General features: G+C 74.4%; 44 protein-coding genes. 18 read left to right on the forward strand and 26 right to left on the reverse strand.

The features are described from left to right. Positions 1-91 precede the first annotated feature (91 nt). Together ACFVNO_RS10340 and ACFVNO_RS10345 are read right to left on the reverse strand one after the other, a co-directional pair. Positions 92-787 carry an alpha/beta fold hydrolase gene (locus ACFVNO_RS10340; protein ID WP_378891306.1) on the reverse strand — a complete coding sequence of 232 codons (696 nt, stop codon included), beginning with the start codon at positions 785-787 and terminating at the stop codon, positions 92-94. Positions 788-813: 26 nt separating this feature from the next. After that, positions 814-2,097 carry an MFS transporter gene (locus tag ACFVNO_RS10345; protein ID WP_378891309.1) on the reverse strand — a complete coding sequence of 428 codons (1,284 nt, stop codon included), beginning with the start codon at positions 2,095-2,097 and terminating at the stop codon, positions 814-816. Positions 2,098-2,240: 143 nt separating this feature from the next. Here ACFVNO_RS10345 and ACFVNO_RS10350 point away from each other — a divergent pair, with 143 nt between their 5' ends. Continuing rightward, positions 2,241-3,251: a LacI family DNA-binding transcriptional regulator gene (locus tag ACFVNO_RS10350; protein ID WP_220563211.1), complete on the forward strand. Its 1,011-nt coding sequence runs from the start codon at positions 2,241-2,243 to the stop codon at positions 3,249-3,251. Positions 3,252-3,458: 207 nt separating this feature from the next. Here ACFVNO_RS10350 and ACFVNO_RS10355 read toward each other — a convergent pair whose 3' ends face one another. Then, a complete protein-coding gene (locus tag ACFVNO_RS10355; protein WP_378891314.1) occupies positions 3,459-5,972 on the reverse strand; it encodes a beta-glucosidase in 2,514 nt (837 codons plus the stop codon). A 134-nt stretch (positions 5,973-6,106) separates the two neighbouring features. Between ACFVNO_RS10355 and ACFVNO_RS10360 the strand changes: the two genes are divergently transcribed. The 3 genes from ACFVNO_RS10360 to ACFVNO_RS10370 all read left to right on the forward strand — a co-directional run bounded on the left by ACFVNO_RS10360 (position 6,107) and on the right by ACFVNO_RS10370 (position 8,882). Then, positions 6,107-6,751 carry a TetR family transcriptional regulator gene (locus ACFVNO_RS10360; RefSeq protein ID WP_355258566.1) on the forward strand — a complete coding sequence of 215 codons (645 nt, stop codon included), beginning with the start codon at positions 6,107-6,109 and terminating at the stop codon, positions 6,749-6,751. A gap of 14 nt (positions 6,752-6,765) precedes the next feature. Further along, positions 6,766-8,022, forward strand: coding sequence for a DNA recombination protein RmuC (locus tag ACFVNO_RS10365; RefSeq protein WP_378891317.1), 1,257 nt, complete (start codon positions 6,766-6,768; stop codon positions 8,020-8,022). A gap of 281 nt (positions 8,023-8,303) precedes the next feature. After that, positions 8,304-8,882 carry a DUF6542 domain-containing protein gene (locus ACFVNO_RS10370; protein ID WP_355258770.1) on the forward strand — a complete coding sequence of 193 codons (579 nt, stop codon included), beginning with the start codon at positions 8,304-8,306 and terminating at the stop codon, positions 8,880-8,882. A gap of 75 nt (positions 8,883-8,957) precedes the next feature. Here ACFVNO_RS10370 and ACFVNO_RS10375 read toward each other — a convergent pair whose 3' ends face one another. The 4 genes from ACFVNO_RS10375 to ACFVNO_RS10390 form a co-directional block, all read right to left on the reverse strand. Beyond that, positions 8,958-9,224, reverse strand: coding sequence for an exodeoxyribonuclease VII small subunit (locus ACFVNO_RS10375; RefSeq protein ID WP_355258572.1), 267 nt, complete (start codon positions 9,222-9,224; stop codon positions 8,958-8,960). A 2-nt stretch (positions 9,225-9,226) separates the two neighbouring features. Then, a complete protein-coding gene (gene xseA / locus ACFVNO_RS10380) occupies positions 9,227-10,486 on the reverse strand; it encodes an exodeoxyribonuclease VII large subunit (protein WP_355258575.1) in 1,260 nt (419 codons plus the stop codon). A gap of 83 nt (positions 10,487-10,569) precedes the next feature. After that, positions 10,570-11,088 (reverse strand): DUF3060 domain-containing protein, encoded by a 519-nt coding sequence (locus tag ACFVNO_RS10385; protein WP_220563217.1) that lies wholly within the window; start codon positions 11,086-11,088, stop codon positions 10,570-10,572. 168 nt (positions 11,089-11,256) lie between these two features. Next, entirely contained in the window at positions 11,257-11,955 is a 699-nt protein-coding gene (locus tag ACFVNO_RS10390; RefSeq protein WP_378891322.1) for a hypothetical protein, read from the reverse strand. Positions 11,956-12,267: 312 nt separating this feature from the next. On the opposite strand from ACFVNO_RS10390, the gene ACFVNO_RS10395 reads away from it, so the two are divergent. Continuing rightward, a complete protein-coding gene (locus ACFVNO_RS10395) occupies positions 12,268-13,239 on the forward strand; it encodes a 4-hydroxy-3-methylbut-2-enyl diphosphate reductase (RefSeq protein WP_355258582.1) in 972 nt (323 codons plus the stop codon). Between the two features lie 72 nt (positions 13,240-13,311). On the opposite strand, the gene ACFVNO_RS10400 is transcribed toward ACFVNO_RS10395, so the two are convergent. Continuing rightward, entirely contained in the window at positions 13,312-13,884 is a 573-nt protein-coding gene (locus ACFVNO_RS10400) for a DUF4245 domain-containing protein (protein WP_220563220.1), read from the reverse strand. 106 nt (positions 13,885-13,990) lie between these two features. Continuing rightward, positions 13,991-14,608 carry a TetR/AcrR family transcriptional regulator gene (locus tag ACFVNO_RS10405; protein WP_378891399.1) on the reverse strand — a complete coding sequence of 206 codons (618 nt, stop codon included), beginning with the start codon at positions 14,606-14,608 and terminating at the stop codon, positions 13,991-13,993. A 150-nt stretch (positions 14,609-14,758) separates the two neighbouring features. Here ACFVNO_RS10405 and glpX point away from each other — a divergent pair, with 150 nt between their 5' ends. Further along, positions 14,759-15,775 (forward strand): class II fructose-bisphosphatase, encoded by a 1,017-nt coding sequence (gene glpX, locus ACFVNO_RS10410; RefSeq protein WP_220563221.1) that lies wholly within the window; start codon positions 14,759-14,761, stop codon positions 15,773-15,775. Between the two features lie 390 nt (positions 15,776-16,165). After that, positions 16,166-17,653, forward strand: a complete 1,488-nt coding sequence (locus ACFVNO_RS10415; RefSeq protein ID WP_378891328.1) for a hypothetical protein — start codon at positions 16,166-16,168, stop codon at positions 17,651-17,653. Between the two features lie 59 nt (positions 17,654-17,712). Here ACFVNO_RS10415 and ACFVNO_RS10420 read toward each other — a convergent pair whose 3' ends face one another. After that, on the reverse strand, positions 17,713-18,555 hold the full coding sequence (locus tag ACFVNO_RS10420) for an ABC transporter permease (protein ID WP_378891331.1): 843 nt from the start codon (positions 18,553-18,555) through the stop codon (positions 17,713-17,715). After that, positions 18,552-19,517, reverse strand: a complete 966-nt coding sequence (locus ACFVNO_RS10425) for an ABC transporter ATP-binding protein (protein WP_355258592.1) — start codon at positions 19,515-19,517, stop codon at positions 18,552-18,554. The genes ACFVNO_RS10420 and ACFVNO_RS10425 overlap by 4 nt, the downstream gene beginning before the upstream one ends. 628 nt (positions 19,518-20,145) lie before the next feature. Between ACFVNO_RS10425 and ACFVNO_RS10430 the strand changes: the two genes are divergently transcribed. Both ACFVNO_RS10430 and ACFVNO_RS10435 read left to right on the forward strand, forming a co-directional pair. Then, on the forward strand, positions 20,146-20,511 hold the full coding sequence (locus tag ACFVNO_RS10430) for an RNHCP domain-containing protein (protein WP_220563225.1): 366 nt from the start codon (positions 20,146-20,148) through the stop codon (positions 20,509-20,511). Between the two features lies 1 nt (position 20,512). Beyond that, the gene (locus tag ACFVNO_RS10435; protein ID WP_220563226.1) at positions 20,513-20,947 is read left to right on the forward strand and encodes an RNHCP domain-containing protein; all 435 of its coding nucleotides are present in this window, start codon (positions 20,513-20,515) and stop codon (positions 20,945-20,947) included. 19 nt (positions 20,948-20,966) lie between these two features. On the opposite strand, the gene ACFVNO_RS10440 is transcribed toward ACFVNO_RS10435, so the two are convergent. Further along, positions 20,967-22,175 carry a hypothetical protein gene (locus ACFVNO_RS10440; protein ID WP_378891336.1) on the reverse strand — a complete coding sequence of 403 codons (1,209 nt, stop codon included), beginning with the start codon at positions 22,173-22,175 and terminating at the stop codon, positions 20,967-20,969. A gap of 166 nt (positions 22,176-22,341) precedes the next feature. Between ACFVNO_RS10440 and ACFVNO_RS10445 the strand changes: the two genes are divergently transcribed. The 3 genes from ACFVNO_RS10445 (at position 22,342) to ACFVNO_RS10455 (ending at position 26,696) form a co-directional block, all read left to right on the forward strand. After that, on the forward strand, positions 22,342-22,932 hold the full coding sequence (locus tag ACFVNO_RS10445; RefSeq protein WP_378891402.1) for a DUF1707 domain-containing protein: 591 nt from the start codon (positions 22,342-22,344) through the stop codon (positions 22,930-22,932). 119 nt (positions 22,933-23,051) lie between these two features. Next, positions 23,052-24,440 (forward strand): aspartate ammonia-lyase, encoded by a 1,389-nt coding sequence (locus ACFVNO_RS10450; protein WP_220563228.1) that lies wholly within the window; start codon positions 23,052-23,054, stop codon positions 24,438-24,440. A gap of 258 nt (positions 24,441-24,698) precedes the next feature. After that, complete coding sequence (locus ACFVNO_RS10455; protein WP_355258599.1) at positions 24,699-26,696, forward strand: serine/threonine-protein kinase; 1,998 nt, start codon at positions 24,699-24,701, stop codon at positions 26,694-26,696. Between the two features lie 60 nt (positions 26,697-26,756). Here ACFVNO_RS10455 and ACFVNO_RS10460 read toward each other — a convergent pair whose 3' ends face one another. Both ACFVNO_RS10460 and ACFVNO_RS10465 read right to left on the reverse strand, forming a co-directional pair. Next, positions 26,757-27,401: a lytic transglycosylase domain-containing protein gene (locus ACFVNO_RS10460; protein WP_378891340.1), complete on the reverse strand. Its 645-nt coding sequence runs from the start codon at positions 27,399-27,401 to the stop codon at positions 26,757-26,759. Positions 27,402-27,444: 43 nt separating this feature from the next. Next, entirely contained in the window at positions 27,445-28,137 is a 693-nt protein-coding gene (locus tag ACFVNO_RS10465) for a lytic transglycosylase domain-containing protein (protein ID WP_355258602.1), read from the reverse strand. A 416-nt stretch (positions 28,138-28,553) separates the two neighbouring features. Between ACFVNO_RS10465 and ACFVNO_RS10470 the strand changes: the two genes are divergently transcribed. Then, positions 28,554-32,585, forward strand: a complete 4,032-nt coding sequence (locus ACFVNO_RS10470) for an SCO7613 C-terminal domain-containing membrane protein (RefSeq protein WP_378891344.1) — start codon at positions 28,554-28,556, stop codon at positions 32,583-32,585. Between the two features lie 81 nt (positions 32,586-32,666). Here the strand turns inward: ACFVNO_RS10470 and ACFVNO_RS10475 are convergent, their stop codons facing one another. The 3 genes from ACFVNO_RS10475 to ACFVNO_RS10485 all read right to left on the reverse strand — a co-directional run bounded on the left by ACFVNO_RS10475 (position 32,667) and on the right by ACFVNO_RS10485 (position 35,752). Continuing rightward, a complete protein-coding gene (locus tag ACFVNO_RS10475; protein ID WP_355258608.1) occupies positions 32,667-34,016 on the reverse strand; it encodes a PhoH family protein in 1,350 nt (449 codons plus the stop codon). 267 nt (positions 34,017-34,283) lie between these two features. Beyond that, complete coding sequence (locus ACFVNO_RS10480) at positions 34,284-35,045, reverse strand: isoprenyl transferase (protein WP_355258611.1); 762 nt, start codon at positions 35,043-35,045, stop codon at positions 34,284-34,286. A 95-nt stretch (positions 35,046-35,140) separates the two neighbouring features. Further along, positions 35,141-35,752 (reverse strand): sigma-70 family RNA polymerase sigma factor, encoded by a 612-nt coding sequence (locus ACFVNO_RS10485; protein WP_355258614.1) that lies wholly within the window; start codon positions 35,750-35,752, stop codon positions 35,141-35,143. A 355-nt stretch (positions 35,753-36,107) separates the two neighbouring features. Here ACFVNO_RS10485 and ACFVNO_RS10490 point away from each other — a divergent pair, with 355 nt between their 5' ends. Beyond that, on the forward strand, positions 36,108-37,475 hold the full coding sequence (locus ACFVNO_RS10490) for a serine/threonine-protein kinase (RefSeq protein WP_378891349.1): 1,368 nt from the start codon (positions 36,108-36,110) through the stop codon (positions 37,473-37,475). Between the two features lie 66 nt (positions 37,476-37,541). Here the strand turns inward: ACFVNO_RS10490 and ACFVNO_RS10495 are convergent, their stop codons facing one another. The 9 genes from ACFVNO_RS10495 to mca all read right to left on the reverse strand — a co-directional run bounded on the left by ACFVNO_RS10495 (position 37,542) and on the right by mca (position 47,533). Then, positions 37,542-39,581, reverse strand: a complete 2,040-nt coding sequence (locus ACFVNO_RS10495; RefSeq protein WP_378891352.1) for a thioredoxin domain-containing protein — start codon at positions 39,579-39,581, stop codon at positions 37,542-37,544. 66 nt (positions 39,582-39,647) lie between these two features. Next, positions 39,648-40,640, reverse strand: coding sequence for an ornithine cyclodeaminase family protein (locus ACFVNO_RS10500; RefSeq protein WP_355258623.1), 993 nt, complete (start codon positions 40,638-40,640; stop codon positions 39,648-39,650). Between the two features lie 18 nt (positions 40,641-40,658). Continuing rightward, a complete protein-coding gene (locus ACFVNO_RS10505; protein WP_355258626.1) occupies positions 40,659-41,585 on the reverse strand; it encodes an ABC transporter permease in 927 nt (308 codons plus the stop codon). Further along, positions 41,582-42,709: an ABC transporter permease gene (locus ACFVNO_RS10510; protein WP_378891356.1), complete on the reverse strand. Its 1,128-nt coding sequence runs from the start codon at positions 42,707-42,709 to the stop codon at positions 41,582-41,584. The genes ACFVNO_RS10505 and ACFVNO_RS10510 overlap by 4 nt, the downstream gene beginning before the upstream one ends. After that, on the reverse strand, positions 42,706-44,262 hold the full coding sequence (locus tag ACFVNO_RS10515; RefSeq protein WP_378891359.1) for an ABC transporter ATP-binding protein: 1,557 nt from the start codon (positions 44,260-44,262) through the stop codon (positions 42,706-42,708). The genes ACFVNO_RS10510 and ACFVNO_RS10515 overlap by 4 nt, the downstream gene beginning before the upstream one ends. A gap of 25 nt (positions 44,263-44,287) precedes the next feature. Continuing rightward, positions 44,288-45,283 carry a BMP family protein gene (locus ACFVNO_RS10520; protein ID WP_355258635.1) on the reverse strand — a complete coding sequence of 332 codons (996 nt, stop codon included), beginning with the start codon at positions 45,281-45,283 and terminating at the stop codon, positions 44,288-44,290. Positions 45,284-45,411: 128 nt separating this feature from the next. Further along, complete coding sequence (locus tag ACFVNO_RS10525; RefSeq protein ID WP_355258638.1) at positions 45,412-46,110, reverse strand: GntR family transcriptional regulator; 699 nt, start codon at positions 46,108-46,110, stop codon at positions 45,412-45,414. A 288-nt stretch (positions 46,111-46,398) separates the two neighbouring features. Then, positions 46,399-46,647 (reverse strand): hypothetical protein, encoded by a 249-nt coding sequence (locus ACFVNO_RS10530; protein WP_355258641.1) that lies wholly within the window; start codon positions 46,645-46,647, stop codon positions 46,399-46,401. A 4-nt stretch (positions 46,648-46,651) separates the two neighbouring features. Further along, a complete protein-coding gene (mca, locus tag ACFVNO_RS10535; protein ID WP_355258644.1) occupies positions 46,652-47,533 on the reverse strand; it encodes a mycothiol conjugate amidase Mca in 882 nt (293 codons plus the stop codon). Positions 47,534-47,688: 155 nt separating this feature from the next. Between mca and ACFVNO_RS10540 the strand changes: the two genes are divergently transcribed. From ACFVNO_RS10540 to ACFVNO_RS10555, 4 genes are all read left to right on the forward strand, one after another. Then, positions 47,689-48,141: a DUF4307 domain-containing protein gene (locus tag ACFVNO_RS10540; RefSeq protein WP_220563245.1), complete on the forward strand. Its 453-nt coding sequence runs from the start codon at positions 47,689-47,691 to the stop codon at positions 48,139-48,141. A 141-nt stretch (positions 48,142-48,282) separates the two neighbouring features. Beyond that, positions 48,283-48,783 (forward strand): transcription elongation factor GreA, encoded by a 501-nt coding sequence (gene greA, locus ACFVNO_RS10545; RefSeq protein ID WP_220563246.1) that lies wholly within the window; start codon positions 48,283-48,285, stop codon positions 48,781-48,783. Between the two features lie 276 nt (positions 48,784-49,059). After that, the gene (locus tag ACFVNO_RS10550) at positions 49,060-49,551 is read left to right on the forward strand and encodes an RDD family protein (protein ID WP_355258651.1); all 492 of its coding nucleotides are present in this window, start codon (positions 49,060-49,062) and stop codon (positions 49,549-49,551) included. A gap of 10 nt (positions 49,552-49,561) precedes the next feature. Further along, the gene (locus ACFVNO_RS10555) at positions 49,562-50,050 is read left to right on the forward strand and encodes an RDD family protein (protein WP_378891368.1); all 489 of its coding nucleotides are present in this window, start codon (positions 49,562-49,564) and stop codon (positions 50,048-50,050) included. The last annotated feature ends 91 nt before the right edge of the window (positions 50,051-50,141 follow it).

A 50,141-nucleotide genomic window follows, 5' to 3' on the forward strand; every position in this document is an offset into this window, starting at 1 on the left:
GGCTCCCCCGGGGGGGGGGGGGGCCCCCCCCCCCCCCCCCCGGGGGCCCCCGGGGCCCCCCGGGGGGGCGGCCCCCCCCGGGGGGGGCGGCTCAGATCCAGCCGTCGAGGGAGGCGAGGAAGCCGGGCAGGTCGTCGCGGTGGATGCAGTGCCCGGCCCCGGCGACGGTGCGGACCTCGAAGCCCCGCTCGGCCAGGCGGCGGGCCCCCTCGGCGTCCACCGTGAAGCTGGGGTCGGCCAGCTGCACCAGGGAGGGCACCGCGGCCGCGGCGGGCATCGGGTCGTGCGCGGCGGCGTCGGCGACGACGTCGAAGAAGGCGGGGTCGAAGGCGGCGAAGCCGGCGAGCTCGGCGGCGATGTCGGCGTCGCTCCAGCGCGGGTTCATGGCGCGCACGGACTCGGCGGTGGCCTCGGCGACCATCCGCCGCATGGCCGCGGAGGCCTCCGGCGTGACCTGGGCGAACCCGAAGGCGGGGTCGGAGTACACCGCGCGGGCGGGTGCGAGCCGCTCCACCGCCAGGGACAGCGCCAGGCCGCCCATGGAGTGGCCGATGGCGAGGTCCGCGCCGACCGGCAGGGAGTCCACCAGGTCGTCGCCCAGAGCCTGAACGCTGTAGCCGCCGCGGCCGCTGGCCCCGTGGCCGCGCATGTCCACGCCGATCACCCGGTAGCCGAGGCCGGTCAGGTGCGCCTCGACGGCGTGCCAGGTGCCGTGGTCGGACATCGCTCCGTGGACGAGCAGAGCGGTCCGGTCACCGGTACCGGTGTCGTAGGTGGCCAGTTCCATGGGTTTCCCTTCGGTTGCGGGCGGTGTCAGCGGACGCCGCGGACGAAGACGATGGCGAGCGCCCCGAGCAGGCCCACGGCGGAGCCGACCAGGAACAGGGAGCCGTATCCGCCGAGGTGGAGGATGATCGTCGAGGCGATGAACGGGGCGATGACCTGCGGCCCGGCGGCGGCGATGTTCAGCACGCCCATGTCCCGGGCGGCGTCGGCCCCGCTGGGCAGGACCAGGGTGGCCAGGGCGGTGTCGACGGCCATGAAGCAGCCGAAGGCGCTGCCGTTGACGACGGCGAAGACCAGCATCCCGGTCCAGGTCGGCAGGAAGAACGGGATGAGCATCGCCCCGGCCGACACCACGCCGCAGACCAGGGCGAAGAGGCGGCGCCGGTCGAGGCGGTCCGAGAGCGGGCCGCCGACCGCGGTGGTGACGACGGTGGCGGCGGCGGTGACGAGGCTCAGGACGGTGACCCCGGCGGCGGGGGCCAGGCCCTCGGGCATCTCGACGAAGTAGTCGAGGATGTAGAGCTGGAAGCCCAGGACCAGGAAGTAGCCGAGGAAGAGCAGCGCCCGGCCGACGAACACCAGGGTGAAGTCGCGGTGGGAGAGGGCCGACAGGAAGCGGCCCAGGGCGGCGAGCGGGCCGACCCGCCCACCGGCGGCGACGGGGGGCAGCTCGTCGCCGCGGGGGTCGTGGGTCGTGGTGGTGAGCACGACGGCGACGGCGACCACGAGGCCGCCCAGGACGATGTAGCCGAACGGCAGCGCACCGGTGAACAGGGTGGCGACCCCGGTGCCCAGCACCCCGGCGGCGGCGACGGCGATGCCCATGGCCGCGGCCGCCGTGCCGCGGCGCTCGTGGGGGACGCGGTCGGGGATCACGGCGGTGACGGCGGCCTGGTGGAGGTTCATGGCCCCCTGGGCCAGGCACCAGCCCAGGGTGATCATCAGCAGCGAGTCGGCGAAGCCGAGCACGAGGACCAGCAGCAGCCCGGCGACGGCGCCGCCGAGGATCCACGGGTTGCGGCGTCCCCACCTCGAGCGCGTGCGGTCGGACAGGGCGCCGCCGATGGGGTTGAAGACGGTGCCGAAGACCGCGGCGACGCCCGAGACCAGGCCGAGGTTGGAGACGGCGGCCTCCTCGTCGCCGGGGGTCAGGCCCTGCACCTGGAGGGGCAGCAGGACGGCGCCGATGCCCAGGTAGAAGGCGTAGACGGCGAGGTTGCCGACGCCGAGCACCGGGATCAGGCGCCGCAGGCTCCGGCGGCCGGTGGCCGGCGGCCTCTGGTCCGAGAGGGGGGAAACGGATTCGGACATGTCGCATCATCCTTGGCCGGAGTGAGGAGAAACACCTGTTCAGGTGTGGTTATTCGTTTAAGCTAGTTACACGTTTAACTATTGTCAACGGTCCGGTGACCGGAACTTCACACCCTCCTGAGAAGACAGGGCACACTAGCCGCATGACCTCGATCCGCCCCCGACCCGCGACCATCTCCGACATCGCCCGCCGGGCGGGAGTGTCCACCGCGACCGTGTCGTACGTGCTCAACGACGCCCCCGCGGGCGCGCGCATCCCCGAGGAGACCCGGGCCCGGGTCCGCGCCGCCGCCGACGACCTGGGGTACGTGCCGCACGCCAGCGCGCGGTCGCTGCGCACGGGCGCCCGCGACCTGGTCCTGTACGTGCACTTCGACGTGGCGCACGGGCCGCTGGCGTCGGAGTTCCTGTACGCGCTCGCCCGCGCGCTGCGCGACCTGGGCTACACGCTCATGCAGTACGGCGCCGAGAAGAACCGCGGAGTCAAGGCGGCCCGCGCCTGGGCGGCGCTGCGCCCGGCCGCCGTCCTGGCGGGCGACGACCGGCTCACCGCCGCGGGCGTCGAGCTGCTCACCAAGGCGGGCATCCGGGTCATCGGCCTGGGCTCGGACCCGGCGCGCGCCAAGGGGACGGGCCTGTCCACCCTGGTCATGGACCACCACGCCGTCGGCCTGGCCGCGGGCCGCCACCTGACCGGCCGCGGCTACCGCGACCTGGCCGTCGTGCTGCCCACCGACCCGCCGCTGCGCACCATGGGCGAGGGCCGCCTCGCGGGCGTCCGCGAGGCGGCCGCCGAGGCCGGCGCCGCCGTGCGCGTCCACGACATGGACTACTCCCCCGCCTCCGCGGCCGGGATCGTCGCCGCCTGGCGCGCCGAGGGCCTGCCCCGCGGCGTCTTCGGCTACAACGACGAGTTCTCCGGCCTGCTGCTGGGCGCCCTCCTCGACGCCGGCGTGCGGGTCCCCGAGGAGGTCGGCCTCGTGGGCGCCGACGACCTCATGCTCTGCGAGATGCTCCGCCCGGCCCTCACCAGCGTCCGCCTGCGGAGCGAGAGCCCCGAGGAGATCGCCCGCCGCATCACCGAGGCGATCACCGAGGGGGCCGAGGTGCACCTCTCCCCCTGGACCGCCCACCCGGTCCCCCGCCGGACCTGACCCCGGGCACACCGAGGGGAGGGGAGGGCACGAGGTCCCCTTGCCTATAGCGGACCACGGCGGCGCCCCCGCGCGCCACCCACACCCCCCGCCCCTGTGGACGAACGCCGCCCCGGCCGCGGCTCGCCCCCCGGACCGCGACGCAGCGGGCCGGGGCGGGGCGTGGACACCCCGCCCCGGCCCTCCCGGTCCGTCCGCCCCCGGCGGCTAGCCGAGTTCGGCGCGGGCGGTCAGGCGCACGTCCGCGTAGGAGCGGCCGACCAGCAGGTCGTAGCCGCCCGCGGGGTACTCCCACTCACCGGCGTCCTCCGCCCAGGTCCGGATGGCATCACGCGGGACGTCGATCTCCACGTCGACCGTCTCCCCCGGCTCGGCGGACACGGCCGCGAACCCGGCCAGCCAGCGGGCCGGGCGGTCGCCCGCCTCGTGGGGGGCCAGGTAGAGCTGGACGACCTCGCGGCCCGCCCGCTCGCCGGCGTTGGTCAGGCGCACCCGCACCCGGGCCACCGCGGCCTCCTCACCGACGGCACCGTCGACGTCACCGGCGCCACCCGCGCCGCCGGCCCCACCGGCCGCGTCGGCGCCGACGGACACCTCCAGGGCGTCGTAGCGCCACCGGGTGTAGGACAGCCCGTGCCCGAACCAGTAGGCGGGTTCGGCGCCCGACCGCTCCCAGCCGCGGTGGCCGACGAACACGCCCTCGGAGTACTCCAGCGCCCCGTCCTCCGGCACGACCCGCGTGACGGGGGCGTCGGCCAGGGCGACCGGCCAGGTGGTGGGCAGCCGCCCGGACGGGTCCGCCCCGCCCAGCAGCACGTCGGCCAGCGCCCCGCCGACCTCCTGCCCGCCGAACCAGGCGAGCAGCACCGCCGCCACGTCCTCCCGCCAGGGCATCTCCACCGGGGCGCCCGCGCAGACCACCACGACGGTGCGGTCGTTCACCTCGGCGATCCGGGCGACCAGCTCGTCCTGGCGCCCCGGCAGGGCCAGCAAGTCCCGGTCAAAGCCCTCCGACTCCACCTCGTCGGTGGTCCCCACCACGACCACCGCGACGTCGGCGCCGCGCGCGGCCTCGACCGCCTCGGCCAGCAGCGTGGCGTCGTCGGCCAGCGGCGCCCGGTGGGTGACGGTGAACCCGATGAACGCGAAGTCCCCCATCCCCAGGTCCTCGTGGGCCTTGACCACCGAGAGCCGGACCGGCCGCCCCGCGGTGAGCGCGACCGGGACCGCCGCGGTCGGCGGCGCGAACATGGCGGCGGCCGGGTCGTCCCCCTCCGCCTTCAGCTCCCCGTCGAACACGGTCTCCCCGCCGACCGCCAGCACGTACCGGCCCGCCCCGGAGACCCCGATCAGGTGGTCGCCGTCCACGTCCGGGGTGAACTCGCCGGTCAGCTCGATCCGGTCGAGCTCGGCGTTGGACACCCCGGCCGGGAGCTCGCCGATCCACCGGGCGGTGCCGTCGGGCAGCGGCTCGGTGGCCAGGACCCGGCCGTCGGCGGCCAGGAACGCGGCGCTCAGGGGCGCGGCCACGGCGGGCGGCCCGGTGCGCGGGTCGGTGCCCACGGCGTGCACGAGCTCCACGTCCCCGGGCAGCGCGGCGCGCAGCCCCTCCAGCGGCGAGACGGTGCGCTCGGCGAACACGCTGGCGCTGCCGCCGCCGCTGGTCCGGGCCTCGGAGGCGGGCAGGCCGATGAGCGCCACCCGGCGGATCCGCTGGGGCTCCAGCGGTAGCGCGGAGCCCTCGTTGCGCAGCAGCACGAAGGACCGCGCGGCGGCCTCCCGCGCCACGGAGCGGCCGTCCAGCGCGGCGGGCCGGTCGGCCGGGGCCACCACGGGCTCGGCCCCCTCCAGCAGCCCCACCCGGGCGGCCAGGCGCAGCACCCGGCGGGCCATCCCGGTGACGGCCTCCTCGGGGACGCGGCCGTCGCGGACGGCGTCCACGAGGTGGCTCCCGTAGACGGTGTTGGGCCCGGGCATGGCCACGTCCATCCCGGCCAGGGCGGCGGCGACGGTGTCGCGGGCGGCGGTCCAGTCGGAGACGATGAACCCGTCGAAGCCCCACTCCTCGCGCAGTACGGCGTTGAGCTCGGCGTGCTCGGTCAGGGTGGTCCCGTTGACCTTGTTGTAGGAGGCCATGACGCCCCAGGGGCGGGCCTTGGCGACGATGCGCTCGAAGGGGGCGAGGTAGATCTCGCGCAGGGTGCGCTCGTCGGCGCGCACGTCGACGGTGAAGCGGTCGGTCTCGGAGTCGTTGGCGACGAAGTGCTTGACGGTGGTGGCCACACCGCCCTCCTGGACGCCCTGGACGTAGGCGGCCCCGATCTCGCCGGTGAGGAGGGGGTCCTCGGAGTAGGTCTCGAAGTGGCGGCCGCCCAGCGGGGAGCGGTGCATGTTCACGGCGGGGGCGAGCAGGACGTGGACGCCCTTGCGCCGGGCCTCCTGGGCGAGCAGCCGGCCGACGGTGCGGACGAGGCCGGGGTCCCAGGTGGCCGCGAGGGCGGTGGGGCTGGGCAGCTGGATCGAGGGGTCGCTGGGCGTCCAGTGCTCGCCGCGCACGCCGACGGGGCCGTCGGACATGACGAGGCGGCCCAGGCCGATGGCCGGGTTCGCGGGGACCGCCCACATGGAGCCGCCGGACAGGAGGGCGACCCTGCCCTCCAGGTCGAGGGCGGCCAGGGCCTCCTCGACGCGGCGTTCGCGGTCGGCGTCGGATGCGTGCATGGTGAACCTCCGAGGGTCGCGCACGGAATTTACCTACCGAGCACTCGGCAAATTATGACCTTCAGGTTAAACGCTTAACTCAGCCTTGTGAAGCCCCAGCGCCCCCGAGTCGCGACGGACTAGCCTGGGACCCGATGACCGAACAGACACCCGCCCCCGGACCCGCGGCCGACCCCGCCCCGGCCCCCGCCCGCCGCGGCCGGGGCCGCCCGCCCGCCACCGCCCGCCGCGAACAGATCGTCACCGCGGCCCTGGAGGAGTTCGCCGAGCACGGGTTCCACAACAGCTCCCTGGCCTCCGTCGCCGAGCGGGTCGGCCTCAGCCAGCAGGGGCTGCTGCACCACTTCCCCACCAAGGAGGCCCTGCTGGTCTCCGTCCTGCGCCGCCGCGACGAGATCGACGAGGCCGACTTCGGCTCCCTGGACGACCTCGACCGCCTGCGCGACGTCGCCGAGCGCAACGCCTCCCGCCCCGGGATCGTGCGCCTCTACACCCTCCTGTCCGCCGAGGGCCTGGCCGAGGACCACCCCGCGCACGGCTACTTCGCGGAGCGCTTCGCCGTCCTGCGCGCCCGGATCGCCGCCGTCCTGCGGGGCGCCCACGGCGACCGCCTGCCCTCGGGCGCCACCCCCGAACAGGCGGCGGCCCTGCTCATCGCGGCGATGGACGGGCTCCAGCTCCAGTGGTCCTACGACCCGGAGGCGGCGGACATGCCCGACTTGTTGGCTCTGCTCACCGATGTCCTGCGTGGCGGGGGGACCCGGCCGGACACGGACTGACACCATAGGGCGCCATGGATCTCCTCTCACTGATGGCGGTACTCCTCGTCGGCATCGCGGTGGGCGTCGCGCTGGGCCTGCTCTGGGCCCGGGGGCAGAGCGCGCAGGCCCGGGCGGAGGCCGAGGCGGCCCGGGACCGGGCCGAGTTCATGGAGGAGCGGCTGGCCGAGCGCTTCCGGGCGCTGTCCGCCCAGGCCCTGGACCAGACCAACCGGAACTTCCTGGAGCTGGCCGAGGGGCGGCTGCGCGCGGTCGGCGCGCAGGCGGGGCACGACATGGACGAACGGCGCAGGGCCGTCGAGCGCATGGTGGAGCCGCTGACCGAGATGCTGGACCGGGTCGAACGCCAACTGCGGGAGGCCGACGCGGGCCGGGCGGCCGCGCACGCGGAGCTGGCCAAGCAGGTGGAGTTCGTGCGCGAGGGCTCCGAGCGGCTGCGCGACCAGACGCAGGCGCTGGTGACCGCGCTGCGCCGCCCCGAGGCGCGGGGCCGGTGGGGCGAGGTGCAGCTGCGCCGGGTGGCCGAGCTGGCCGGCATGAGCGCGTACTGCGACTTCGAGGAGCAGGTGGCGGTCCGGGACGGTGCGCGCCGCCCGGACATGGTGGTGCGCCTGGCCGGGGGCAAGAACATCGTCGTGGACTCCAAGGTGCCGCTGTCGGCGTACCTGGACGCGGTGGCGGCCGAGGGCGAGGCGCAGGTCCGCGAGCGGCTCCGCGCGCACTCCCGGCACCTGCGCACGCACGTGGACCAGCTGGCGGGCAAGGCGTACTGGTCGGCGCTGAGCCCGGCGCCGGAGTTCGTGGTGCTGTTCATCCCGGGCGAGGCGTTCCTGGCCCCGGCGCTGGAGCACGACCCGGCGCTGCTGGAGTACGCCATGGGCAGGCGGGTGCACATCGCGACGCCCACGACGCTGATCTCACTGCTGCGCACCGCCCAGTACGCCTGGCAGCAGGAGGCCCTGAGCCGCAACGCCCGGGAGGTGTTCGAGCTGGGCAAGCAGCTGCACGCGCGGCTGTCCACCCTCGGCGGGCACGTGGAGGGGCTGGGCCGGGCGCTGTCCCGGACGGTGTCGGCCTACAACCAGACGGTGGGGTCGCTGGAGAACCGGGTGCTGGTGACCGCACGCCGGTTCGGGGAGCTGGGCCTGGTGGACGGCGACCTGGAGCGCCCGCGCGGGGTGGAGGAGCCGCCCCGGACGGTCGCGGCACCGGAACTGGTCGAGGACGCCGCCATTCGGCTGACAAATAACGGCCACAACAGCGCGACCTAAAAAGAAAGATCCCCGCCCGGGCGGGCCGGAATGGCCTCCCCCGACCGAAAGAAAACCAGGTCAGGGCACCCCCGGCGACCCGCGGGACGAATGCGGACACTTCATCCGCGAACATGGTGAACCGCGGCACCGCATCCCGGTGTCCAACGGGAGGAAGGCGTGTTCGGTGCGGAAGGGGCAAGTGGACGAAATGACGACACGTTCCCCGGAAAAGACACCGAACGCTCACGAGAAGTGACACACTAAACACTGTGAGTAACACACTTGGGAGGCGCACGGCCATGCCCCCGCGCAAGACGGACGGCCCGGAACCCGGGCGGGCACCGTACTTCGTGCGGCCCGAGGGCCGTTCCCGCAACGCGCCGAAGACGAGGAAGCCCGCGCCCGTCCACCCCGCCGGTCCCCCCGGCGGCGCGTCCGGGCCGCGGCCGACCGCTCCACGCACCCGCCCCGCCACGGGCGCCGCACGGCTCACCGGCCGCGGCGGCGTCCTCGTCATCGCCCTGTTCAGCGTCGCCGGCACGGTGATCGCGCACGTGGCCGCGCTGCCCGCGGCCCCGGGCGTCGCCTTCACCCTCGCCTGCCTGCTGACGGTGTCGCTGGTGCGGCCGGGCGACCTGCTCTCACTGTCGGTCAGCCCGCCGATCGCGTTCTTCGTGGCGGTGGTCGCCACGGAGAGCGTGCTCGCCCTGGGCAACGAGGGCTTCGCCCGGGTGCTCCTCCTCGCCCTGGCCTCGCGCCTGGCCCAGGTCGCCCCCTGGCTGTTCCTGGGCACGGCGCTGGTGCTGGTCATCGGGGTGTTCCGGGGGCTGCCCGGCAACCTGCGCGACCTAGGCGACGAACTCAACGGCCGCAAGTGAGCCGGGGCCGCACCGGCCCCGGATCCCCTCGCCCCCGCCCCGGCGGCCCCGGCGGTCCGCCGCCGGACGGCGCCCTCAGAAGGGCGTGTCCGCGTCCTGGGGCGCGTCGTCCTTCCCGCGCTCGTCCATGGCCGCCGCCATCGTGGCGCGGGCGCCCTCCAGCCAGCGCTCGCAGATGCGGGCCAGCTCCTCGCCCCGCTCCCACAGGGCCAGGGACTCCTTGAGGCTCAGCCCTCCCGACTCCAGCCGCCGCACCACGGTGTTGAGCTCCTCGCGGCTCTCCTCGTAGCTCAGCTCGGGCTCGTCGGCCCCGGCCTCGCGGCCCGCGTCCTTCTTCGCCATGTCTACTCTTCTCCTCCGGTGCTGTCTGCGGTCTCGTCGCCCGTCTCCGGGTCGGTCTCGACGGCGTCCACGGTGACGGCCAGGCCGTCCTCGGCGAAGCGAACCCGCAGGGTCTCGCCCAGGTCGGGTTCGGCCGCCGAGCGGACCACCGTGCCGTCGGCGCGCTGCACGATCGCGTACCCGCGGGCCAGGGTGGTGGCCGGGGACAGGGCGTGCAGGCGGGCCCGGGTGTGGCCCAGGTTCTCGGCGGCGCGGTCCAGGGACACCGCGAGGTTGCGCCGGGAGCGCTCGCGCAGGTCCAGGACCTGTTCGGTGAGGCGGTCGATCTCCCGGACCGGGTCGGCCAGCGCCGGCCGGGAGCGCATCGAGGCCAGCCAGGCGCTCTCCCGCTCCAGGGCCCCGGCCAGCACCCGGCGGCCGCGGTCGCGCAGCTGGCGGATGATCTCCAGCTGCTCCCCCACGTCCGGGACGGTCTTCTTGGCCGCGTCGGTGGGGGTGGAGGCGCGCAGGTCGGCGACGTGGTCCAGCAGCGGGGCGTCCTGCTCGTGGCCGATGGCGCTGACCACCGGGGTCCGGGCGGCGGCGACCGCGCGGACCATGGCCTCGTCGGAGAACGGCAGCAGGTCCTCCAGGGAGCCGCCGCCCCGGGCGATCACGATGACGTCCACCTCGGGGCGGGAGTCGAGGTCCTTGAGGGCGTCGACCACCTCGCGGACCGCGCGGTCGCCCTGGACGGCGACCTGGCGCACCTCGAAGCGCACGGCGGGCCAGCGGCGCCGGCTGTTCTCCAGGACGTCGCGCTCGGCCGCGGAGTCGCGCCCGCAGATCAGGCCGACGGTGCCCGGCAGGAACGGCAGCGGGCGCTTGCGCTCGGGGGCGAACAGCCCCTCGGCCTGGAGCGTGCGGCGCAGCTGCTCCAGGCGGGCCAGCAGCTCGCCCAGGCCGACGTGGCGGATCTCCAGAGCGCGCAGCGAGAACGTGCCGCGCACCTCGTAGAAGTCGGGCTTGGCGTGCACCACGACCCGGGCGCCCGCCTCCGGCGGGGGCTGCTGGGCGTCCAGGACGGACGTCTGGCAGACCACCCGCACCGAGACGTTGGCGACCGGGTCGCGCAGGGTGATGTAGGCCATGCGGCCGCGCCGGTTCAGCTCGGCGATCTGGCCCTCGACCCAGATGCGGCCCAGCCGGCCGATCCAGCCGCCGACGGCGTTGAGGACCACGCGGACCGGCTGCGGCGCCTCGGGGGAACTCTCCATGCCCATGACACCCGAGCCTAGGCCAGGGGTGCGACCGTTCCCCCGAGCCCCGGGCGCCCGGCGGGTTCCGGGCCCGGGGCGGGCGGGCCCTACGGGGTGGCGTCGCCGCCGGAGGAGACGGAGTTGTTGCCGCCCAGGTCGGTGACCTCGGGCTCGCCGGAGGCGTAGTGGACGGTGTTGTCCGCGCCGATGACGTGGATGGAGTCGGCGGAGCCGATGTGCACCGTCAGGTTGCTGCCCGCGACGGTGACGGTGGTGCAGGAGCCGTTGAGGACGACCACGGCGTCCTCGGAGGCGATGTTGACGGCGCGGCCCTCGCAGTCCTCGGTGAGGTCGCCCCCGGTGACGTTGAGGACCTCGTCGCCGCCGACGCCCACGCCGCCCTCGCCGTCGACGGAGACCTCGCCCTCGCCGTTGTCGACGCTGACCCCGCCCTCGCCGTCGACGGAGACCTCGCTCTCGCCGTCGCGGACGCTCACACCGTCGGGGTCGACGGAGACGTCCTGTCCGCCGGGGAGGGAGAAGGAGCAGCCGGTGAGCCCGAAGGCCGCGGCCGTGGCGAGCACGGCGGCCAGGCGGGCCGGGGTGCGGAGGGCGGAAGCGGTCATGGCGGTGGGCCTTTCGAGCCGGGAACGGAGATGTCTCTCACCGGATGTGACGCTCCGGGCGCCGTCCGGGTTCCCGGTGCGGCGGCGGGGCCGCCGTCCCCGGCGGCCCCGCCGGTCCCCGGACCGCGCCCGGTTCCCCCGTTCGGGCACGGCGCGCGGGGGCCGGGATCAGGCCTCGGCGTCCTCCAGCTTGGCGATGCGGTTGTCGTACATCTTGATGAACTCGGCGCGGCCCTGGTGCGCGACCTCGTAGGCGCGCAGGTCGCGGACCTGCTCCACGGTGAGCTTGCGCAGGCGGGCGCGGACGGAGGGCAGGGTGAGCTCGTCGTAGGTGGGGACGGCCAGGTCCTCGACGGCGGGCGCGTTCTCGCGGCGGACCTTCTCCAGGACCTCGGAGTCGGCGACCTCGGTCTTGGCCTCGGCCACCGCGAGCTCCTCGGCGACGGACTCGCCGCCGTCGGGCAGGTCGGCGGTGGCGGGGACGGCCGGACCGGCCTCCTCCGCGGGCTTCTCCGCCACGGGCTCGGCGGCCTCGGCGGCCGGCTTCTCAACGGCAGGCTCGACCGGCGCGGCGGCCTCGGCCGGCTCGGCGGCGACGGGCTTCTCCTCGACGGGCTCCGCGGCGGCGGGCTCGGCCGCGGGAGCGGCCGGGGCCGCCTCCTCCGCCTCGCCGGCCTCCTGCGCCGCCTCGGCGGCCGGCGCCTTCTCCTCGGCCTTCACCGGAGCGGCGGCGGCCTCGGCGGGTTCCGCAGCGGCGGCCTCCTCGGCGCGGGGAGCGGCGGACTCGGGCGCGGCGGCCGTGTCCTTGCGCCCGAAAAGGCCCTTGAACAGGGTCGCGACTTTCGTGGCGAACGTCGGGTTCGACATGGGGCGGGGGCTCCTGATTGCTCTCGGCGGGGCGAATCGCACCCCGTGATCCGGCCGGACCGGGTGAGGGCGAACCGCCTATAACACAATGCGATGGTGAACCAGGATAGAGGAGGGGAGAACACCATGAGCAGGGGATAAGTGAACGATTTCGCCACTTCGAAGCGGAACCGGAGGCCTCCTGTTGCGATACCGTCACCATTGACGCCGGGACACGGCCCACCGCGGCCGCCCGGGTCCTCCGCCCTGTCCGGACGTGCGCTCCCCCACGCCCGCGCGGCGCACCCGCGTACCCCACCTAGGATGTATTGCATGACAGCGACGACCACCGCCACCAAGCAACGCCGCGTGCTGCTCGCCAACCCCCGGGGTTACTGCGCCGGTGTGGACCGCGCGGTCATCACCGTCGAGAAGGCCCTGGAGCAGTACGGCGCCCCGATCTACGTCCGCAAGCAGATCGTGCACAACACGCACGTGGTGCGGACCCTGGAGGAGCGCGGCGCGATCTTCGTCGAGGAGACCGACGAGGTGCCCGAGGGCGCGATCGTCGTGTTCTCCGCGCACGGCGTCTCCCCGGCCGTCCACGTCGAGGCCGCCGACCGCGGCCTCAAGACGATCGACGCCACCTGCCCGCTGGTCACCAAGGTCCACAAGGAGGCCAAGCGCTTCGCGGCCGAGGACCGGGACATCGTCCTCATCGGGCACATCGGCCACGAGGAGGTCGAGGGCACCAGCGGCGAGGCGCCCGACCACATCCAGATCGTGGAGAGCCCGGCCGAGGTCGACCGGCTCCAGGTGCGCAACCCCGACAACGTGTCCTGGCTCTCGCAGACCACCCTGTCGGTGGACGAGACCAACGAGACCGTCGACGCCCTGCGCCGCAAGTTCCCGAACCTGCTCGACCCGCCCAGCGACGACATCTGCTACGCCACCACCAACCGCCAGGTCGCCGTCAAGACGATGGCGCCCGAGTGCGAGCTGGTGATCGTGGTCGGCTCGGACAACTCCTCGAACTCGGTGCGGCTGGTGGAGGTCGCCCTGGCCGCCGGGGCCGACGCCTCCCACCTCATCGACAACGCCTCCCTCCTGAAGGAGGAGTGGCTGGAGGGCGTCACCACCGTGGGCGTCACCAGCGGCGCCTCGGTGCCCGACATCCTGGTCCGGGAGCTGCTGGACCGCCTGGCCGGGTACGGCTACGGCGACGTGTCCCTGGTGACCACCGCGGACGAGACCCTGACCTTCTCGCTGCCCAAGGAGCTGCGCCGCGACCTGCGCGCCGAGTAGCGGGACCCAACGGCGAAGGGGGCCCGGACCATGCGGTCCGGGCCCCCTTCCGTACGTCGTCGGGCGTCCCCCTCAGGAGTCCCCGGCCGGCTCCTCCGCGGCCCCTGCCCCGTCGCCCCCCTCGGCGTCCGTCTCCAGCCCGCCCGCGAAGTGCGCCAGCTCGTCCAGGTCGGCCGGGCCGGCCACCACCAGCGTGTACCCGTCCTCGCGCAGGACCAGGGCCGACCAGTCCTCGGACTCGTAGTGCTCCCACTCCCGGCCGCCGACCGCGACCGTGCCGGTCTCCTCCGCCCCCCTGGAGCGGTCCGCCACCACCGCGTCGGGGTCGCCGTCGCTCTGGGTGAACATCACGTGGCTGTCGGCGGCGGTGGCGAACCCCACACTCCACTCGACCGGTCCGGCGGTCTCCAGGGTCGAGCTGGTGGGCGTCCACCCCTGCTCGGCGAGGTCGTCCGCGGGCATCGTCACCGGGTAGTCGGCGCTCCCGCGCAGCACCTCGGCCTCGGGCCGGTAGTCCACGGACGGGATGTTCTCCCCCGATCGCGTGGAGACCACGAACGCCAGCGCCAGGACGATGGCGATGATGACGCCCAGGGAGATGGCGTAGTTCTTGAAGGTCGCGCTGGACCGGCTGTACTCACTCATGACGGTTCCAGCTTGCCGCAGGTCGCGGCCCGCTCCGACCCGGGGTGCGGTTACCGACCCGGCCCCGCGGGGCGGGTCGGGCGGGTCCGGCGCGCCGGGCGGGGCCTCACGGCCGGTCGTCGTCGCGGCGCAGCGGCTGGAGCTGGTCGAGCAGCCGGGTGATGTCGTCGGCCAGGCGCAGGGAGTCGGCGTCGTCGCGGTTGACCACCTCGGCGACGGCCAGCAGCATCGCGCCGCTCACCACGATCAGCAGCGCCTCGTCCACCGGCTCGTCGGCCTTGCGGTACAGGGCGACGTTGCGGTCGGTCCACTGGGTGAGCCGGGCCCGCAGTTGGTACTCGAAACCGGGCGGGCCGTCACCGCTGAAGAACAGGCGTGTGGTCTCCCTCTCCTCGATGCAGCCGAGCAGGTAGGCGCGGGCGGCGATGTTCATCAGCCGGGTGGGGTCGCTCTCGCCGCGGGCCCGCGCGTCCACCACCGCCTGGTGGGTGCGCTCCTGCTGCCGCTGCTGGAACTCCTCGTACAGGGCGAGGTAGAGGTCGGCCTTGCCGGTGAAGTGGTGGTAGAGGCTGCCCACGCTGGCACCGGCGACGGCCACGACCTCGCTGACCCCGGCCTTGGCGAAGCCCACCGTGCGGAAGACCTGGGCGGCGGCCTTGAGCAGCGCGGTACGCGTCGCCGCGCCGCGCGGGGAGACCCGGGTCGGCCGGTCCGTCTTTTCCACTGTCATGCCTCACTCCCGTCCGGATCACGCCAGCGTAGACCTTACGCTTCCGACCGGACACGGGAGCGTGCCCGCCGAGGCGGCCGATCATGCCGGGTGACTACCCTAAGACGTGAATCCCACCCTGTCCCCGACGGAAGGCACCTTCCCATGTCACAGGCCGGCGGTCCCACCGCGCCCGACCGCAACCTCGCCCTCGAACTGGTCCGTGTGACCGAGACCGCGGCGCTGGCGGCCGCCCGCTGGGTCGGCAAGGGCGACAAGAACGGAGCCGACGGCGCGGCCGTGCGCGGCATGCGGCACATGATCAGCACCGTGTCGATGAACGGCACCGTCGTGATCGGCGAGGGCGAGAAGGACAACGCCCCGATGCTGTACAACGGCGAGCGCGTCGGCGACGGCGGCGGACACGACTGGGACGTGGCGGTCGACCCGATCGACGGCACCACCCTGACCGCGATGGGCATGCCCAACGCGATCGCCGTCATCGCGCTGAGCCCGCGCGGTTCGATGTTCGACCCGTCCGCCGTGTTCTACATGGAGAAGCTGGCCACCGGCCCCGAGGCCGCCGACGTGGTGGACATCGCCGCGCCCGTGGCCGACAACATCCGCGCGGTGGCGCGGGCCAAGGGCAAGTCGCCGCAGGACGTGACGGTCGTCATCCTCAACCGCCCGCGCCACGAGCAGATCGTCAAGGAGGTCCGCGACGCGGGCGCCCGGATCAAGTTCATCAGCGACGGCGACGTGGCGGGCGCGATCATGGCGGCCCGCGCCGGCACCGGCGTCGACCTGCTGCTGGGCATCGGCGGCACCCCGGAGGGCATCATCACGGCCTGCGCGATGAAGTGCCTGGGGGGCGTCATCCAGGGCCGCCTGTGGCCCAAGGACGACGCCGAGCGGGCCAAGGCCGTCGACGCCGGGCACGACCTGGACCGGGTGCTGTACACCGACGACCTGGTCTCCTCCGACGACGTGTTCTTCGCGGCGACCGGGATCACCGACGGCGAACTGGTCGGCGGCGTGCGCTACGAGTCCTCGCGGGTCATCACCGACTCGCTGGTGATGCGCGGCCGCAGCGGCACCGTCCGCCAGGTGCTCAGCGAGCACCGGCTGAGCAAGCTGTCGGCCTACAGCGGCGTGGACCTGACCTCCGCCCCGCAGGCCTGACGGCCGCCCCCACCCCCGGCGGGTGGTCGGAGGACGGGCCCCGGAACCCCGTCGCACCGGCCACCCGTGTCACATGTCGCGCGGGAGTTCCCCCCTCCCTGTGAGAACCGCGGCGGGGGGAGGCGGCATCTGAAAGTTCGTTGGCAGCGCGGACACCGCGCCTGTGAGAAATCCGTCGGAGGTCCGATGTCCTACCCCGATCCCCCCCGGCAGCCCCAGTGGCAGCCGCCGAACCAGCCCGGGGGCCCCGTCCCCGGGCAGCCTCCGGCGCCCGGCGCCGTGCCCCCCGGCGTGTCCGGACAGCAGTACGCCGGCCCGGGCGGACCCGGCTTCCCCGGCGGTCCCGGTGGTCCCGGTGGTCCGGGCGGACCCGGCTTCCCCGGCGGACCGGTGCCGCCCGGGGCCCCGCGCAAGCGCAACCGCTGGCTCATCCCGGCCGCGGCCGGCACCGCCGTCGTGGTGATGGCCGGGACCGTGTGGGCCACGGTGTCCCTGGTCTCCTTCGGCGGCCCGCAGCCGGAGGAGGTGCTGCCCGGCAGCTCCATCGCCTTCGGCAAGGTCGACCTGGCGATCGACGGGTCGCAGGCGATCGAGCTGCTGGAGTTCGTCGACCGCCTCCCCGCCGAGGTCGTCGAGGAGACCGGGAGCCCCGACGGGGACATGACCGAGTTCTTCGCCGAGACGTTCGTGGACGCGTTCCCCGACAGCGCCCCGAGCCAGGACCGGGTCGAGGAGTGGATCGGCCAGCGCGCGGGCTTCTCGGTGTGGCCGGCCTCCGGCGAGGCCGAGCTGGAGGAGGGGGCGGGGGTCGCCCTCGCCATCGCCCTGGCCGTGGAGGACCCGCGCATGGCGGAGGAGGACTTCGCCGACATCGCCGCCGCCGAGGAGGACATCTTCTACTCGGTGGACGGCGACTACGTCGTCTTCACCCACTCCCAGGCCGCCCTGTCCGACCTGGAGGCGCAGGTACAGGAGCACGGGTCGCTGGCCGACGCCGACGTCTTCTCCGACGACATCGCGGGCGTCCCCGACGGCAGCCTGGCCCTGGCCTGGGCCGACCTGGGCGCGGCGATGGAGATCGAGTCGTTCGCCAACGAGTTCTCCGCCGACCTGGCCGCGGAGCCGGCCGACTTCTCCGGCCGGGCGACCGCTTCGGTGCGCGTGGACGGCGAGTACCTGGAGGCGCGGATGGACGCCTTCGCGTTCGAGGTCAACGAGGCCGACCTGTCATGGCTGGCGGAGACCCCGGGCGAGAGCGTGGCGGCGCTGGGCTCGCTGCCGGACGACACGGTGATGGCCCTGGGCGCCAGCGGGCTGGACCAGGCGCTGATCGACGCCTACAACAACGACGAGATCCCGCTCTTCAGCAGCTCCGGCCAGCAGCAGGAGTTCGAGCGCGAGTTCAACGGCATGGGCGTCTCCATGCCGGAGGGCATCAGCGACCTGCTGGGCTCCTCGACCGCGTTCGGCGTCACCGGGATCAGCCTGGACGACTTCTTCGGCGGCTACGGCGGCGAGCAGTTCTCGTTCCAGTACCGGGCGGTGGGCGGTGACGAGGCCGTCATCGGCGACTTCGTCGAGGCCATGGTCGCCGACCCGTACTCCACTCCCCCGGGCGTCTCCTCCGACGGCGACGCCGTGGTGGTCTCCCAGGGCAGCAGCGGCACCGGCCGCCTGTCCGACGACCCCGTCTTCCAGCAGACCATGCAGGAGATGGACGAGGCGATCGTGGCCGGGTACTTCGACATGCGCCAGGTCCTGACCCCGGAGGACGTGCAGGCCCCCGAGGAGTGGGGCGCGCTCGGCCTGGCGCTGAGCGTCACCGACGAGGGGCAGCGCAGCAGCGTCGAACTGCGCTGGGCCCCCAGCGCGGGCTGACCGGGACCACGCACAGGGGGGAGCGGCCGCGGGCCGCTCCCCCCTTCGCGCTCTCCCGGTCAGGTGACCACGCGGCGGCGCATCTGCGACCCGGCGAGGAACCACATGAGCACGATGAACGCCAGCAGCACCCCGACGTGCAGCAGCGCCGCCCCGGCGGACAGGCCGCCGAAGACCGAGCCGCGGATGAGCTCCACCGCGTGGTAGAGCGGGTTGGCCACCGCCAGCCCCTGGACCCAGTCCGGCAGCTCGGTGAGCGGGAAGAACGTGCCCGCCACCAGGAACAGCGGTGTGAACAGGCCGCTGAACACGTAGTCCATGGACCGCACCGAGTTGATCACCGCCGAGATCCAGATCCCGAACAGGGCGAAGGCGAACCCGGCGAAGAACGCGATGAACGGCACCAGCAGGCCGCCCCACCCGGGCCGCAGCCCGAACCCCATGGCGACCAGCAGCGGCACGCACCCGTAGACGCCCGAGCGCATCGCCAGCCACAGGGCCTCGCCGGTGACGAGCTCGCGCACGTCGACGGGGGCGGCGAGGATGCCCTCGTAGGTGTGCAGGAAGCGGCGCTTGATGAAGGTGTTGATGACGGCGGGCATCATCGACTGGAACATCACCGACACCGCGACGATGCCGGTGCCCAGGAAGTCGATGTAGCTGAAGCCCGCCAGGGTCCCGATGAGCGCGCCCATGCCGAACCCGAAGCAGAGCAGGTACAGGGTGGGCTCGACGACGGCGGCGAAGGTGGTGGCCCGCCAGGACCGCCCGTAGAGGATCCACTCGCGGGCGACGACGCCCAGGACGGCGTCGGCCTCGAACCGGCCGGGCCGGGCGTGCTCGTCGGGGCGGGCGTCCTCCCGGTCGCGCAGCCGCCGGGCGTCGGCTTGGTCGGTGCTCATTCCACGTTCTCCCCGGTCAGGGTGACGAACACGTCCTCCAGGTTGCTCGCGCGGCGCAGCGGCACGGGGAGCAGGTCCCGGAGCGACTGCGGGAGCTCCTCGGCACGCAGGACCGAAACGGTGGTACCGGTGCGCCGGGTGGTGAATCCGTGGTTTCTGATGCGTCCCTCCAGGGCGTCGATGCCCTCCCCGTCGGGGAGGTACTCCTCCACGGTGGTGCCCGCGTACTTGGCGACCAGGTCGGTGGGCGTACCGCGTTCGATGATGCGTCCGGCGGCCATCAGGGCCACCTCGTCGGAGAGCCGCTCGGCCTCCTCGATGTAGTGGGTGGACATGAGCACCGTGGCGCCCTCCTGGCGCAGCGCGTCGATGACGCCCCACAGGTCCTGGCGGACCTGGGGGTCCAGGCCCACGGTGGGCTCGTCCATGAGGACCAGCTCGGGTCGGTGCAGCAGGGCGCGGACGATGAGGAGCCGGCGCCGCATGCCCCCGGACAGGTCCTCCACCACGGTGTCGCCGCGGTCGGAGAGCTGGGCGATGCGCATGGCCCGGGCGATGGCCTCGCGCCGGCGGGCGCGGGGCACCCGGTACAGGAACGAGAACATCCGGAGGTTCTGCTCGACGGTGAGCTCCTCGTCGAGGTTGTCGTGCTGGGGCACGACGCCCATTCGGGCGCGGGCCCACTTGGACTCGGCGGGGATCTCGTGGCCGAGGATGCGGATCTCGCCCTCGTCGGCCATGGACTGGGCGGTGAGCATCTTCATGGTCGTCGACTTGCCGGCGCCGTTGGGGCCCAGCAGGCCGAGCACGACGCCCTGGGGAACCTCCAGGTCGAGGCCGTCGACCGCGGTGAAGGATCCGAAACGCTTGACGACTCCGCGCAGGTGCAGGGCGGGGACGTCCGCGGCGGCCGACGCCGCCGCGCGGTCCGGGGTGTGGAGACCGGGTTCGGAAGAGGTCATGGGGCCCACGGTAGGTCGTGGGTGTGACGGAAATCCACGGATTTTACGCGCCGCCGGGGGCACGGTGCCCGAAAAGGGAGGCCCTGCCCGCGGGCGGCGCGGCAGCGCCCCGGGACACCGGTCCGCACCCCTTCACGGAGAATTCCGGCAGCGCCGGAACACCGTTCCACCTCCCCCTTCCCGGCCACGGCGGGCCGGTCGGCGGGCGGTCGAGCGGTCGGCCGAAAAGGGATCCGACCATTGCCCGGAACACCCGGAGAAAAACGGACGTCCGCTTTTCCCGGGAAAATCCCCGCCTTTCACGGAGACATACGGACCGCGGCCTTTCCCGCCGTCCGGACGGCCCGGAGGCCCGGGGCCCCGGCCCGCCCGGCGGGTGTCCCGCCTCACCCGGAAAATCCGTTGCCCCGCCCCGGACCGCGGCCTACCATCGACGGCGACCTTGCAACGACGGACACCGAGGGACCCTCCCCGGTGAAGGGGAGAGTGTCTTGATGACCCGGAACGCGCCGAGCGCGCCTCACCAGAACCGGAACGCCCGCTCCGACCGGAGCCGCTGACCCGACCACCGAGTAGCGCTCGGCCTGCTCCCGCTGACCCGTTCCACCTCCAGCGAGGAGTTCCTCCGGTGTCCACCACCGAACCGAGCCCCACCCTGCGCACCGCCACCTTCACCTGCGTGCGCTGCGGCCTCACCGTCTCCGCCCTCGATCCCGACGGGCGCGGGCGCGACCACTGCCCCAGCTGTCTGAGCTCCCGGCACACCGTCGACCGCGTCGACGGCGGGGCCTCCGACTGCGGCGGGCGGATGGTGCCCATCTCCATCGCCGTGCCGCGCAGCGGCGCCTGGGTCCTCATCCACCGGTGCACCCGGTGCGACGAGCTGGCCGAGGCGGCCGTCGCCGCCGACGACAACCACCTCGTGCTCATGCGCATCGCGGTCCGGCCGCTGGCCGACCCGCCCTTCCCGCTCGACCTGTTCGGGGAGGTGTGACGTGGCACGACGCAACCGGGACCGCCGCGAACGGCGGCCCCAGCGGCCCAAGACCGTCCTGCACGCCCACGGCGAGGCGGGCCGGGCCGGGTCGTTCCGCTGCGCGGGCTGCCGGCTGGAGGTGCCCGCGACCGCTCCGGGCACCTCCCACCGCAACCACTGCCCGCACTGCCTGACCAGCCTGCACGTGGACCTGCGGGTCCCGGGCGACCGGGCCGCGGACTGCCGCGGCCCGATGTCCGCGGTGAGCATGGCCAGCCGCGCCGACGGCGAATGGATGCTGGTCCACCGCTGCGCCCGCTGCGGTGAGCTGAGCGTCAACCGGATCGCGGGCGACGACAACGCCCGCGCCCTGGTGCGGCTGGCGGTCCGCCCGCTGGCCGGGGCGCCGTCGGGGTTCGCTTCCGTGGCCCGCGACGCCCTGGTCCGGCTGTGAGCGCGGGTCCCGGACCCGGTCAGCCCCGCAGGGGCTCGAACGGGTCCGGGACCGCGCCGGTCCACCGGTGCAGTCGGGCGACGCCCGTCTCCAGGGTGGTCCCGCCCTCCTCCCGGCGGCCGCGTTCGACCACGTAGAAGCGGCCGTCGCCGAGGGAGGCCAGTCCGTACGGCCCCCCGCTCACCGGCCAGCCGGACACCCCGGAGGGCTCGTGGACCTCGCCTCCCCGGCTCAGGTGCAGCAGCCACCCCCGCTCGTCCCGGGCCTGGCCCCGGATCGGGCCGTGCACGGGGCGGCGGGACCCGTCGACGACGTACAGCGAATGGTTGGGGAAGTCCGGCTTCACCCCGTTGTAGACCGCCATGTACCAGTCGCCGGTGGCCGCGTCGTACTCCAGGTTCTGCACCCCGTAGGTGGTGTTGCCGGTGTACACGAAGTACTTGCCCTCGGGGCGGCGGGGGCCGCTGGTGTGCGGGTCGTCCTGGTCCAGGGGGCGGTCCAGGCCGCGCCAGCGGGACACGTCGTACTGGAGCAGCACCTGGTGGTCGTTGTCCCCGCGGTCGGCGTTGGAGTACACGCCGTAGGCGACGGTCAGCATCGTCCGCCCGCCGGGGCGGCCGAACTCGGGGCCGAAGGAGACGCCGTCGATGCCGCTGCACCCGTACCGGTGGTCGGCGGTGTCGGCGACGTTGCCGTCGAAGACGCCGTCGCCGTCCATGTCGGCGGTGTAGTCGGCGGCGACCTCCTCCAGGTGGACGGTGGTGAGCACGCCGTCGTCCTCCGCGTCCATGCCCACCCGGGTGATGCGCTCGGGGTCGAAGACGGCGATGTAGAACGCCTCCGCCGCCTTGTACTCCAGGGAGCCGTAGACCCGGCCGTCGCGTTCGTCGACGTCGAGGTCGCCCAGGTGCCCGGTGAGCCCGGTGACGGTGCCGACGACCGTGCCGGACAGGTCGGTCTTGACGAGGGTGTCGGTGAAGGAGAAGTACATGTGCCCGCGTTCGGGGTCCAGGCCGATGCCCTGGACGTGCCCGGAGTCCCAGGCTCCGCCGTCCACCGAAGCCGGGAGTTCCGCGGCGGCGGCCGCGGCGGCGGTGGCGGTGTCGGCCGGGGGTCCCGCGGGAGCGGGTTCGGCGGCGGCCGGGGCGGTGGCGGCCAGTGCCGCCAGTGCCGCTCCCAGGGCCACCGCCCGGTGGGTCGGGGTCTTCCACGTTCCGGTCGCGCGCATGGGGGGTCTCCGTCCTCCGCGTCCGTACTCGCAGCAACGGACCGGATGCTAGGAGTGCCCGGTGAACCGGGCGCGGGCGGCCGGGCGTCGGTGTGGGGAACAGCGCGCGAACCCGTACCGGCGCCGGGGACCCCGGTCGTCTAGGGTTGGCGGTGTGAGCGAGCGGATCCCCCCTGAACGGCTGCGGGCCTCCCACAGCGACCGCGAACGGGTGCTGAAGGTACTGCGCGAGGCCGCCGCGGACGGGCGCCTGGACCTCGACGAGTTCCAGGAGCGCTCGGACAGGGCCCAGGAGGCCAGGACCCTGGGCGAGCTGCCGCCGCTCACCGCCGACCTGCTGCCCGCGCAGGAGCAGCCCATCCGCCTGGATCACCAGCCCGCCTTCGGGGTGTTCGGCACGGCCGTCCGCAAGGGGCGGTGGGTCGCCTACCCCGGCGACCTGGCCCTGGCCGTGGCGGGCCGGGTCGAGGTGGACATGCGCGAGGCGCTGCTGCTGCGCGGCCACCACCGGATGACCGTCACCGCGGTGCTGGGCCGGGTGGAGATCCTGGTGCCCGACGGGGTGGAGGTGCGCGTCAACGGCCGCTCCGTGCTGGGGCTGCGGAGCACCACGGCGCGGAGGTCGGACCTGTCCGATCCCCCGGTCCTGGAGATCAACGGGTTCTGCCTGCTGGGCACCGTCCGGATCAGGGCGCCCCGGCGGCCCTTCCTCACCCGGTTGCGGCGGCGCGAACGGCGTCCCGGCATCGGGTCCTGACCTGCCCCGATGTCAACATGATGCGCGTAACACCGCCTTGGCGGGGTGAGGTGGCGGTGTGCCCCCGTGCGTCTGGCAGGCTGGGATTCACAGGTTTTCCCAGGAGAGTGTGGTAGCCAATGAGTGAGTTCCGCATCGAGCACGACTCGATGGGTGAGGTCAAGGTCCCGGCCGACGCCAAGTGGCGTGCCCAGACCCAGCGCGCCGTCGAGAACTTCCCGATCTCGGGGCAGGGGCTGGAGGGCGCCCACATCGCCGCCCTGGGCCAGATCAAGGCCGCCGCCGCCAAGGTCAACGCCGAGCTGGGCGTCATCGGCGACGACCTGGGCAAGGCGATCCGCGAGGCCGCCCTCGAGGTCGCCGACGGCAAGTGGGACTCCGAGTTCCCGATCGACGTGTTCCAGACCGGTTCGGGCACGTCGAGCAACATGAACACCAACGAGGTCATCGCCACCATCGCCAAGGAGCGGACCGGCCTCGACGTCCACCCCAACGACCACGTCAACGCGTCGCAGTCCTCCAACGACGTCTTCCCCTCCTCCATCCACATCGCCGCCACCTCCGCGGTGATCAACGACCTGATCCCGGCGCTGCGCCACCTGGAGGGCGAGCTGACCCGCAAGTCCGTCGAGTTCGCCTCGGTGGTCAAGAGCGGTCGCACGCACCTGATGGACGCCACCCCGGTCACCCTGGGCCAGGAGTTCGCCGGGTACGCCGCCCAGGTCCGCTACGGCGTCGAGCGCCTGGAGGCCTCCCTGCCCCGGGTGGCCGAGCTGCCGCTGGGCGGCACCGCCGTGGGCACCGGCATCAACACGCCGGAGGGCTTCTCCGCCCGGGTGATCGCCGAGATCGCCGCGCACACCGGCCTGCCGCTGACCGAGGCCCGCGACCACTTCGAGGCCCAGGGGGCCCGCGACGGCCTGGTCGAGCTGTCCGGCCAGCTGCGGACCATCGCGGTCGGCTTCGCCAAGATCGCCAACGACGTCCGCTGGATGGGCTCGGGCCCGACCACCGGCCTGGGCGAGCTGTTCCTGCCCGACCTCCAGCCGGGCTCCTCGATCATGCCGGGCAAGGTCAACCCGGTGCTGTGCGAGGCCGTGCTCCAGGTGTCCTCGCAGGTCGTCGGCAACGACGCCGCGGTGGCCTTCGGCGGCGCCAGCGGCAACTTCGAGCTCAACGTGCAGCTGCCGCTGATCGCCCGCAACGTGCTGGAGTCGATCCGCCTGCTCGCCAACGTCTCGCGGGTGTTCGCCGACCGCTGCGTCGCCGGGATCGCCGCCAACGAGGAGCAGTGCCGCACCTACGCGGAGTCCTCCCCGTCGATCGTCACGCCGCTCAACCGCTACATCGGCTACGAGGAGGCCGCCAAGGTCGCCAAGCAGTCGCTGAAGGAGAAGAAGACCATCCGCCAGGTGGTCCTGGAGCGCGGCTACATCGCGGACGGCAAGCTCACCGAGGAGCAGCTCGACGCCGCCCTCGACGTCCTGAAGATGACCAACTCGCAGTAGCGCCGCCGGGGTCCCGGGGCCGGGGGTCCCCGCCCTCCGGGACGCCGGACACGACGGCACCGGTCACCCGAGGTGACCGCGGGGCACCCCGCCGGGCGGGGTGCCCCGTCATGTGTCCGCGCCCTCCCCGGGGAGGGCGCGGGAAGGTGACACTTCCGTTCCGATGCCCACTGTTCAGGAACCTTCCCCATTCGGGAGGCGTCGGACATTCTTGACAGAGCACCCGTGAGCACGAGCCCGCGTCCGAGAGGGCAGTACATGTCGAGTAACAGCGACAGTGAGCGCATCGTCGCGAACCGTTACATCCTGCGCCGAGAACTCGGCCGGGGTGGCATGGGAGTGGTCTGGGAGGCGTTCGACCCCTCCCTGGACCGGACGGTCGCGATCAAACAGGTGCTCCTGCCCGATCACTTCACCGACGAGGAGCGCGCCGACGCCCACGCCCGGGTGCGCCGGGAGGCCCGGTCGGCGGCCCGGATCTCGCACCCCTCCGTGATCACCATCCACGACGTGTTCGACTTCGAGGGCGACCCGTGGGTCGTGATGGAGCTCGTCGAGGGCGGCTCCCTCCAGGACATGCTCGAACAGCGCGGCGCCCTGGACGTGGAGACCACCGCGACCATCGCCGAGGCCCTGCTCAAGGCGGTCCAGGCGGCCGACGCCGCCGGGGTCCTGCACCGGGACATCAAGCCCGGCAACATCATGATGTCCGCCGACGGCCGGGTCATCCTCACCGACTTCGGCATCGCCACGATGGAGGGCGGGCCGAGCATCACCCGCACCGGGGCGCTGATCGGGTCCCCCGAGTACATGCCGCCCGAGCGGTTGGAGGGCGGCCCCGCCGAGCACCGGGGCGACCTGTGGAGCATCGGCGTGACGCTGTTCGCCACGGTGGAGGGGCTCTCGCCCTTCCGCCGCGACTCCATCACCGCGGCCATCGCCGCGGTGCTGGGCTCCCCGCTGCCCCCCATGCGCAGGGCGGGCCGGCTCACCCCGGTGATCGCCGGCCTGCTGGAGCGCGACCCCGACCGGCGGCTGACCGTGGACGGTGCGCTGGCCCTGCTCGACGAACGCGGCGGGGCGGACGCCGCCGCGGCGTACGCCGGCGGCCACTTCCCGGGTCCCGGCCCGGCCTCCGACAGCGGTCCGGTGGCGGCGGCGAGCGGCGGGTACCCGAGCGGTCCCGTCCCCGGCCCGGGGAGCGGGTACCCCAGCGGTCCGATCCCCGGCGGCCCGGTCGGCGGCCACCCCAGCGGCCCCGTCACGGGACCGACCGGCGGCCACCCGGCCGGCCCCGGCCCGGGGGCGACCAGCGGCCCCCTGAGCGGACCGCACCCGGGCATGGGCGGCCCGAGCGGCCCGCACACCCCGCCGCGCCCGTTCCCGCCCCACGGCCCGACGACCCCGGGCACCCCCTTCGGCCCCTCGCGGCCGCAGCCGTCCTTCGCCTCGCACAGCGGCGGCCACGGCCCGGGCCACGGCGGCCCCACCGGCGGGCAGGGCACCCTGGCGCCGCCCCGGCCCCCGGCGCGGTCCTCCGGCGGTGTGAACAAGCTGCTCATCGGCCTGGGCTGCGGCGTCCTCGCGCTGGTGCTCATCGCGGTGGTCGCGGTGGGCGGCATGCTGTTGTCGAACGGCGGCGGGGAGGACCCCGCCCCGCAGGCCGACCCGTCGGAGAGCGCGCTCCCCGGCGAGCAGAGCGCCCCCGTGGAGCCCACCCCCTCGAACGTGCCCGACGACGCCGGGGACGACCAGGACGGCCCGCCGTCCTACGAGGAGATGGAGACCTTCGAGTCCCAGTGGTTCGACGTGGACTACCCCGAGACCTGGTCGGTGGACGACAGCAGGATCGACGAGAGCCTCGTCGTGTTCGTCGCCCCCGGGTCCGACCACCAGGTGTGGGTCGCCGGGTGGACCGAGGAGGAGTTCACCGGGACCAGCGCCGAGTACCTGGAGGAGACCAAGGGCGGCACCGACGTCGAGGGCGATGTGACCACCGACTACCTCCAGCTCAACCTGCACGAGTTCGGGGAAGACGAGTACGAGGACGGCTGGGACGTCGCGCTGGTCCGGTCCAACCTCACCAATGACACGTGGCCGAGCCCGGCCCGCCGCTTCTGGGCCTACGCGGTCAGCATGGACCACCAGGGCGAGCGGGTGTTCTACATGGTCACGGTCAACGTGCCGCGCGGCGACTCGGGCTACTACGAGGAGCTGCCCGGCGAGGTGATGGACTCGTTCGAGCCGCACCTGTGACCGGTGCCGGACACCGCGACGGCCCCCGGCGATCGCCGGGGGCCGTCGTGCGCGTCGGGATCAGTACCAGCCGACGGACTGGGAGTGGGCCCAGGCACCGCAGGGGGTGCCGTAGCGGCCCTTGATGTAGTCGATGCCCCAGGCGATCTGGGTGGCGGGGTTGGTCTGCCAGTCCGAGCCGTGGGACGCCATCTTGCTGCCGGGAAGCGCCTGCGGGATGCCGTAGGCGCCCGAGCTGGGGTTCTCGGCCAGGTGGTTCCAGTTGCTCTCCTTCTGCCAGAGCGGCTGGAGGCAGTCGGTGAACTCGCTCTCGGGCCAGCCCTCGGCGAGGACCATGTCCAGGGCCAGGCCCTGGGCGTCGCCCGTGAAGACGGGGGTCTCGGGCTCCTCGGGCTCCTCCTCGATGTCCTGGGCCTCGGAGGCGGTGGTCTGGGTCCGGGCCCCGACGGCGGCGTCGCGCTCGGCGCGGGCCTCGTCGCGGGCGGCCTGGAGTTCTTCCTCGGTCGGCTGCTCGGAGGACGAGAAGAAGTCGTCCTCGACGGCCTCCTCGGCGGGGGCCTCCTCGTCCGGGAGGGCGGCGCTGGCCGCCACCTCCGGGTCGACGCCCTCGTCCGCGAACGCGGAGACGGCGAACGTCGCGCCCGCGACGAGGGTGGCCGCACCGATGGCCGCCGTACTGCGCAGCGACATGCGGTTGAGTAACACGGTTACCTTTCCCAAGAGGGGGTCATGGGGCGGGAAAGCCCTATTAATACCAGTTGTTCGCCTGGGAGTGGGCCCACGCACCGCACGGGGTGCCGTAGCGGCCCTTGATGTAGTCGATGCCCCAGGCGATCTGGGTGGCGGGGTTGGTCCGCCAGTCCGAGCCGTGGGACGCCATCTTGTCGCCGGGGAGCGACTGGGGGATCCCGTAGGCGCCCGAGCTGGGGTTCTCGGCCAGGTGGTTCCAGCCGCTCTCCTTCTGCCACAGCGGTTCGAGGCAGTCGGTGAACTCGCTCTCGGACCAGCCCTCGGCGAGGACCATCTCCAGGGCGATCTCCTTGGCCGACCCGGCGGGGACCGGGGTGCCGGAGCCGCCGGAGGATCCGCTGTCCCGCGGCTCGGGGTCGGGCTCGGGTTCGGGCTCCTCGAGGATGTCGGAGGCCTGCGCGTCGCCGCTGAGGACCGCGTCGCGCCCGGCCTGCTCGGCGGACTCGCGGGCCTGTTCGAGGTCCTCCTGCCGGCGCTGCGGGTCTGCGGCGGCCGGGGTCTGGAAGAAGTCGTCGTCCTCCTGGGCGGTCGGGACCGGGGAGGGCTCCGGCGGCAGGGCCGCCGAGGCCGCGTCACGGGGGTCGGGGGTCCCGGAGTCGGCGAAGGCCGCGACACCGAAGGTGCCCGCGGCGACCAGGACCGCGGCGCCTGCGGCGCCCGCGTAACGCAACTGAATCCGTGGGAGTGGCAAGATCGCCCTTTCGCGTAGACGGCCGCACGCGCCTACGGGACGCCCGGCCGGGCCGGGGCCGCGCGCGTGCGGTGGATCTCCGCCGTCGGCCTCGGGGCCGGGAGAGAAGGGGGGCGGGCGCGATCGCGCTCCGCCCGCACGGCGGGTCCGCACGGTGGGGGTGCTCTGTGCAGCGGATTCAGCCTGCACCATCATTACGACCACGTAACACCGTAGATACTGTGGCTTGACTCACATCACGTAACGTGTCCGCATTGCCGGGCTCTGACCTGTACTGGGACACGGAGAGTCAAGGGGTGACCAAGGGGACTCCAAGGAGTGGGCGTTCCCACTCCGGCCGCGGCCCCCGGATCCGGGTCCGGACTGAGTACGCGTACGGATGTGCCCGGCCCGGTCCCGGGGACAGGATGGCCAACATGGACGTCAACGCATCCCCGCCGCCCGCAGCAGGGCCGTCCCTGCGCTGCCCGGACTGCCGCTCCCCGCTGGCGGCCGGGTCCGCGGCCTGCGCCCGGTGCGGACTGCTGCTCACCGGCCCGCTCGCCCAGCGCCTGTGGGAGGTCGACACCGAGATCGGCCGGGCCGACGAGCACCTGAGACGCCTGCGCAGCGAACGCTCGGGGCTGCTGCACGCGCTGCGCGCGGCCTCCCGCCGGGCGGCCGCCGTCCCCCCGGCCGCCGGTCCCGTACCGCCCGCGGCCCATCCGGCGGCCGTCCCCGCCGCCGCACCGCACGCCGCCGTGCCGCCCCGGCCGGACGGCGAGATGCGCCGCCGCTCCGCCCAGAACGTCATCCTCGGCCTGGGCGGCCTGCTCGTCGGCATCTCGGCCCTGGTGTTCGCGATCTGGACGTGGAGCGACATGGGCACCGGCACCCGGGCCCTGGTGCTCGGGGCGACCACGCTCGCGTTCGCCCTGGTCGCCGTGCCGCTGTACCGCCGGGGCCTCCAGGCCACCGCCGAGACCTTCGGCGTGCTGGCCGCCGTGCTGCTGGGCATCGACGCGCTGGCGCTGTGGCTGCTCATGCCCGAACGCCTGCCCGAGGGCCCCGGCTACTCGGCCGGGGCGCTGGCCGGCATCGCCGCGCTGACGGCCCTCTACCCGCTGCTGGTGCCGCTGCGCGCGCCCCGGATCATCGCGGCACTGGCCGCCCAGCCGGTGCCGCTGCTGCTGCTCTTCGCCCTGCCGCTGGACGACCCCTTCCCCTGGATCCTGCCGGTCCTGGCCGCCACCGGGCTCGCCGACCTGGTCCTGGCCCGCGTGACCGCGCCCCTCGGCGAACACGCGCCGCGCAGGACGCTGACCGTGCTGTCGGTGGTCCTCGCCGTGCTCACCGCCGCCGTCTCCGCGCTGCTGGTCTTCGCCGTCACGGAAGCGGACCCGCCGGGCTGGTGGGGCCCGGCCCTGGCCCTGCTGCTGTCCGGGGCGACCTGGCTGGTCCTGGCGCGCGACCGCGCCAACGGCCGGATCGCCGCCCTCCCCGCCGTCGCCGCCCTGGTCCTGGTGCCGCTCGCCGCCGGTCCGGCGGTCCTGCCGGTGCTGCCCCGTCCGCCGGCCGGCGAACCGTGGAGCCTGCGCTCGGCGGACGTCCCGGCGACCACGGTGCTGGGCGTGGACGGCCCCGGCACCGCCTGGCCGGAGAGCCTGCCCTACCTGGCGGCGATCGCGGTCGGCGCGGCGCTGGCCGCCGGTGTGACGGCGCTGCTGCGCCGCGACCTGCTGCCGACGGTGGCGTTCCTGGCGGCCCCGCCGGTGCTGCTGGCCCCGCCGCTGCTGCTGGGCCTGCCGCACCCGGTCGCGGTCGCCTGGGCGCTGTGCCTGGGCGGGCTCCTGGTCCTGGGCACCGCGGCGATCCCCGCCCGCCCGTACGCCTGGGCGTCCGCCGCGGCCGGGGTGGCGACCCTGGTCACCGCCCTGCTGTGGTCCGCAGGGCTGTTCTGGACCTTCATGGCCGCGCTGCCGTGCGTGGGCCTGGTCGCCCTGGCCGCGCTGCTGCTCCTGCGCCACCGGTTCCCAGGCTTCGGGGCCCCGGCCGCCCCCGTTCCGCCCGGGACGGCGGTCCCCGTGCCGCCGGGCCGGGTCCTGTACGGCGCCGCCCTGGCCCTGTGGGCGGTGGGCCTGCCTGCCTGGGCCTCGGCGTGGGCCGCGCTGGGCGCCGGTGTGATGCCCGCGCAGGGCAGCTGGTGGACCGCCGCCGCGATCCTGCTCAGCGGGGTGACCGCGCTGCTGCTGGGCCGCACCTCCCCGCGCCCGGCCGTGCCGGGCGCCCCCGACGCCCGCACCGCCTTCACGGTGTTCGGGCTGCTGCTCCTGCCACTGGCCCTGGTGCTGGCGCCCCCGGGCGGCGCCCTGTGGAGCGGGGGCACCTCCCTGGAGGTCTGGAGCGCGCCGCCCGAGGTGATGCTCGAACCCGCGACCGAGGTGCTGGGGACCGCCGTCGCCGTCGGCCCGGGCACCGCGGCCGGGCTGCTGGTCGCCGGGGCGCTGGCCGTGGCCCTGGTCGGGGCCGTCGACCGCCGGTGGCTGCTGCCCGCCGCGGCGCTGGCGGCCCCGCCCGCGCTGGTCCCGCTGCCGGTGATGCTGGGCGCGCCGTTCGCCGTCGCCGTCCTGTGGGCCGCCGCGGTGGGCGCCCTGCTCGCCCTGGGCGCGGCCCTGGTCCGCGACCGCCTGGCGTGGGCGCCGGCGGTCACCGGCCCGCTGACCCTGGCGGCGGCGCTGTACTGGTCGCTGCCCGAACAGCACACGACGCTGCTCGTGGTCCTGCTGTCGGCGGGCGCCGCCCTGGGCTGCGCGCTGCTCTCCCGCCGGGCCGCCGCGCCCCGGCACCCGGCGGAGGCCCGGGCCCTGCCGCCCGTGCCGACCGCCGGGCCGGTGGCCGGCACCGCGGGGGCCGCCCCGGGCATCAGGATCGGCACGGCCTTCGGGGCGGCCCTGGGCACCGGGTTCCCGGCCGCGGCGGCGTGGGCGTTGTGCCTGGCGGGCGCCGCGGGTGCGGAGACCGGGGTTGCGGCCTGGTGGCTGCTCGCGGCGGTCCCCGTCCTGCTCGGGGCGACGGCGCTGGTGCTGGGCGAGGGCACGGACGCGCTCCCGCTCACCGCGGTCGGCCTGCTGCTGGGCGGCGCCGCCCCGCTGGTGGCCGGGACGACGGCGGCCACCGCCCTGGTCCCGGTCTCCTGGAACCACGGGGTGGCGGCGGCCGGAGCGGGCGCCCTGCTCGACCCCGCGTACGTGTTCCTGGGCCTGGGCGACCGGCCCGACCCGCTGGTGGCCCTGGGGGTCGTGGCGGCCGGCGCGGCCGCGGTCGGCGCCGCCTCCCTGGCCGCCCGCCGGTGGACCGGGCACACGGCCGCGCTGGCCGTCCCGCCCGCGCTGGTACCGGTGGCGGTGCTCGTCGGCGCGCCCTTCGCGGTGGCGCTGGCGGTGTCGGTCGCGGTCGGCGCGGGGCTGGCCCTGTGGTCGGCGCTGTCCCGGGACCGGTCCTTCTCCTGGCTGCCGGGGCTCACCGGCCTGCTGGTCCTGGCCCAGGCGCTGGGCTGGGCGCTGGCCGAACGGTACGCGACCATCGCCGTCCTGCTGGCCGTCGCGGCGCTGGGCTCGGCGGTGGCCGCGCCGGCCCGCACCGTCCCGCCCGCGGTGGCGGCGACGGCGGCGGCCACCGCGGCCACCGGCGGGTTCGCCTTCACGCTCGCCCTGGCCCTGGGCGCCCCGGCGGAGTACGCGGCGCTGGCACCCATCGCCCTGGTGGCGGGGGTGGCCGCCGCCGCGCCGCGGATGCGCTCTCCGCTGGTGGAGGCCGCCGAGGTCCCGGCCGCGCTGTGGGCGGCGGTGTCCGTGGCGGTCGCCGCGGTCCACGGCGCGCACGGCGGGATCACCGCCCTGGCGCTGGCGGTCGTCGGCGTGATCGCCTTGGCCACGGCGGTCCGGCCGGAGCGCCGGTGGGCCGCGGCGGTCGGCGCGCTGCTCATGCTCGCCGCCCTGTGGACCGCGCTGGCCGCGTGGGACGTGACCGTCCCCGAGGCCTACACCGTGCTCCCTGCCCTGGCCGCCCTGGTCGTCGGCTGGGAGTGGACCCGCAAGGCGGAGCGGACCCCGTCGAGCTGGGCGTCCCTGTCCGGCGGCCTGTGCCTGCTGCTCCTGCCCGGCCTGGGCATGGTGCTGGCCGGCGAGGACACGCTGTGGCGGGTGCCCGCGCTGCTGGCCGCCGCACTGGCCGTGGTCCTGTGGGGCCTGCGCCGACGCAGCCAGGCGGCGCTGGTCATCGGCGGCCTGACCCTGCTGGGCACGGCGCTGCGGGCGTTCGGCCCGCCGCTGTGGGACCTGACCCGGCTGCTGCCCAACTGGGTGCCGTTCGCGGTGATCGGCGCGCTGCTGCTGCTGATCGGCGCCCGCTACGAGGCGAGCCTGGAGCGGGTGCGCAGGCTCGGGCACTTCATCGGGGGCATGCGCTGACCGGCGGGCCGCTCCGACCGGGCCCCGGCTGACGCGGGCGGCCCGCTCCCGGCCGGGAGCGGGCCGCCGCCGTGCCCTGCGTCAGTTCTCCAGCATCTCCGTGACCAGGGCGGCGATCGGGGACCGCTCCGACCGGGTCAGCGTGATGTGCGCGAACAGCGGGTGCCCCTTGAGCTTCTCGATCACCGCGACGACACCGTCGTGGCGGCCGACCCGCAGGTTGTCGCGCTGGGCGATGTCGTGGGTGAGGACCACCCGCGAGTTCTCCCCCAGCCGCGACAGCACGGTGAGCAGGACCCCCCGCTCCAGCGACTGCGCCTCGTCCACGATGACGAACGCGTCGTGCAGCGACCGGCCGCGGATGTGGGTGAGCGGCAGGACCTCCAGCATCCCCCGGTCCACGACCTCCTCGATGACGTCCTCGCTGGTGACCGCGGACAGGGTGTCGTGCACCGCCTGCCCCCACGGGGTCATCTTGTCGTTCTCGGTGCCCGGCAGGTAGCCCAGCTCCTGGCCGCCGACCGCGTACAGCGGGCGGAACACCATCACCTTGCGGTGCTGGCGGCGTTCCAGGACCGCCTCCAGGCCGGCGCACAGCGCCAGCGCCGACTTGCCCGTGCCGGCCCGGCCGCCCAGGGAGACGATGCCCACCTCGGGGTCGGTGAGCAGGTCCAAGGCGACGCGCTGCTCGGCGCTGCGGCCGTGCAGGCCGAACACGTCGCGGTCGCCGCGCACCAGGCGCACCGACTTGTCCGGGCGGACCCGCCCCAGCGCCTTGCCGCGTTCGGAGACCAGCACCAGGCCGGTGTGGCAGGGGAGCTCGCGGGCCGCCTCGATGTCGGTGGCGCCGTGCTCGAACAGCTCCGACACCTGGTGGGCGGCCACGTCCAGCTCGGCCATGCCCGTCCACCCGTGCTCGATCGCCAGCTCGGCCCGGTACTCGTCGGCCGCCAGGCCGATCGAGGAGGCCTTGATGCGCATCGGCAGGTCCTTGCTCACCAGCACGACCTCGCCGCCCTCCTCCTGGAGGTTGCGGGCGACGGTCAGGATCCGGGTGTCGTTGTCGCCCAGCCGGAAACCGGCCGGGAGGATCTCCGGATCGCTGTGGTTGAGCTCGACGCGCACGCTGCCGCCGTCGTCGTTCACGGGGACCGGGACGTCCAGGCGACCGTTGGCGACCCGCAGGTCGTCCAGGAAGCGCAGCGCGTTGCGGGCGAAGTACCCGAGCTCCGGGTGGTGCCGCTTGCTCTCCAGCTCGGTGATCACCACCACGGGGATGACCACCTCGTGCTCGGCGAACCGGGTCAGGGCCAGCGGGTCGGCGAGCAGGACGCTGGTGTCGAGCACGTAGACGCGCCGTTCCGCGCCCGTCTCCGCAGAGGGGGCGATGGGGGACTGGGTGTCACGGCGATCGGTCGAGGAACTAGCCACTCGTTCTCCCCTTGGGCGCCGCGGGGGCGCCCCGCTGTCACGGGATCATGGAGGACCGGGACCAGGCCCCACAGGGCCGGGTCCGGCCCTCCTCGTTGACGTTCCGCGGTGGCGGAGGGGATCAATGAGCCGGGGCCTCCCGAACGGGTGGACGAACGCCACCCGCTTCTTCCGAAGCTACGCGTCCGCGAACCCGTTTTCCAGTCCGTTTCCGCCCCGCGGGGTGAACACCGTGTTAAGGGGCGATGCCGTGACGGGAGCCGGGGGTCAGGAACCGTAGCGCCGGTTGCGCGCGCCGTAGGAGCGCAGAGCGCGCAGGAAGTCCACCCTGCGGAAAGCCGGCCAGAAGACCTCGCAGAAGTAGAACTCCGAGTGCACGCTCTGCCACAGCATGAACCCGGACAGGCGCTGCTCCCCGGAGGTACGGATGAGCAGGTCCGGATCGGGCTGGCCGCGCGTGTAGAGATGCCGGGCGATGTCGGCGATGTCCAGGCGCTCGGCGAGCTCCTGGATACCGGTGCCCTTGGCCGCCTCCTCGTGGAGGAGCGACCGAACCGCGTCGGCGATCTCACGTCTACCTCCATACCCGACGGCGACGTTGACAACCAGGCCCGGGTTGCCGGATGTGGCCTCTTCCGCCTCCTTCAGGGCGCGGGCGGTCGACGCGGGGAGCACGTCCAGGGCCCCGACCGGCCGGGTGTTCCACCCCTCCTCGCGCAGCCGGGCGATGGTCTCCTCGATGATCTGCACGAGAGCGCCGAGCTCGGCCTCGTCGCGCGAGAGGTTGTCGGTGGACAGCATCCAGAGGGTGACGACCTGGACGCCGATCTCGTCGCACCACCGGAGCAGCTCGAAGATCTTGTCCGCTCCGGCCCGGTGGCCCTCCGCCGCCTCCGCCAGACCGCTGTTCTTCGCCCACCGGCGATTGCCGTCCATGGCGACACCGACATGGCGGGGAATCTGCCGGCCCTGCAATTGGCGTTCCAGGCGCCGCTCGTAGAGCCAGTACAAGGGGTCGCGAAGCCCCATGGGCGAAAACCTCTCAGAGCTGGATCAGGGACAGCACCCTCCTGTGCCAGGAGGTGCCGACGGGGATACCGTCCAGGGTAGTTCGCCGCGAGAGGTCACGTTACGGCCAGGGACTTGCGCACGTGCTTGCGCCCCTGGTGGATGCGGGACTTCACGGTGCCCAGGGCGAGGTTCAGCTCCGAGGCGATCTCGTTGTAGTCCATCTGGCACAGGTCGCGCAGGACCAGGGGGGCCACCAGGTTCGGACGGTCCTTCTCCAGCTGGTCGAGGGCCTCCAGCAGGTCGATCCGGGAACCGGCGATCACGCTGGTGGTGCGCGGGTCGCGCTGGTGGGGCATGCGCTCGGCCTCGGTCGGGAACTCGGCGGCGCGGCGCTTCATGGAGCGGTAGGTCTGGCGGGCGGAGTTGGACACGACGGTGTACAGCCACGTCGTGAACAGGGAGTCGCCCTTGAAGCTGTCGATCTTGCGGGCCACCCGGAGCAGGGCGTCCTGGCAGGCCTCCTCGGCGTCCTGCCGGTAGGGCAGGAAGCGCGCGCACCGGCGCAGCACCTCGGGCTGGATCCGCCGGAGCAGTTCGTCCAGGGCGACGGCGTCGCCGTCCCTGGACCTGCGGGCGAGCTCCTCCAGCTCCTCGTCGACGTTGCTCGCCACCCGTCGACGGGGCGCCGGGGTCACCTCGTGCTCGTTGTTGTCACTACTGCGCATGGCTGGTCTCTCCCTGACTGACGGCAGACGTCCGGCCGTCCGCTGTTCGGCGCTGTGCGTCCACGATTCGAGGGTCACACGTCAATAGGACGTCTACGGGCCCCCATCGGCTCCGCCTCGTTCCATCCTCCCGGTTCTCCGTCACCCGGAGTCCCACGGACAACGAAAGTTCACATTTCACACTGCCATTCCGCGGGCGCGGGGGTGCCCGTGGGGGTTTCCACCAGTTTCCCTCCCCCGGCGGGATCCGCGCCACCCGGAGAGGGGATCATATCCGCAAGAGTCAACGCGAAGGTGTAGATGGTGTATTAGTGGGCAACGACCGCGTATTCACCCCTGACAGACCGAGGCGGAAATGAGCCAACCCGAGGCCTTCGGCCGTTACCGCGTCATCAGACGCCTGGGGTCGGGCTCCTTCGCCACGGTCTGGCTGGCCCAGGACGACCTGCTGAACTACCCGGTGGCCATCAAGGTACTCGCCGAGAACTGGGCGCACCAGATGGACATCCAGCACAGGTTCCTGGAGGAGGCGCGCATCCTGCGCCAGACCGACTCCACGTGGCTGGTCGCGGTCCACGACGTGGACGTCCTCCCCGACGGCCGCCCGTACATGGTCATGACCTACGCCGACCAGGGCAGCGTCGCGGACCTCATCCGCCGCGGGCCGCTGCCGCTGGACGAGGCGCTGAGGCTGCTGACCGAGATCGGCCAGGGCATCACCGTGCTGCACAACCACGGCACCATCCACCGGGACATCAAGCCGTCCAACGTGCTGCTCCAGTCCTCCCCGGTGGGCCAGCGGGTGCTCGTCGCCGACCTGGGCTTCGCCAAGGCCATCGACGAGGCGTCGGGGTTCACCGCCGCGGCCGGGACCCCCGGGTACATGTCGCCGGAGCAGAGCATCCCCGGCGGCGACCTGGACGTGCGCTCGGACGTGTACTCGCTGGGCGCCGTCGCCTACGAGCTGATCACCGGGAAGCCGCCCTCCCGCCCGCCGGTGCGCGTCCCGCCCGGCCGCATCCGGCCGGGGCTGCCGCGGGAGCTGGACGAGCTCATCCTGTCGGCGCTCTCCGTCGACCGGGAGAGCCGCCCGGCCGACGCCAAGACCTTCACCGACCGGGTCCGCGCCATCCGTATGGCCCCCGACCTGCCCCGGGCCGACCAGTGGTGGCAGCGGTACCGGATGCCGTGGCGTCGGGCCGCCGCCCTGGTGGCGGCGTCCGTGCTGGGGGCGGGCGTGCTCACCATGTCCGGCGGGGCCCCGGGGCTGTCGCTGACCACGGTGCGCCACGCCGGACAGAACATCCGCATGGGGGTGCCCGCGGTGTGGGCCCGGGAGTTCCACACCGACCTGGAGGCGCAGCCCGCCGCGGCCGACGCCGGGGCCGGGCCCGGCCTGCTGGTGGCCACCGACGCCGACGACTGGCACTCCACCGAGGTCCCGTCCTACGGCGTGTACGCCACCGTGATGCCCGGGGCCCGCGACCTGTCGCGGGTCGCCGACCACGACCCCTGCCCGGGGGACCCCGCCAGCCGCCGGGTCGACACCGGCGACTGGCAGGGCACGGTGTGGGACTGGCCCGAGTGCAACGGCAACGGGGCCTTCACCAGCGCCGCCGTGCACCGGCCCGGGGAGCCCTCCACGGTGTACATGGAGATCCGCCAGCCGGACTACCGGCCCGACCTGGTGAACGAGATCATCGACAACACGGTCCTGGGCTGACGGCCGGCCGCCGCCTCCCGCGCGTGCCCCGCCACCGCGCCCGCCGGCGGGCCCGGGGGCCCGCCCTCACGCCCTGCGGGCGAGGAGGTCGCGGAGGTCGTCCGGCGAGGTGACCGGGAGGCGGCAGACGAACCCCTCGCACACGTACGCCGTGGGCCGCCCGTCCACCCGGACGCGGTCGCGCAGCAGCGGCACTCCCCCGTCGTCGAGGCCGTCGCCGCGCGAGAGCACGGTGCCCAGCGGGGCGTGGGCCAGCGCGGTGCGCACCAGCTCGCCGGTGGCCGGGTCCCCGGGGTCGCCGACGACCGCGATCTCCAGCGGACCGGCCAGCAGCGCCTCGCCGACCGCCAACCCCCACCCGGCGAACCGGGGCGCCTTCTCCGCCAGCAGGCCCACCGGCACCAGCGCCCGCTCGGCGGCCTCCCGGTGGCGGCGCGAGCCGGTGAGCGCCGCGTAGGACAGCAGCGCGCCGGCCGCCGCGGAGCGGCCCGAGGGCACGGCGTTGTCGGTGGGGTCCTGGGGGCGGTTGAACAGCTTCTCGGCGTCGTCCGCCGTGTCGTAGAAACCGCCCTCGTCGTCGACGAAGCGCTCCAGCACCACGTCCAGCAGCTCTCCGGCCGCCCGGGCGTAGCGGGCCTCCCCCGTGACGCCGTGCAGGGCGAGCAGCCCCTCGGCGACGTCGGCGTAGTCCTCCAGGACACCGGGGCTGCTCCCGGCGGCCCCGTCGCGGGAGGTGCGCACCAGCCTCCCCCCGCCCAGGTGCACTGAGAGCAGCAGGTCGGCGGCCTCCCGGGCGGCGTCCACCAGGTCGGGGCGGTCCAGCAGGACCCCCGCCTCGGCCAGGCCCGCGATCGCCAGCCCGTTCCAGGCGGCCACCACCTTGTCGTCGCGCGCCGGCGGCGTGCGCTCCTCCCGGGCGGCCAGCAGGGCGGCGCGGACCCGCTCGTAGCGCCAGGTGTCGACGGGCGTGGACGGCAGGCGCAGCACCGAGGAGCCGTGCTCGAAGGTGCCCTCCTCCGTCACCCCGAACACCTCGGCGGCGAAGGCGGCGTCCTCCTCCCCCAGCACCTCGCGCAGCTGACCGGGGGTCCACACGTAGTAGGTGCCCTCCTCCCCGTCGCTGTCGGCGTCCAGCGCGGAGGCGAACCCGCCCTCGGGGGTGCGCAGGTCGCGCAGCATCCAGTCGGCGGTCTCCCCGGCGACCCGGCGCAGCAGGGCCGCGGACGCCTCCCCGGCCGGGCCGGGCTCGGCGGGGCGGCGGGCCATCCGGGCGTAGGCGCGCAGCAGCAGGGCGTTGTCGTACAGCATCTTCTCGAAGTGCGGCACCACCCACTCCCGGTCCACCGAGTAGCGGGCGAACCCGCCGCCGAGCTGGTCGTAGATGCCGCCGCGGGCCATGGCGTCGGCGGTGCCCAGCGCCATCAGCCACGAGGGGGTGGGCTCGGCCGCGCTCTGGAGGGGCCGGGTGCGCTCGTCGTGCGCGGTCAGGAACGACAGCAGCATCGACGGCGGGAACTTGGGCGCGCCGCCGAACCCGCCCTCCTGGGTGTCGTAGTCGCGCACCAGCGCCCGCACCGCCAGGTCGAGCACGGCGGCGTCCGGCGGGGGCGCGTCGGGCAGGGCCCGGGGGGCGCCCAGGGCCTCGACGACCCGGCGGCCCTGGTCGAGCAGTTCCCCGCGCCTGGTCCGCCAGGCCTGGGAGACGCCCTCCAGGAGGCGCTGGAAGTGGTCGCGCGGGAAGTAGGTGCCGCAGTAGAAGGGCGCGCCGTCGGGGGTGGCGAAGACCGTCATCGGCCAGCCGCCCTGGCCGGTCATGGCCTGGGTGGCCTCCATGTAGACGGCGTCGACGTCGGGGCGCTCCTCGCGGTCCACCTTGACGTTGACGAACAGGGCGTTCATCCGCTCGGCGGTCGCCCGGTCCTCGAAGGACTCGTGTGCCATGACGTGGCACCAGTGGCAGGCCGCGTAGCCCACGGAGATGAGGACGGGCACGTCGCGGCGGCGCGCCTCGGCGAAGGCCTCCTCCCCCCAGGGCCACCATTCGACGGGGTTGTCGGCGTGCTGGAGCAGGTACGGGCTGGTCGCGTCGCGCAGGCGGTTGGACATGTCCCCACTCTGCCATCCCGGGGCCGCCCGCGGCGGGGAGCGGACGGCCGTACCGGGACGGCGGGGTCAGCCCGCCAGGGCGATCTCGGTGCCCAGCCCCCTCTCCCGGGCGGCGTCGAGCAGCAGGCGGCCGACCGCGGCGTCCTCCAGGCCCAGGCCGACGGAGGCGAACACGGTGATCCCGGCCTCGGAGGTCCGGCCGGGGTGCCGCCCGGAGACCACCGCGGCCAGGTCCAGGGCGCAGTCCCCGGCGGTGATCGCACCCTCGGCGATCGCGGTGGCCACGGCCCCGGACTCGTGCAGGGCGACCGGGGACGAGTCCACGACCAGGAGGCCGGCGGCCAGCGCGGCGGCGTCCACCTCGCGGTGGTCGGTGCGCGGCGGCGCCCCGACGACGTTGAGGTGCTGCCCCGGGCGCAGCCAGGCGCCCTCGACCAGCGGTTCCCTGGACGGGGTGACGGTGCAGACGACGTCCGCCCCGGCCACCACCGCGCGCGGCGAGTCCGCGGGGGCGACCTCCAGGCCCGGCACGTGGGCGGCCACCTCCTCGCGCAGGGCCCGCACGGTCTCCTCCCGGCGCGACCACACCAGGACCCGCTCGGGGCGCCGCTCGTCGGCGAGCGCGACCACGTGGGCGGCGGCCAGCGGGCCGGCGCCCACCACACCCAGCACGTACGGGCCCGGGCGGGCCAGGTGCCGGGTGGCCACGCGCGTGGTCGCGGCGGTGCGCAGCCGGGTGGGCACCGCGCCGTCCATCACGGCCAGCGGGCCGCCGGTCTCGGCGTCGGCCAGGACCAGCACGGACTGCTGGGCGGGCAGCCCGCGGGCGCGGTTGCCGGGGATGTCGCTGAGCAGTTTGCCCGCGGCCAGGCCGCTCGCGGGCAGCAGCGCGGTCATCGGCACGAACTGCGGGTCGAGCCCGGCGACGCGCGCGGGCTCCCCGTACGGCTGCGCCGCCCGGCCGCCGGCCAGTTCCGCGAAGGCCGCCTCCACGGCCGCGGCGACCCGGGCGGGCGCGACCAGGCCGGTGAGTTCCGAACGGGTGAGGATGAGCGTCATGGGGGCCTTTCCGGTGGTTCAGCCGGTGCGTCCGGCTCGGACGAACGGGACGGTCAGGTCGGAGGGGCGCCGGGATCCGGAGACCAGCCCGGCCACGGCGGCGAGCGCCAGCAGGTACGGCAGTGCCACGAGCAGGGCCGCGGGCAGCGCGACGCCCAGGGCGGGGAGGGTGAACCGGAGCGCCTGGGCCGCGCCGAACACCAGGGCGACGGCGGCCACGCGCCCGGTCCGCCACCGCGCGGCGATGACGGCGACCACGGCGAGGTAGCCCACGCCCGCGGTCATGTGGTCGGTGAACGTCTTGACCTGGGCGAGGGCGATGTAGGCTCCGGCGAGCCCGCCCGCCCCGCCGACCAGCAGGACCGCCAGGTGGCGGATGCGGGCCACCGGCAGCCCGGCCCGGTCGGCCTTGACCGCGTCCTCCCCGGTGGCGTCGACGGCCAGGCCCCAGGCGGTGCGCCGCGAGGTGAGCAGGGTCAGCGCGACCACCGCGCCGATCAGCAGGTAGCCCGGGGCCGGCAGCGAGAACAGCGCCCGGCCCAGCACCGGCAGGTCGGAGAGCAGCGGCAGGGCCGCCCGGTCGAAGCCGGGGGTGACCGTGTCCCGGTCCAGGAGCAGCCGGGCCGCGAACACCGTGCCGGAGAGCGCCAGCGTGTTCAGCGCCAGGCCGGTGACGATCTGGTCCGCCCGCCAGGTCACGCTCAGCAGGCCCTGGAGGACGCCGACCAGGACGCCCGCCGCGGTCCCGGCGGCCAGTCCGGTCCAGGGGGAGCCGGTGGCCACCGCGGCCAGGACCCCGGCCAGGCAGCCGGTGACCATCATGCCCTCGACGCTCATGTTCAGGACCCCGGCGCGTTCGGAGACGGCCTCGGCCGCCGCGGCGACCATGATCGGCAGGCCCAGGGCGACGCTCATGGCGAGCAGTTCCGTGAGGGTGTGGATCATCGCGCGGTCCCCTTCTCCGGCGGCGCGGCCGAGGGAACGGGGCCGGCGGGCGGCGGCCCCGCGGTCCGGCGCGCCCTCGGCCGGGTACGGACCAGCAGCGCCGTGCCGGCCACGAGCAGCACGAGCACGGCCTCGGTCATCTGGCTGATCGCGGCGGGCACCCCGGCGGCCAGCTGGACGCCGATGCCCCCGGCCGCCAGCAGGCCCAGGGCCAGGGTGATGAGGACCAGGGCCGTCATCGACCCGCGGGCGAGCAGCCCGGCCACCAGGCCGGTGAAGCCGTACCCCGCAGCGATCCCGTCGGCCAGGACGTACGGCGCCGAGGCGACGACCGTCCCCCCGGCCAGGCCCGCGAAGGCCCCGGCCGCGGTCAGCGAGCCGAAGCGCACCCGGCCCACGGGGACGCCCAGGCGGCGGCTCGCCGCGGCGCCCCGCCCGACCGCGGTGAGCCGGAGCCCCGTCGCGGTCCGATGCAGCAGGAACGCCGTTCCGGCGGCGCCGAGCAGGGCGAGGACGGCGGCGGCCGTCATCGGAGAGCCGGGCAGCCCGAGCAGCGGGATACGGGCCGCCTCGACCAGCGGTTCGGACTGGGGCAGGGTCTCCGCGCTGGTCACCGGCTGGCGCAGCAGCCGCTCGTCGTGGACGGCGAGCATGAGCAGGGCCAGCCCGATGAAGTTGAGCAGCAGGGTCGTGATGATCTCGTTGACCCCGCGCCGGACCAGCAGCCCGGCGGCGACCGCGGCCCAGGCGGCGCCGCCCAGGGCGGCCGCCCCCAGCACCAGCGGCAGGGCGAGGAGGGCCGGCGCGGACTCGGGCAGGTGGACCCCCACGGCGGTGGCGCCGACGGCCCCGAGGGCGAACTGCCCCTCGCCGCCGACGTTCACCAGGTTCGCCCGGAACGCGATGACGAACCCGCAGGCGACCAGCAGGATCGCGGCCGCGGTGTTGACGGCCGCCCCCAGCGCGAAGGGGTTGCCCGCGGTCGAGGTCCACAGCGCGTTCAGGGTGGTGCCCGGCGGCGACCCGGCGGCGACCGCCGCGAGCACGGTGAACAGCAGGGCCCCGGCTCCGCAGAGCAGTCCGAGGGAGAGGGGGTGGCGGGGGTCGGGACGGAGCGGGCTCATGCGGCGGCCCCCGCCATCAGGTGGGCGATCCGGTCGCGGGCCGCGGGGTCCGCGGGGTCCACCGGTCCGGCCAGCGTCCCGCGGTAGGCGACGCGGACCTCGTCGCAGACCGCCAGCAGTTCTTCGAGCTCCCCGGAGATCACGAGGACGGCCGCGCCCCGGTCCGCGGCGGCGCGCAGGTGGCCGAGCACGGCCGCGACCGCGCCGACGTCCAGGCCGCGGGTGGGGTGGGCGGCGACCACGCAGGCCAGCGGGTCCAGCGACAGCTCGCGGGCCAGGACGGCCTTCTGCTGGTTGCCTCCGGACAGGGCGGACATCGGGGCGTCCGGCCCGGGGGCGCGGACGTCGAAGCGGGCGGCCAGGTCCGCGGCCCGGTCCCGGAGGGCGCGGCGGTCCAGGGCCCCGAAGCGGCCGGTGAACTCCCGCAGGCGGCCCAGCATGAGGTTCTGGGCCAGGCTCAGGTCCTCCACGACGCCCTCGTGGTGGCGGTCCTCGGGGATGACCGCCAGTCCGGCGGCGGTGCGCTCGCCCGGGGAGGCCGCGGTGATGTCGCGGTCGGCCAGCCGGATCGTCCCGGACCCGACCGGGACCGCCCCCGAGAGCGCGTCGGCCAGGGCGGACTGGCCGTTGCCCTCCACACCGGCGATCCCGGTGATACGCCCGGCCCGGACGGTGAGGTCGACGCCGTCGACGGCGCTCGCCCCGTGGGCGTCGCGGGCGCGCAGCCCGGCCACCTCCAGGGCGGGCGGGCCGGCCTCCCCGCGCCGCACGCGCCCGGCGCCGCCCCGCAGGCCCAGGGCGGCGGCCGAGGCGGGGTCCCGCGGCGGGCGGCCGACCATGAGGGAGACGAGGTCGTCGTCGGCGAGGTCGGCCAGGCGCCCGCCGCCGGTGACACGGCCGTGGCGCAGCACCGTGGCCCGGTCGCCGACGGCGCGGACCTCCTGGAGCTTGTGGGTGATGAGCACGACCGCGGTGCCGGAGTCGGCGATGCGCCGCGCGGTGGCCAGGAACGCGTCGATCTCCCGGGGGCCCAGGACCCCGGTCGGCTCGTCGAAGAGGACCAGCCGCGGCCCGTCCACCAGGGCCTTGACGATCTCGGCGGTCTGGCGGTGCCCCACCGACATCCGGTCGACCCGTGCGCCGGGGTCCACGGTCAGCCCGTACTCCTCCCCGATGCGTTCGAGCCGGCGGCGCAGGGCGCGCCGGTCGGGGCGGAACCGGGACCGCCCGAGCAGGAGGTTCTGCTCCACGGTCAGCGTGGGGACGAGGCTGAAGTGCTGGTGGACCATGGCGATGCCGCGGCGGGCGGCGTCGGCGGGCGAAGCGGGGGCGTAGGGCTCGCCGTCCAGGAGCATCCGGCCCCGCAGGGGCGGGGTGCCGCCGAACACGATGTTGCACAGGGTGGACTTGCCCGCGCCGTTCTCGCCCAGGACGCAGTGGATCTCGCCCGCGGCGACGGAGAGGTCGACGCCGTCCAGGGCGACCAGGTCGCCGAAGCTTCGGGTGACGCCGTCCAGGCGCAGGACCGCGGGGCGGCCGTCGGAGCCGGTCATGGGGGGCCTTTCCGTTCGCACCGGTCTAGTAGGGCTCGACCGCGCCGGAGGCGATGGCCTCCGCCGCCTCGTCCAGGGCCTGTTCGACCTCCGGGTCGTCGGCGCACAGGACGAAGTCGGTGCCGACGCGGTCGCCCGCCAGGCCGAAGGGGACCTGGGCGGCCTCCCAGGTGCCGTCCAGGACGGCGTCGACGGCGTACTCGATCTGGACGCCGGTGTCGGTGACGACGTATCCGACGTAGGGCGAGCCGTCCGCGCAGTCGCCGGCGATGGGGCCGCCGACCACGTGCGCCCCGGCCTCCAGCGCGGCCTGCTCCAGGCCGGACTTGCCGAGGTTGAGGATCTGGCCGATCACGTCGACGCCGACCCCGTGGTCGGCCGAGGCGGCCTGGAGGGCGCGGGCCGGGTCGTTGAAGTCGCCGAGGAACTGGGGCTCGACGACCTCGATGCCGGGGTCTGCGCTGCGGGCGCCGTTCTCGAAGGCGTGGGAGGAGTTGACGATCTCGGGCAGTTCGGCGCCGCCGATGAAGCCGATCTTCCCGCTCCGGGAGGTCAGGGCCGCGACGACCCCGGCGAGGTAGGCGCCCTCCGGCTGGCGGGGGTCGTAGTAGGCCAGGTTCTCCAGTGGCTCGGCGTCGGCGGGTCCGCCGATCTCCACGAAGGTGACGTCCGGCGCGGCGGCGGCGACGGCGCGCACGTCGGCGTCGGTCTGGCCGCCGACGGAGACGACCAGGTCCGACTCCCCGGCCATCCGGCCCAGGACCTGCTCGAAGTCGGCGGCGGCGACCTCTTCGACGAAGGTGATGTCCACCTCGTCGGAGCGCTCCGCCCGGATGCGCTCCACACCCGCGTGCCCGGACTGCATGAACCCGGTGTCGCTGATGGACCCGGGCAGCAGGACGGAGACGCGGAGCCGGTCGTCCGTGCCCCCGCCGCCCCCGGAGCCGCAGGCCGCCAGGGTCAGGGATCCGGTCAGTGCGGCGGCGGCCCAGGCGGCGCCTCGGGTGGTTCGGGGTGACATGACGTGCTCCTCTGCCGAGTTAGCGGTATACCACTAAATTCAGCATGGGAGCGGCCCGTGACCTCCGTGTTGCCCGCCGGGAAACACCGCGTTTCCCCGCACCGGGCCGGCCCGCCCGACGGGCGGCGCTACCTGCGGGTGCGGGTGCGGGTGACGTCGACCGGGTCGAAGCGCTCCCAGGTCTCGGCGATGGCCAGCGTGGGCTCCAGCCCCGCGGCGACGTGCTCGCGGTACAGCGCCGCCGCCCCCTCGCCGTCGCCGCGCTCGATCAGCCCGAGCAGCCGGACGTGCTCCTCCCGCTGCTCGCGGGTGTCGCGGTGCCGGGTGAGGTGGAACAGCCACTGCACGCGGGCGTCCAGCGGCGCCATCATCTCCTGGAGCAGGGGGTTGCCGCAGGCGCCCAGCACGGCGCGGTGGAACCCGGCGTTGGCGGCGGCGGTGGCGGAGTCGTCACCGGCGTCCAGCGCCCGGGCCGCCTCGTCGAGGCACCGCCGCATCAGGCGCAGGTCGTCCTCGCTCCGCTTGGCGGCGGCCAGGCGCGCGGCCAGCGGCTCCAGCTCCTCGCGCACCTCGAAGAGGTGCACGATGTCCTCCCGCGACCAGCCGGCCACCATGGCGCCCTGGCGCGGGACCAGGACGATCAGCCCCTCGGCCTCCAGCATCCGCAGGGCCTCGCGCAGGGGCACCCGGGAGACGCCCAGCTCGGCGGCCGTCTCGCGTTCGGTGATGCGGTGGCCCGGCGGCAGGTGCAGGTCCATGATCCGCGACTTGAGCTCGGCGTAGGCCCGGTCGCGCAGCGACGGGGACGGTGAGGGCGCGGGCGGCATGGACCCCATCGTAGGCCGTGTCCGGCGGGCCGTTCCGGGCCCGCCGTCCGCGGCCCGCCGCGCGACCGGAGGGGTCCGGGCGCGCCGCGGGCCGGGTGCCCGGCCGGGGCGTGTTCGGCGGATGCTCTCGAGCGTTCCGGCGCTCGCGCCGGACGCCGGGAGCGGCCGCGGGGCGGTCTCTCGCGAGACGACCGGCGCGGGTCGGCCCGGGGCCGGCCGTCCGAGCGCGGGCGGCGCGGCGAGAGGCGGCCCCGCGGCCGCGACCCGGAACGATCCGCCGAACGCGTCCTAGGAGTCCTTCCGCTTCGCGGCGTCGTCCTCGATCAGGGTCGGGGCGGCCGCGACGTCCACCGGCTCCTCGATGGTGCGCTCACCGCGCACCGTCTTGAGCTTGCCGGTCATGCTGCGCATGAGCAGGTACAGGGCCACACCGACGGCGAAGATCACGAGGAACCCCAGGACGCCCGGGGTGACCGTGTACTTGTCCAGGGTGAACGTGTCGGTGTTCGCGGCGGCGGACACGAGAAGGCTGTTCATGGGTTCATACTCTCACTGCGTCGCGGACACCCGCGAAGAGGTCCGTCTCCGGGACCTCGGTGTCCACCAGGGACCGCACCAGGTGGTAGTCCTCGGTCGGCCAGGCCTGGGCGAGGAGGTCGTTGGGCACCGCGAACCAGAACCCGTTGGGGTCGACCTGGGTCTCGTGCGCCTTCAGCGCCTTCTCGGCGAGGTCGAAGTACTCGCCGCACTCCACGCGCGTGGTGATCTCCCAGGTGGGACGGTCGCCGCGGTCCTTGATGCGGTCGATCCACTCCTGGTAGGGGTTCTCCAGCCCCTTCTCCTCCAGCAGCGCGGCGATCGCCTCGAACCGCTCGAACGGGAAGGAGACGAAGTAGTACAGCTTGAGGGGCTGCCAGGGGTCGCCGGTGCCCGGGTAGGCGTCCGGGTCCCCCGCCGTGTCGAAGGCGTGCATCGACACCTTGTGGGTCATGATGTGGTCGGGGTGGGGGTACCCGCCGTTCTCGTCGTAGGTGAGGATCACGTGCGGACGGAAGCGGCGGATCGACTCCACCAGGGGCGCGGCGGCCTCCTCCACCGGGGTGAGGGCGAAACAGCCCTCGGGCAGCGGGGGCAGCGGGTCGCCCTCGGGCAGGCCGGAGTCGACGAAACCGGCGAACTCCTGCCGGATCCCGAGGATCTCGCGGGCCCGGTCCATCTCGCGGCGGCGCACTTCCGCGATGTTCTCGCGGACGTCGGGCCGCTCCATGGCCGGGTTGAGGATGTCACCGCGTTCACCACCGGTCATGGTGACGACCAGCACGTCGGCTCCTTCGGCGACATAGCGCGCCATGGTGGCCGCGCCCTTGCTGGACTCGTCATCGGGGTGGGCATGCACGGCCATGAGCCGCAGGCGCTCGGACAACGAAGGGTTCTCCTTGACTCGGTCGACGGTCGCAGGGGCGTACCGTCCTGCTCCCCTGATCACGGCACATCCGGCGACTTGGTGCGGGCCGCGCGGGGGGGCTGTCAGGTCGGGGATATCTTAGACAACACCGTCCCCGTGTACGGAGATTCCCGATGCCCACCACCCCGGAGGAAGACGCCGTGAAGAGCGCCGACGAACCGGCCGCCGACGCGGCCGCCCCCGCCGCGGAGACCGCGCCCGCCCTGCGCAAACGCCACGGCAACGGGCCGGTCTTCTTCGTGATCGCGGCGGCGTTCGCCGTGCTGTGCGCCGTCGGGTGGGGCTACGCGGTCATGAGCTACACCGGGCTGGGCGGGGGCGTGTACCACCAGGTGGTCTCCTCCTCGGCGCCGACGGCGGCCGAGGCGACCATCACCTACGAGGTGAACAGCCGCGACGGGGCCGTGTGCCTGATCCGCGCGCTGGACGAGCGCCTGGTGGAGGTGGGCCAGAGGACCGTGGCGACGGAGGCCGGGAACCGCATGGTCACCACGACCGTTGAAACGGTTCGTCAGGCCGCAACGGTAGAAGTGGCCTCGTGCAGGGAACAAGGTTCGCAGGACTGACACCGCCGAACCCCTTTCCCCACCGGTTCGGGCGGTGGAGCCGGCCTTTCGGGAACCGTGTGCCATGACGCACGGTGATATTCTCGTAAGTTCAGCTCTGGCCGCCTGGTGGCCTTTGCTACTAGTACACAAGGAGTTCCCGTGACCCAGACCCGCGATGACAACGTCACCTGGCTCACCCAGGAGGCGTACGACCGGCTCAAGGCAGAGCTGGACCACCTGACGGGGAGCGGGCGCATCGAGATCGCGGAGAAGATCGAGGCCGCCCGCGAGGAGGGCGACCTCAAGGAGAACGGCGGCTACCACGCCGCCAAGGAGGAGCAGGGCAAGATGGAGGCCCGCATCCTCCAGCTCACCGAGATCCTGCGCACCGCGCGGGTCGGCGAGGCCCCTCGGACCGAGGGCGTGGTCGGCCCCGGTATGACCGTCACCGTCATGTTCGACGGCGACGACGAGGAGGTGACGTTCCTGCTCGCCTCCCGCGAGGAGAGCGGCTCCCCGATCGACGTGTACTCCCCGCGCTCCCCGCTCGGCTCCGCCATCAACGGCAAGGCCGTCGGCGAGAAGGTCAGCTACCAGCTGCCCAACGGCAAGAGCCTCGGGGTCGAGATCATCGAGGCGGTCCCCTACAGCGGCATGTAGGGCGGGTCCCCGGCGGGGATCGAAGCGGTGAGGGGCGGCGGATGCCGCCCCTCACCGCATGTGGGGCGGGAGCGGGCGCGGTCCCGGGGGTCTCCGGGGCTCCCCGGTGCGTCGTACCCTCTGAGGGCGGCCGACGGGTGCCGCCTCCCCGACCACCGAAAGGGCACGATGTCCTCGCCTTACTGGAACCCGCAGGGTCCCGGCCACGGCGGCCCCCCTCCGCAGGGCGGCCCGGGTCCGGGCGTCCCGACCCCCTACGGCCCGCAGGGCGGGTGGATGCCGCACGGACCGGAACCGGTGCCCGCCGGCCCCGGACCCGCCTCCTTCGGCCGCCGCCTGGCCGCCCGGTTCATCGACTACATCCTGGCGGCGATCGCGGCCACGGCGTTCTTCATCGGCATGCTGACCATCACGGGGGCCCTGAACGGATTCTCGACGGAGACGAGCGACGCCGAGGGCACGGTGTGGGCCCTGCTGTTCTTCTTCGGCTGGGGCGTGCTGCTGTTCTTCTACGACTGGCTGTTCCTGGTCACGTGGGGCGCCACGCTGGGCAAGATGATGCTCGGCATCAAGGTGACCCGCGCCGACGGCGGCCGCCTCACCCAGGGCCAGGCCGTCGGGCGCTCGGCCTTCTTCTGCCTGCCCCAGTCCCTGCCCTGCCTCGGCCACGTGCTGAGCCTCATGGAGAGCATGGCGGCGGTGGGCGAGGACCGGCTCGCACTGCACGACCGCGTGTCCAAGACCGTCGTCGTGCACTCCCATCCCTGAGGAGGTCCCGATGCCCCGGCCCCTACCGGACGGTGCCGGCCCCGACGCGGAGCCGGCGCCGTTCTCGCTGCGCGCGACGGCCCGGTTCATCGACATCGTGCTGGCGGCGACCGCGGTCTCGGCGCTGTTCGCCCTCGCGGCGCTGCCGGCCGCGGCGCTCCCCGTGGACGGGTACCTCGCGGCCATGGGCTGGGCGGGGCTGCTGCTGTTCGGCGGGGTGGCGCTGCTGTTCCTGTACGAGTGGGGCTTCCTGGTCGCGCGCGGCGCCACCCCGGGCAAGATGATGACGGGCATCTCCGTGGTCGGCCCCGGCGGCGGCCGCCCCACCCGCGGCCAGGCCGCGGCGCGCGCCGCCGTGCTCTGCCTGCCCCAGGCGTTGCCCTGCGTCGGCCTGTGCTTCACGCTGGTCGAGAGCCTGGGCGCCGCCTCCCCCGACGGGCTCGCCCTGCACGACCGGCTGTCCCGGACCGCCGTCGTCCGCCCCCCGGCACCGGCCTAGATCGTTGATGGGGAAATGTGTCCTGGTCAGTGGTCGTAGGCGATCAACGACCGCTTGACCGGGGCACCCACCAGCCAGTTGTGCCAGATCG

The sequence above is a fragment of the Nocardiopsis sp. NPDC057823 genome (assembly GCF_042797335.1).
GTDB classification, from domain to species: domain Bacteria; phylum Actinomycetota; class Actinomycetes; order Streptosporangiales; family Streptosporangiaceae; genus Nocardiopsis; species Nocardiopsis changdeensis.

What these genes read in the sequence shown, in the direction of transcription:
- ACFVNO_RS10450 (WP_220563228.1), top strand. Translation starts at nt 23,052, where the DNA reads ATGAGTGAGTTCCGCATCGAGCACGACTCGATGGGTGAGGTCAAGGTC.
- ACFVNO_RS10340 (WP_378891306.1), bottom strand. Translation starts at nt 787, where the DNA reads ATGGAACTGGCCACCTACGACACCGGTACCGGTGACCGGACCGCTCTG.
- ACFVNO_RS10540 (WP_220563245.1), top strand. Translation starts at nt 47,689, where the DNA reads ATGCCCACCACCCCGGAGGAAGACGCCGTGAAGAGCGCCGACGAACCG.
- ACFVNO_RS10395 (WP_355258582.1), top strand. Translation starts at nt 12,268, where the DNA reads ATGACAGCGACGACCACCGCCACCAAGCAACGCCGCGTGCTGCTCGCC.
- ACFVNO_RS10345 (WP_378891309.1), bottom strand. Translation starts at nt 2,097, where the DNA reads ATGTCCGAATCCGTTTCCCCCCTCTCGGACCAGAGGCCGCCGGCCACC.
- ACFVNO_RS10495 (WP_378891352.1), bottom strand. Translation starts at nt 39,581, where the DNA reads ATGTCCAACCGCCTGCGCGACGCGACCAGCCCGTACCTGCTCCAGCAC.
- ACFVNO_RS10375 (WP_355258572.1), bottom strand. Translation starts at nt 9,224, where the DNA reads ATGGCGAAGAAGGACGCGGGCCGCGAGGCCGGGGCCGACGAGCCCGAG.
- ACFVNO_RS10485 (WP_355258614.1), bottom strand. Translation starts at nt 35,752, where the DNA reads ATGCGCAGTAGTGACAACAACGAGCACGAGGTGACCCCGGCGCCCCGT.
- ACFVNO_RS10510 (WP_378891356.1), bottom strand. Translation starts at nt 42,709, where the DNA reads ATGAGCCCGCTCCGTCCCGACCCCCGCCACCCCCTCTCCCTCGGACTG.
- ACFVNO_RS10425 (WP_355258592.1), bottom strand. Translation starts at nt 19,517, where the DNA reads ATGACCTCTTCCGAACCCGGTCTCCACACCCCGGACCGCGCGGCGGCG.
- ACFVNO_RS10550 (WP_355258651.1), top strand. Translation starts at nt 49,060, where the DNA reads ATGCCGCACGGACCGGAACCGGTGCCCGCCGGCCCCGGACCCGCCTCC.
- ACFVNO_RS10360 (WP_355258566.1), top strand. Translation starts at nt 6,107, where the DNA reads ATGACCGAACAGACACCCGCCCCCGGACCCGCGGCCGACCCCGCCCCG.
- ACFVNO_RS10480 (WP_355258611.1), bottom strand. Translation starts at nt 35,045, where the DNA reads ATGGGGCTTCGCGACCCCTTGTACTGGCTCTACGAGCGGCGCCTGGAA.
- xseA (WP_355258575.1), bottom strand. Translation starts at nt 10,486, where the DNA reads ATGGGCATGGAGAGTTCCCCCGAGGCGCCGCAGCCGGTCCGCGTGGTC.
- ACFVNO_RS10390 (WP_378891322.1), bottom strand. Translation starts at nt 11,955, where the DNA reads ATGTCGAACCCGACGTTCGCCACGAAAGTCGCGACCCTGTTCAAGGGC.
- ACFVNO_RS10385 (WP_220563217.1), bottom strand. Translation starts at nt 11,088, where the DNA reads ATGACCGCTTCCGCCCTCCGCACCCCGGCCCGCCTGGCCGCCGTGCTC.
- ACFVNO_RS10365 (WP_378891317.1), top strand. Translation starts at nt 6,766, where the DNA reads ATGGATCTCCTCTCACTGATGGCGGTACTCCTCGTCGGCATCGCGGTG.
- ACFVNO_RS10490 (WP_378891349.1), top strand. Translation starts at nt 36,108, where the DNA reads ATGAGCCAACCCGAGGCCTTCGGCCGTTACCGCGTCATCAGACGCCTG.
- ACFVNO_RS10525 (WP_355258638.1), bottom strand. Translation starts at nt 46,110, where the DNA reads ATGCCGCCCGCGCCCTCACCGTCCCCGTCGCTGCGCGACCGGGCCTAC.
- ACFVNO_RS10400 (WP_220563220.1), bottom strand. Translation starts at nt 13,884, where the DNA reads ATGAGTGAGTACAGCCGGTCCAGCGCGACCTTCAAGAACTACGCCATC.
- glpX (WP_220563221.1), top strand. Translation starts at nt 14,759, where the DNA reads ATGTCACAGGCCGGCGGTCCCACCGCGCCCGACCGCAACCTCGCCCTC.
- ACFVNO_RS10500 (WP_355258623.1), bottom strand. Translation starts at nt 40,640, where the DNA reads ATGACGCTCATCCTCACCCGTTCGGAACTCACCGGCCTGGTCGCGCCC.
- ACFVNO_RS10530 (WP_355258641.1), bottom strand. Translation starts at nt 46,647, where the DNA reads ATGAACAGCCTTCTCGTGTCCGCCGCCGCGAACACCGACACGTTCACC.
- ACFVNO_RS10440 (WP_378891336.1), bottom strand. Translation starts at nt 22,175, where the DNA reads ATGCGCGCGACCGGAACGTGGAAGACCCCGACCCACCGGGCGGTGGCC.
- ACFVNO_RS10420 (WP_378891331.1), bottom strand. Translation starts at nt 18,555, where the DNA reads ATGAGCACCGACCAAGCCGACGCCCGGCGGCTGCGCGACCGGGAGGAC.
- ACFVNO_RS10370 (WP_355258770.1), top strand. Translation starts at nt 8,304, where the DNA reads ATGCCCCCGCGCAAGACGGACGGCCCGGAACCCGGGCGGGCACCGTAC.
- ACFVNO_RS10555 (WP_378891368.1), top strand. Translation starts at nt 49,562, where the DNA reads ATGCCCCGGCCCCTACCGGACGGTGCCGGCCCCGACGCGGAGCCGGCG.
- ACFVNO_RS10515 (WP_378891359.1), bottom strand. Translation starts at nt 44,262, where the DNA reads ATGACCGGCTCCGACGGCCGCCCCGCGGTCCTGCGCCTGGACGGCGTC.
- ACFVNO_RS10505 (WP_355258626.1), bottom strand. Translation starts at nt 41,585, where the DNA reads ATGATCCACACCCTCACGGAACTGCTCGCCATGAGCGTCGCCCTGGGC.
- ACFVNO_RS10520 (WP_355258635.1), bottom strand. Translation starts at nt 45,283, where the DNA reads ATGTCACCCCGAACCACCCGAGGCGCCGCCTGGGCCGCCGCCGCACTG.
- ACFVNO_RS10355 (WP_378891314.1), bottom strand. Translation starts at nt 5,972, where the DNA reads ATGCACGCATCCGACGCCGACCGCGAACGCCGCGTCGAGGAGGCCCTG.
- ACFVNO_RS10455 (WP_355258599.1), top strand. Translation starts at nt 24,699, where the DNA reads ATGTCGAGTAACAGCGACAGTGAGCGCATCGTCGCGAACCGTTACATC.
- ACFVNO_RS10470 (WP_378891344.1), top strand. Translation starts at nt 28,554, where the DNA reads ATGGACGTCAACGCATCCCCGCCGCCCGCAGCAGGGCCGTCCCTGCGC.
- ACFVNO_RS10350 (WP_220563211.1), top strand. Translation starts at nt 2,241, where the DNA reads ATGACCTCGATCCGCCCCCGACCCGCGACCATCTCCGACATCGCCCGC.